The sequence below is a fragment of the Oceanicaulis sp. genome (assembly GCF_051859625.1).
Classification (GTDB): Bacteria; Pseudomonadota; Alphaproteobacteria; order Caulobacterales; family Maricaulaceae; genus Oceanicaulis.
The window spans coordinates 1175546-1230262 of sequence record NZ_JBHYFH010000001.1 but is presented as its reverse complement, the minus strand read 5'-3'; the positions used below and the strand labels follow the sequence as shown (position 1 = coordinate 1230262).

The following is a 54717-nucleotide window of genomic DNA, read 5'->3' as shown; positions in this document are numbered from 1 at the left end:
TTTGAGCACGCGGCGCATGTCTTTGAGCGCCTTGATCCGGTCGGTCACATTGCGGATGCCGAAGCCGATGGTGACGGCGTCCGCGACGCCGCTCTCAAAGGGCAGGCATTCCGCATTCGCCGTACACCAGTCCAGCCGGTCGCGGTCGCCGCGCTTCAGGCCCGCCAGCAGCATCTGCTCATTGATGTCGGCGACAACAGCTTCGGCGTACTGATTGCTACCGCGGCGTTCGGTCAGAGCGTCAGCGCGATCGAGCCACGCCCGGGCGATGTCGCCGGTGCCGCCCGCCACATCAATCAGCCGCGCGCCGGGACGCGGTCCGGCCTTGGTGACGGTGATGTCTTTCCAGACCCGGTGAACCCCCAGGCTCATCAGATCATTCATCAGGTCGTATTTGCGCGCCGAGCGGTCAAATACGTTGCGGACAAGGCCCTGCTTTTCGGTGCGGGCCACATCCTTGAAACCAAAGGAGACGGTGTCGTGATCTGAAGTCTGGGTCATGGCGTGCAAGCTAGTGCGCGCGGGTCCGGAACGCCAGTCTGAGATGCCGCGCCGTTTCGCCTCAACCTGATGCAAGCGGCGTCAGGGTCCGCTCGCCGGTTTGATAGGCGTACAGGCTGAACCCCGCCTGGCCGCGCCAACCGCCCCCAGGCGCGTAAAACGCCAGCAGCACCGGTTCGCGCGGCGGGGCGAAGGCCGAGATCCTGTAGGCGCAAGCCGTGGCGAGGCTCATGCCGTCCACATCCCTGTCAGGGTCCGCCTGGGTCGCCAGCACGCGCAGGCTGGCGCGTGTCTGGGCCAGATCATCACAGGCCCGGCTCAGAGAGGGCCAGGTTCCGCGCCAAGGGCAGTGGATGACGACGGGTTGTTCAAGCAAGGCGCTGTCGTCCGCGGCGTAAATGCGCCAGCTGACAGCGTGGGGCGGGCCCTGAAAAAGCCGCACACGCATCTCGGGCGCGTCCCGGGCCACCCGCCGAAAGGTCGTGGAGACTTCCTGCACGGGGTGCGGGGCGTCACCGGGCGGTCCGGCGTCAATCTGAAGCGCCAGCTCAAACGCCAGATCATCGGTCCAGGGGTGGGCGACGCGCCGGATATAATCGACCGGGGAGTCGATGGACGCCCGGCGCAGGGTCAGCGCGTCAAGCGCCGCCAGAACGGTCTGTTTCGCGGCGTCTACAGGCACAAGGCTCGCGCGCATTGGGCTCATGGCCTATGTCCTCCCCCCGAGGATTGTCTGTGCAGGATAGTGTGATGCCGGAATTGCCTGAAGTCGAGACGGTGCGGCGTGGCCTGACCCCCGCGATGGAGGGTCGCCGTATTCTGCGGGCTGAAGCGCGGCGCCCGGATCTGCGGTTCGCGTTTCCCGAACGCTTCGCAGAACGCCTGACCGGAACCGTGGTCGAACGGCTGGACCGGCGGTCGAAATATCTGCTGGCGCGGCTGGGCTCGGGCGAAACCTTGCTGATGCATCTGGGGATGTCGGGCCGGTTCTCTGTGACAGCCGATGATCTGAGCCGGCAACCGGGCGATTTTGTCTATGCGCCGCCCGCCAATCCGGCCCATGACCATGTGGTGTTTCACATCGAGGGCGGCGTGACGGTCACCTATAATGATCCGCGCCGCTTCGGCTTCATGACGCTGTATGAAACCGACCAGGAAGACGCCCAACCCTATTTGAGAGATCTGGGACCGGAGCCCTTGTCGAACGGATTTTCCGAAGACCGGCTCAACGAGGCCTTCAAGACGCGGCGCAGCCCGGTCAAGGCAGGGCTTCTGGATCAGCGTGTGGTGGCGGGCCTTGGCAATATCTACGTCTGCGAGGCGTTGTGGCGGGCGAAGATCGGCCCCAGGCGTCTGTGCAACTCCATTCCCGGCGCGCGCGCTGCGCGGCTGGCTCCGGCGGTTCGGACTGTGATCGCCGAAGCGATTGAAGCCGGAGGCTCCACCTTGCGCGATTATGCCGGGGCGGACGGGGCCATGGGCTATTTCCAGCACCGCTTTGATGTGTACGGGCGCGAAGGCGAGCCTTGCCATCGCTGTGAGGACAGCCGGGTAGAGCGGATTGTCCAGTCCGGTCGGTCGAGCTTTTTCTGTCCGTCATGCCAGCGTTAGCGCGCCGTGTTCTTAACATGAACTTTTGTTAACCATGCCGGTTTGGGTTGAACCCCGTTCCCGGGCGTTTATCCCTTTGCATGATGATTTGAATGCAAGAGAGGCATTTTATGCTGGACCGTATCCTCTGGGCTTTTCTGGCCCTGACAGTGTTCGCCACGCCGGCGGTTGCTCAAACCATGGACGTGGAAGAGGCCGAACTCGGGCCGAGCATCTGGATGCTCGAAGATGAGGATAATGTCGCCTACATCATCGGCACCATTCATCTGCTGAAGCCCGAAACCCAATGGCGCACCGCCTATTTCGAAGAGCTTCTGGCGAGCGTGGACCAGGTCTGGTTCGAAGCGGATGTGCACAGTCCTGAAGCGCAGGCCCAGATTCAGGCGCTTGTCCCGCAATTGGGATTGAACCCTCAGGGCCAGACGCTGTCCTCCATGATGAGTGAGGACGCCAAGGCCAATCTGGCGACGCTCGCTCAGCGTATGGGCGTGCCGGCGGAAACGATGATGGCTTCGCTCGATCCGTTGCAGCCTTGGCTCGCGAGCGTCTCTCTGGCGTCCGCCATGGCCATGGCTCAGGGTTATGATCCGCAATACGGCGTTGAAGTCGCGCTTCAGGCCATGATCGAGCCGATTACCGATGATGTGCGGTATTTCGAAACAGCGGAGCAGCAGCTCGGTTTCCTGGCCAGTCTGCCGCAGGCCGTTCAGCTGCGCGATCTGGAAAGCTCGCTTAAGCAATCTGTCGAAGAGCCGTATTTGCTTGATGAGCTAGCCATGGCCTGGGAAGTCGGGGATATCGAAGCGATTGATCACATGATCAATGATCGCATGAAGTCGGATTCCCCTGAGATGTATCAAGCCTTGATCGTGAACCGGAATTACGATTGGGGCGAGCAGATCGACCAGATCATGATGGGCGATGAAGACGTCATGATCGCGGTCGGCGTGGGGCATTTGCCTGGCCCGGAGGGGTTGGCGGAAGTGCTGCGCAATCTGGGATATGGTGTTTGGCAAATCCAGTAAGCGGATGAAGCCGCGGGGGTGACCTGCGTGCGGGCTTCCGCTAAGAGGGCGCCCGTTTTGCCGCATACCCTGCGCTGAAGAGCGTGTAACTGCATCGGAGGGCCGCATGGCCTACAATACGATCCAAGTAAAAACCGAAGGCCGGGTGGGCGTCATCACCCTGGACCGTCCATCCGCCCTGAACGCGCTGTGTGACGAGCTGACCAATGAGCTCAAGGATGCGCTGGCTGCGTTCGAGCGCGATGAGGACATCGGTTGCGTGATCCTGACCGGCTCGGCCAAGGCGTTCGCCGCCGGCGCCGACATCAAGGAGCTGCAGGAGAAGGATTTCGTCTCCCTGTACAAGCACGACCCGTTCGCGGAATCGTGGGAGAGCGTGGCGCGTTTCAGAAAGCCGATCATTGCAGCGGTGTCCGGTTATGCGCTGGGCGGCGGCTGCGAGATCGCCATGATGTGTGATTTCATCATCGCGTCCGAAACCGCCAAGTTCGGTCAGCCCGAAATCAATCTCGGCGTCATGCCGGGCGCGGGCGGCACCCAGCGTCTGCCGCGCGCGGTGGGCAAGGCCAAGGCCATGGATATGTGCCTGACGGGCCGTATGATGCCGGCCAAGGAAGCCGAGCGTGCGGGGCTGGTCAGCCGCGTCGTGCCGGCCGAAGAATTGCTGGATGTGACCATGGAGGCGGCCACCACGATCGCGTCCAAATCCCTGCCCATCGCCATGATGACCAAAGAGGCCGTCAACACGGCGTTCGAGATGGGCCTGGCCGAAGGCGTGCGCTTTGAACGCCGGGTGTTCCAGTCCCAGTTCGCCACCGAGGATCAGACCGAAGGCATGGCTGCGTTTGCTGACAAACGCGCTGCGCATTTCAAACACCGGTGATGAATTTTGGCGTATACCTGTTGACCGCACCTGCGGGGACCGGTATACGCCGCGCCTCATAGTTTTACCCGGCGGCCGGCTCTGGCCAGGCGCCCTTGATCATACGGATCTGGAGATCTTATGGCGAACACGTCCTCCGCCAAGAAAATGGCGCGCAAGATTGAGCGCCGCACCGCTCTGAACAAAGCCCGCCGCACGCGCATGCGGACCTATGTGAAGAAGCTCGACCTGGCCATCGCCGCCGGCGATCAGGATCAGGCGCGCGCCGCGTTGCGCACCGCTGAGTCTGAACTCATGAAAGCGGTCAGCAAAGGCGTCATCCACAAGAACACCGGCGCTCGCAAGGTGTCTCGCCTGTCGGCCCGTGTGAAGTCTATGGCAGCCTCTTAAAACCTGCTCCATACACGGACGAAAAAGAACGCCCGCGCATAACTGCGCGGGCGTTCTTTTTTGTTCTGCGTCATATTGGTACAAGTTTAAAAGCTTATGTTTTTCAACAAGGTAATTCCTGTATTCCGCATTCCTTGGCGGGCTTCGCTAGATCATGAAATCGCCGAGACGCAAGCCCTGAAAACAGCGAAATTTTTTTCAGATCGCCAAACGCCCGACCTGCTTTAGGAATCAACCTGTCAAGCTCGGAATCCGGAAAATGCGTGGGTTAATCATGTTGATTCGCTCGCCCGTGACGGTAACCTGAGGGCCTCGACGGAGTTGTCCCCACACGGACCAAAGGACGGTCGCTGAGCGCAGGAAGACGCGCGCTCGGTGCGGGAGAACTGCGTTCAAAATTAAAGCCGTGACCTTGGGATTACCAGGGCGCGCAGAGTGGAATGAAGGTTGGGGCATATGGGGTATTCTCAAGATGCGACGGCGCGACGTGACGGTGCGGCCATGATGGATTCCAGCTCGATCGTCGCCGTCTGGCGCGCTGTGCGCGCTCGCTTGCGTGAGGAATGCGGAGATCTGGTCTATGCGGCCGAGATCGCGCGCCTTCGAGTGGAACTGGATGCTGCGGGACGCGTCTGCGTGATCTGTCCCAATGAATTCGGTCGCTCCTGGGTGGAAGACAATGTGGGCATGCGTTTGCGCGCCTTGTGGGCGAATGTGGCCGAGCATGCGTGCGATATTCTGATCTGCACGGAGAAATCGCTCGCGTCTCAAAAATCACAAACCGTCAGCGTCGCCGCCCTGTCCGCGGGCGGAGTGTCGGACACGGCGGCGCTGCCGCTTGTGGAGGACACGATTGAGGCGGGCGACGCCAAACGCGAAGCGCGCTTCACCTTTGACACTTTCATGGTGGGATCAGCCAACATGATGGCGGCGACGGCTGCGCGCGCTGTGGCCAGCGCAGAAGCGCCGCCCTTCAACCCGGTCTTTTTCCATGGCGATTACGGGGTGGGCAAATCCCACCTTCTGGCCGCCATCGCGCACGCCGCCTCTCTGAGCGGAAAGCGCAAGAAAGTGCTCTATCTGACCGCGGAAGAATTCCTGAACGGATTCCAGTCCGCCCTGCGCGCCCGTGACGTCCAGCCCTTCAAGGATCTGGTCCGCGATTGCGACATGCTGTTGATCGACGATGTCCACTTCATTTGCGGCAAACCGCGTACTGAAGACGAATTCCTGCAGACGGTCACATCCCTGATCAGCGCGGAAAAGCAGGTGGTGCTCGCCTCTCACTGCGCGCCGTCCCAGCTCAGCGTCTCAGATGACCGGCTGCGCAACGTGCTGGCGGGCGGGTTCAATTGCCCGCTGCAAGGCCCAGATCTCGATCTGCGCCGCAAGATCCTCGATTGCAAGATCGCCCAGGCGCGCAATCATTGCCCGGATCTGGAGGTTCCCGAGACGGTGCGGGACTTCCTCGCCGCCCGTGTCACCAGCTCGGCGCGTGAGCTTGAAGGCGTCCTGAACAACATCATCGTGCGCACCGCGTATATGAACCGCCCCGTCACCATGGAGACGGTGGAGGATGCGCTGGGCGAACTGCCGGTGAAAGCCGAGCGCCGCATCACCGTGGACGACATCCAGAAAATGGCGGCGAGCTATTTCTCCATCACGGTGGATGACCTGATCTCCAAACGCCGCACCAAGGCGGTGGTCCGCCCGCGCCATATCGCCATGTATCTGGCGAAAACTATGACCACCCGGTCTCTGCCGGACATTGGTCGGCGCTTTGGCGGGCGTGACCACTCCACCGTCATTCATGCGGTGAACAAGATCACCGAGACCCTCACATCGGACGCGGTTCTGGCCGAAGATGTCGAGGCGTTGCGGCGACGCTTGCGCGGTTAAGCAGTTCAATTGAAAAAACGACCGCAAGACCCCTTCTTGCGGTCGTTTTTTTTAGGCTATTGTGCTGCACCCAAATCAGGCGATTCTCGCCATGTCTTTTGAATTTTCTGTTCGAGGCGACATATGAAGCTCACCATCGAGCGCGCGATCCTGCTCAAGGCCCTCGGCCATGTTCAGGCCGTCGTTGAGCGCCGCAACACCATTCCGATCCTGTCCAACGTTCTGATCAACGCGTCTGACGGGTTTGCACGGTTCACCGCCACGGATCTCGATATGGAGATCGTGGAGGAAGCAGAAGCGCAGGTGGAGCGGGAAGGCCTGATCACTGCGCCGGCGCACACGCTGTACGAGATCGCCCGCAAATTGCCTGAGGGCAGTCAGGTGACCCTGGAGCTTGGCGGCGATGATCCGCGCATCCTGCTGTCAGCGGGACGGTCGCGCTTCAACCTGCCGATCCTGCCGCCGGGCGACTTCCCGGTGATGCCGAGCGAGGATCTGGCGGTCAGCTTCACCGCGCCGGCCAGCGAGATCGCCCGTCTGATCGACAAGACGCGCTTCGCCATCTCCACCGAAGAGACGCGTTATTATCTCAACGGCATCCATTTGCACGCCGCCGAGCGTGACGGCCGCAAGACCCTGCGTGCTGTCGCCACGGACGGCCACCGTCTGGCGCTGGCGGAAACCGATCTGCCGGACGGCGCAGCGGGCATGCCCGCCGTGATCGTGCCGCGCAAGCCGATCCAGGAATTGCGCCGTCTGCTTGAAGACCTCGACGGTGATGTGGATGTGTCGGTGTCTGACGGCAAAATCCGGTTCCAGCTGGGCGCAGCGGTGCTGACCTCAAAGCTGATCGACGGCACCTTCCCTGATTATGAGCGTGTGATCCCGCGCGGCAATGACAAGATCATGCGCATCGACCGGGCGCCTTTCGCCCAGGCCGTGGATCGCGTAGCGACGATCAGCCAGGAAAAATCGCGGTCTGTGAAGCTCTCGCTCGCGCCGGGTCAGGTCACGCTGACGGTGAACAACCCTGAAAGCGGCGCCGCCAACGAAGAACTGGTGGCCGATTACAGTTCTGATGAGATGACCATCGGTTTCAACGCTCGCTATCTGCTCGACGTGGCCAGTCAGATCGAAGGCGATGAAGTGATCTTCGAACTGGCTGATTCCGGCTCACCGACCCGCGTCACTGATTCAGGCGATGCAGATGCGGAATATGTGCTGATGCCGCTGCGGGTGTGACCTTAAGCGGCTCTGATTCCGGTGGGCCTGCCGTCACGCGGCTCAAGCTCACCGGATTTCGCAATTACGCCCGGCTTGATCTGACGCTGGATGCGCGCCCGGTCGCCCTGTTTGGCGAGAACGGGTCCGGCAAGACCAATCTTGTAGAAGCTGTCTCGTTTCTGGGACCGGGACGCGGTCTGCGCGCTGCTGGCGCTGACGCCGTGCGCCGCCGCACGGCTGAGGGCGTTGATCCGCTCTGGGCGGTCTATGCCGAGGCGATCACGCCTGAAGGCCCGGTCAGCCTGGCCACAGGCGCCGACCCGAACCAGCCGAGCCGCCGCCGGACCAGGCTTGACGGCGCCGCGGCCACCCAAACCGAGCTGGCGCGCCTGATCCCGATGTTGTGGCTGACCCCGCGCGAAGACCGGCTCTGGGCCGGGGCGCGGTCAGATCGCTTGCGGTTTTTTGATCGTCTGGTGCTCGCGGCGGCGCCGGACCATGCCAGCTCGGCGAGCGCCTATGAGAAATCCATGAAGGAGCGTCAGCGTCTTCTGGATCGCATGGCTGAGGGCGGCCGGGCGGATCCTGACTGGCTGAATGCGCTGGAAGCGGAGATGGCGGCCTCCGGCGTGGCGTTGGCGGCGGCGCGTCTGGACGCTTTGGCGCGACTTCAGGACGAGATCGACACCCGGCCTGAAAGCCAGTTCCCGAAAGCGGATCTGGCGCTCGACGGCGCAGTTGAGGCGCACTTGGCTGAGGGCATGAAGGCGGGTGAGGCCGAAGACTGGTTCATGGCTGAGTTGGCTCGGGTGCGGCCGCGCGACAGCGCGGCGGGCCGGGCGCTGACCGGTCCGCACCGCACCGAGCTGGACGCGCGCCATCGCGCCAAGGATCAGCCCGCGGCTGATTGCTCGACCGGCGAACAAAAATCCATGGTGCTGGGTCTGGCCCTGGCGCAAGCCGCGGCGATCCGCAGGCTGTCCGGGCGGGGCCCGGTGCTGATTTTTGACGAAGCCTGCGCGCATCTGGACGCCTCGCGCCGCGAAGGCCTGGCGGAAACCGTGCTGGATCTTGGGGTGCAGGCTTTCATGACCGGGGTGGAGCGCTCGCTCTTCTCCGCCTTCGGGCAGGGCGTTCAGGCGATTGAAGTGTCGGATGGGCATGCGGCGCGCGTGGACTGACTTGTCATTGAAGCATAGTGGTCAAAAGAGAACGCCTGAGCTGATGGCCGGCCGTTTGGACTCAGTTCGTCAAACGCATGGACGCTGCTATGCGATCAGCGGGTATTCAGTCTCGATCCGGTAGAGATTGGGCGTATGGGGTTTGCGCGCCCAGCTTGAATACAAATGGAAACGGTCCACCGTGAAGGGCTCGGATTTGAACAGACCCAGCCTCTGCTCAAAGCGCTGAATGCGGCTCAGCTCAACATCCTTGTTCAGATAAGCGAGGGTCATATGGGGCAGATAGGCGCGCGTCTCCATCTTGATCCCGAGCGACAGAGCCGCTTTTCGGCAGCGCCGGGCGAGATCGGTCAGGGCGGGATTGGGTTCAACCCCCAGCCAGAGGGCGCTGGGATCGCCGCCGCCAAACCGGCCTGCGCCCTGCAAACGCAACTCGAACGGCGCCAGCTTGATCTTGCCGAGAGCCAGATCGAGCTCCTCGATGATGGGCTCTTCCAGCTCGCCATAATAGGCGAGGGTGATGTGCAGGTTTTCGCGTGGCCGCCAATTGGCCCCGGGCACGCCGGTCATCTCGGCGCAGGCCTGGTCAAGCACAGTGTCAGACAGGGGCAGGGCGGCGAAGATGCGAAGCGACATGGGCGCAGGGGGCATGGCCGAGCCGGATTCGTCAAGCATGCGCCCTGCATCAGGGATGAAATCCCTTTAAGAATAAGGGGTATTGGCGCATCTCCGTGTCCGGTTTCTCTTGAAACCCGAGCGCAAAACTCCGATATTCACATCACACAGCGCGCAAGAGCGCGCGCAGACATCTCTGGTTGAGAAGGACATCATGAACCAGTTCTCGCACCCTGCTTACGGCGCACAGACGCTCGACACCTCTGTGGATGCCGGCCTGCGCAGCTTCATGCTGGGCGTTTACAACAAGATGGGCCTCGGCCTGGTCCTGTCCGCAGTCCTCGCTTACGTGGCGGGCACGGTGGATCCTGTGACCGCGCTCGTGTTCAATTCGCCGCTGCGCCTTGTCGTGCAGTTCGGTCCGATCGCGTTGCTGTTCGGCTCCATGTTCTTCATGAAAAACCCCTCGCCCCTGGGCGCGGCCGTGCTGTACTGGGCGGTGGTCGCCCTGATCGGTACGGGCCTCGGCGTTTGGGTGCTGATGGCGACCTCGGGCATGACGGCGGAAACGCTGACCGGTTCGATCAACATCACCTTCGGCACGATCGCGCAGGCGTTCTTCATCACGGCGGCGGCCTTTTTCGGCCTCTCGCTCTATGGCTACACGACCAAGACGAACCTGCAGCCGATCGGCAGCTTCCTGGTGATGGCGATCATCGGTGTGGTGCTGATCTCGCTGCTGAACGTGTTCTTCATGGAAAGCTCGTTCCTGCAGTGGATCATCCAGTTCGCCATTCTCGGCCTGATGGCTGGCGTGGTCGCCTGGCAGACCCAGTCGCTGAAGCTGACCTATGTGGAAGCGCGCGGCGATCAGCGCTCCTTGAGCGTTCTGACCTATTACGGCGCTCTGAACCTCTACATCGCCTTCATCAACATGTTCCAGATCGTGCTGATGATCCTGGGCAACCGCGAATAAGCGGACCTGCTCATCTGACGAAGAAAAACCCCGGAGCGTCGCTCCGGGGTTTTTTGTATCAGTGTGAGGAGCCGCTCCAGCTGAGCTTTTTGAGCTGGTTGTCGAACACCTTGAGCACGCTGGTCAGCTCATGGCCGCGTTTGAGGATGGCGCCGCCCGGCGCCACGACCTTCCAGGCGCCTTGTTTGCGGGCGTCCGCGGGGGTTTTCACGATCCGGTAGATCGGGACTTCAGCGGCGTTGCGGAAAATGGAGAATTCGGCGCGATCCTTCAGCCCGTCGATCGCATAGTCGCGCCATTCGCCGCCCGCCACCATCATGCCGTAAACCCTCAGGATCTGGTCGAGTTCGATGCGATGAAACATCACCCGGTCATCGCGGGGGCGGGGCGTGGGAAGGGGAGTTAATGCCATGTCTGCTCTGAATTACCCTTGAGTCCGGACCTTACGAAGTTTTCACAGTGCGCCGCAATCTCGCCTCATTTTCGTCCTTGCGCAGCCTAACCCCGTCAGCACTTTAAAGCTGTCGGCTGGCGCACACAAAGCCACCTGATCTGGATTCACAGCCCCCCCAGCCCCCCGGGTCTGGAGGCTTGCGTCGGTCGACACCTTTCCCGTCTCAGTCTCAACCCGGAAATCTTCAGGCTTTGGTCATGGGAGCCTTGTAGAACACTGGTGTCAGGCGTTGAGGTAAGCTACTCCTGATGCGTTCTTTTCCGCTGCCTCCGGGATGATGCTTCGCCCATGATCCGCGCCGATCGCCTGATCAAACGCTTTGCCGGCCATCTGGCCGTGGACGAGGTGTCGTTTCAGGTCGAGCGCGGCGAGGTGGTTGCGTTCCTGGGCCCTAACGGCGCCGGCAAATCCACAACCATGCGCATGCTGGCGGGCTGCCTGGAGCCTGATTCCGGTCAGGCGCTGATCGCCGATTACGACTGCCATCTCAATCGCCGCACCGCGCAGACCCATCTGGGTTATCTGCCTGAAGGCGCGCCAGCGTATCCGTCCATGACGGCGCGCGGCTTTGTCCGCTTCGGTCTGAGGGCGCGCGGATATTCGGGCGCAAATCTGGATGAAGCGACCCGGGTTGCGCTGGACCGGGCCCGGCTCGGGGACATGGCGGACAAACCCATCGGCGCCTTGTCCAAGGGCTATAAGCGCCGCGCCGCTCTGGCGGCGGCCATCGCTCATGATCCGCCGGTGCTGATCCTTGACGAACCCACCGATGGGCTCGACCCCAACCAGAAGGACGGCGTGCGCGCCCTGATCACTGAAATGGCGCCCAAGAAGGCCATTCTGATCTCCACACACCTGCTTGATGAAGTGGAGGCGATGTGTTCACGCGCCGTGGTGATCGCCGATGGCCGCATCAAGATGGACGGAACGCCCGCTGAAGTCGCACGCATGGCGGGCGGTAGCCTGGAAAGCGCCTTCCGCGTGCTCACACGCCCCCTCGCCGACCCTGTGATCAGCGATGTCGCGGAGCCGCGTTCATGACGGGTCTGATTGCGGTCTACCGGCGTGAAGTGGCGGCGTATTTCGAGACGCCCCTCGCCTACGTCTTCTTGTCGGTCTTCGCCTTCGCGGCCCCCGCCTTCGCCTGGCGGGTGGGACGCTTGTTTGACACCGGCCGCGCCGATCTCAGCCCGCTTTTTGACTACATGCCCTGGCTGTTGCTGGTGTTGATGCCCGCGCTCGCCATGCGCGCCTGGGCGGAAGAACGTGACCGGGGCACGCTCGAAGTGCTGCTGGCCAGCCCGATCGCGCTTTATGAAATGGTGCTGGGCAAGTTTCTCGCCGCGCTCAGCGTCGCCTGTCTGGCCCTGATCCTGACCTTCCCCATGTGGGGAGCGATGAATTATCTCGGCAGTCCCGATAACGCCGCCATCGCCACCGCCTATCTGGGCGCGCTCTTGCTGGCGGGCGGGTATCTGGCGCTGGGACAGGCCCTTTCCGCCTCCACGCCCAACCAGGTGATTGCTTTTGTTCTGGGCGCGGGAGCGTGCTTTCTGGTGACGGTTTCGGGCGCGCCCTTCGTGCTGGACGCCCTGTCCGCGCATCTGCCGGGGGCGGTCGCCGAAGCGTTGGCGGATCTGTCCGCGCTCGCACGGTTTGACAGCTTGCGACGGGGCGTGATCAGCCTGGCGGACATCCTCTACTTTCTCTCCCTGATGGGCCTCGGGCTCGGGCTCGCCATGGCGCTGATTGATGCGCGCCGGGGAGGCGGGCGATGAACCGCACACGCTTTCTCTGGGTCATGATCTTCAGCCTGATCCTGGGCTTCGCCGGGTTGAACATGGCCTCTCGCATTCTGCTGGACGGCGCCCGCATCGATCTGACTGAACGCGGCCTCTATCAGCTTTCAGAGGGGACGCAGGACGTTCTGGATCGGCTGGACGAGCCGATGAGCCTTGATTTTTACTATTCGCGCGCGGACGCCGCGGGCTATCCCGAAGTGCGGGCCTATGGCGCGCGGGTGCGCGAGCTGTTGCGCACGCTCGCGGCGCGCTCGGGCGGAGCCCTGCGCCTGGAAGAGATTGATCCCGCGCCCTTCTCACCGGCTGAAGACGCCGCCATCGCGTCCGGCTTGCAGCCGGTTCCGGTCGAAGGCGGCGGTCAGATCTTTTTCGGGTTGGTGGGCCGCAACGCGGTGGATGATGCGCGCATCATCGCCTTCTTTGATCCTCAGGACGAAGCGCGGTTGGAATATGAGATCGTGCGCCTGATCGCCGAGTTGGAGCGCGCGCGCACGCCCCATCTGGCGATCATTTCCGATCTTCCCTTTGCGCCGAACCGTGAGGGTCGCAGCGGCAACCGCATCATTGACGAGCTGGGCGCAACCTATCAGCTGAGCTGGCTTGAGCCTGAATTTGACGCCATTCCCGAAGACGCTGACGCCGTGCTGGTGATTCATCCGCCCTTGATGAGCGAGACCCAGCTTTATCTGCTCGATCAATTCATCCTGGCGCGCGGCCGGGCGCTGGTGGCGGTTGATCCCATGGCGCATCTGGCGCTGAAGCCGGGGCCTGACGGACTGCCGCCGCTCAACGCTCAACGGGCCAGCGATCTGGGTCGCCTGTTCGCCAGCTGGGGCGTGATTTATGACCGCAACGCTGTGGCCATGGACGCTGAAACCGGCCTGCCTGTGCAGATCATTGAAGGCGGTCGCACGCGCATGCGCGCCTATCCGCTATGGTTCTCGGTCCCGCCTTCGGGGCTGAACCAGACCTTGCCGAGCCTTGCGGGCTTGTCGCGCTCGGTCAATCTGGGCGCGCCCGGCGTGCTTGGCTTTGACGATCAGGCCGGGCTGAGCGTGACGCCGCTTCTCTCCACCAGCGCCCAGGCGGCGCGTCTGGATGCGGATATCGCCGCGTCCAGCCCCTCGCCGGAAGAGCTGATGCGCGGTTTTGAGGCGGATCCTGACGCCCCCCTGTCGCTCGGCTTGCTGCTGGACGGGGTTTTGGCGACCGCCTTCCCCGATGGCCCTCCCGCAGAAGACGGCGCGCCGCTCAACCGTGCGCATCTTGATGAAAGCACGGGGCCGGGCGAAGTGATCGTGCTGGCGGATGTGGACCTGTTTGATCCCGCCTTCTTCCTGCGCGCTGATCCGGTGCAGGGCGAACAGGTGGTGGCGGACAATCTGGCCTTGGTGCTTAATCTTGTGGACCGGCTGGCGGGCGACCGCGCCCTGGTCTCGCTGCGGTCTCGCTCACGCTCGGATCGCCCCATGACGCGGGTGGACGCCCTGCGCACCGCGGCGGAAGCGCGCTATCTGACGCTTCAGGACACGCTTCAAGCCGAGCTGAACGAGGCGGAAGGCCGGCTGGATGAGCTGACCCGTCTGGGGCGGGCTTCGGCGCTGGGCGGCGCAGGCAGTGATGACGCCGCCGAGGCGGACGCCCTGCGCACGCAAATCCTGGACGCTCGCGAACGCCTGCGTGAGATCGAGCGTGGGTTCCGGGTGGAGATTGACGCGCTGGAGAACCGGCTCTTGCTGTGGACCTTGTGGCTGCCGCCGTTGGTCGTTCTGGTGTTTGGCGTCATTGCGGCGCTTGTGCGCAGGAGGCGTCGCGCATGAGCCTGCACACCCCCCATAAACGCCGCGGCGTGCAGGCCCTGATCGCGCTGGCGCTGGCGCTGTCCTTGCTGGGGCTGGGCGGGATTGTGGTCTGGCGCGACGCCCGTATCGGGCAAGCGCCGGACGTGTCCGGCCCGGTGGTTGAGGGCTGGCCCGAGCAGGCGAGCGCGGCGGCGCGTATCCAGATTGAAACCGCGGGCGCCAATTTCGTGATGGAAAAGCGCGGCGCTGCCTGGGTGATGGCGAGCCGGGGCGACTATCCCGTCCGCGCCGAACGCATCGCTGAGCTGGACGCGATGCTGCAAGGCCTGAGCTTTACTGAAGCCATGACCCGCGACGCGGACAAGTTTGACAGGCTGGGGCTGGGCGATCCGCAGGCGGGGGGCGCTGGCGTACGGATTTCCGTGACTGACGCTGAAGGGGGTTTGATCGCCGATCTGATCACCGGGCGCTTGCGCAGCTCAAACGGCGTATACGTGCGGCGACCCGGCGGCGCGCGCGCCTATGCGGCGTCCGGCCCGGTGATTGACCCGGCGCTGTTGGGCGATCCGGGGCGCTGGATGGGGCTTGAGTTCTGGAACCATGAGGCGTCAGCGATTGCGCGCGCCGAGATCCAGCCTGAGTTCGGCCCGAGCTGGCGGGTGATGCGAGCCGGCGAGGCGCAGCGCTATTACGAGCTGCGCGAGCCTTCAGGCTGGCGTCTGGTGACCGCCGGGGCCGCCAATGGCGTGGCGACGGCGGGCGCGCAATTGCGCTTTCGCGACGTCAAACCCGATCAGGAACTGGTGGGCGCCTATGTCTCGCGCCATGCCGCGGTGACGTTTTCGGGTCTCGCCTATGAAATGCTGTTCTTCGCCGAGGGGGATGAGCGCTGGGTGACCATCGAGCTGGCGGCCCTCGCCGATGATGCCGCCCCGCGCGCCGATCATTTCAATGCGCAGGTCGAGGGCTGGGCGTTTCTGGTCAGCGAAGACGCCTATGAGCGTCTGACCCGCGGCCTTGATCAGGTGGCCGAGCCCACGAATTAACCCCTATTAACTTTTGACCGCTTACGGCCTGCGCCACAGTGAAGGCTGGAAAAAAGGTTGGGAGGGCGTTATGGGGTTCAAATACAGTCTGTTGGGGGCCGCCTTGTGCGTGCTCAGCGCGAGCGCGCAGGCGCAGGATGGCGTCTCTGACCGTCAGATCGAGGCCATGGCGCGGCTTGCGCCTTTGGCCGGCGAGTGGGTGGTGACCGGACAGGTCATGGGCCCGGATGGCATGCAGGCGCTTGATCCAGGCGAAGCCCGGACCCGGTTCGTGTTCAATGATCGCGGCCTGGAGGAGAACGCCCATATTGATCTGGGCGCCGAGGAAGCCACACATCTGCGCACCCTGTTCAGCTATGATCCCTATCGTTCGCTCTATCGCCTGAGCGTCATGGATGACGCCTATGGGCTATTGGATATCTATGAGGGCGATTTTGACGATGCGGGCCGATTGGTCGCCACCAATCTGCGACCCGACACGTCCTATCCGATTGAGGGCGGACAGCTGCACTTCAAGCTGGTCTATGACTTCACCCACGCGGACGGGCATGAGTTCGACATTTATATGAGCGCGGATCGCGGCGAGAGCTGGACGCTCTATTTCGACCAGACCTACGCTCCCGCCAACTAGGCGTCAGGGCAGCCGGGCGGCGGTGAGGATGCGGCCGCCCGGGCCGTCCTGCACGAGCACCACGGCGTCCAGATCGTCCGCGGGGTCGGGCAACACATAGGCCGCGTCTCCGCCGGTCCAGTCCGCCAGCTTTTCAACCGAGCGCACCATGTTGAAATGCGTCATGCGCAGACCGGCGTTGCGGCCGCTTTCGATCTGACGCTCTTCAATGCCCGGCGTGTATTGCACCAGCCAGATTTCGGCCGGCGTCGCGCGCGCGCCCTCAAGGGACAGGCTGTATGCGCCGTCTTCGCTTTCGCGGATGTGCGCTGTGGGCCGGGGCGCGCTGTCTTCCAGCGCCGCGGTGATGCGCGCGGGATCAAAGCGCAGTTGTTCGGGCGCGCCATTGATGACGAAGTGCGGGGTGTAGACCCGCATGGCCTCGCCGGCCTCCACATAGGCCTTCTGACGATCAACAAACTCCGGCATGGCGAACTGGTCCGCCCAGCCATAAGCGTCCCAGTAATTCACCCCCCAGGCCAGGGCGATCACGTCCTCGCGCGCGCCGAAATCCGCCAGCAGCTGGTTGGCGGCGGGGCAGAGCGGACAGCCTTGCGAAGTGAACAGCTCCACCACGATCACCGCGTCCGGCGTCTCGCGCACGGATGCATTCGTCGCCGGTTGAGGCGGGGTGGAATGGGCCTGAAACAGAAGGGCCAGAACGGAGAACCAGGTCAGCATAAATGCTTACTACCCCATATCCCGCTCAGGTGATAATCACAGGGCCGTTATGGCCTGTTTCAATAAACGGTTCGGGCCAGATCCAGCGTCGCCTCGCACCATTCAGGCTCTATGGGCTTGGGCGTGTCGCGCCGGATCTGATTGGCCTCTTCGTGGGTGAGAGCGCCCTGCTGAACATCATAGGCGAGCCACATCAGTTCTTCGCGCGTGCGCTGCTGTGACAGGCTCATGCAAGAGCAGTCTTTAAATGAATGGCGGCCCATAACAAGCGGACCAAGCTCTCTCTCCCATATCCGTTTGGTAGACCAATACTCATATCCCGGATTGGCTTCAAATAAGAGGACCTCTGAAACGTTCGCGATCCGGATCACATGGAAGCTGTATCGCAAAGTATCGCTGATCGGCTTGAAGACCGAGTACGTGTTGATGAAGCTCGACCAGGTGGTCAGAACGGTCAGAATAGCGACAAACAGAAAAGCCTGAACCGTGGTCGCCCAAATGGCCGGGCGTCGATGACGGACCCGGGTGAGATCAATCACCCACAGGCAAAACATGGCGGTGAAGGCGACGGCGAATACGCCCAGTAGGGTTGGCCCCAGTGGCGCTTCTCCTTGCCAGAATCGCAAGGTTTCGCCGCAACTGAGCTGCGTAATCACAAACAGCTCAATCAAGCGCCAGACAATGCCTAAGCCGAGCAAGGTCGCGAGCAGCATCCAGCTGACCGGGCTTTGAAAGGCGGCGGTGTTTCTCCGCTGGATTCTCTGGCGTAAGCGTCTCACCCATCAAGGCTATTGCGGATGGGGAATCGCGACAAGCGAAACCCGTCTCAGGCGTCCTGCTGTTCAGCTTCGCTGTCGCCGTCCTCGTCGGCCGCCTTGGCGTATTTCAGCGTCATGGGCACATTGGCGAGCACGAACAGGAAGAAGAGCGGGAAGGTGCCGAAGAAGCGGAAATTGACCCAGAAGCCTTCGGTCAGCTCAAGCCCCGCAAACCAGCGCATGGTTTCAGGCACGTCTGCGTCCACGATATGCCGCCACATCACTTCGTTCAGCAAAGCGAGGAAGGCGAAGAACAGCGCCCAGCGAATGCCCAGCATGACCCAGGCGTGCTCGGGCATGGAATAGATCGAGCCGAACAGGCGCTTCCAGACGTTAAAGCCGAGCGCGAAGCTGAACAGGATCGCAAAGCAGAAGATCAGATTGATGATGGTGGGCTTGATGAAGATGAAGATCGGGTCTTGCAGATAGATCGTCATGCCGCCGAACAGCGTCACGATGACGAAGGTCACCGCCAGCATGGGCGGGAAGCGCTTTTGCGTGATCACGGCGTAGACCACGGCGGCCGCCGTCGCGAGCATGAAAATGCCGGTCGCCCAGTAGATCGCCTGATCCTCGGCGAGGCGTTTGGCCACATTATAGGTGATCATGAAGATCGCGGCGGGCCCCACATCCACCAGAAGCTTGGAGCCTTGGCCGATGGTCTTGCTGGAGGTGGTGTCGGGCGTGGCGTCTGACATGAAACTCTGTGTCCGCAATGGCGAGGGTGGAACTCTCTTACTGCCCTAATACGACGGTCAGCGAAAGTCGGATCGACTTAACCCAGCTGAATGGCGGCGAGCCCGAGCGCCAGAACGCCCGCCAGCACGATGCGTCGCCGTCCCAATGGCTCTTTCAGGATCACCGCCGCCACGATGGCGCCGAACACCACAGATGTCTCCCGCAGCGCCGCCATCGGGGCGACCGGGGCGTTGGCGTAGGCGTACAGCGCGAGGCCGTAGGTGGTGATGTTGAAAAAGGACGCGAAAAAACCGCGTCGCAGCTCGGCGCGCGCGACGCTCAACACTTGATCGCCGCGCCGCACCCAGGCGGTCAGGCCCAGCGACAGGGCGCTGAGGACAAAGAACCAGGCCGCGTAGATGAGCGCGGACCCTGCCGCGCGCACGCCCGAGGCGTCATTGACCGTATAGCTCGCCGTCATCACGGCAGCCGAGAGCGCAAAGCCCAGCGCAGCCGCCTTGGGCGCGCCGCCTTTTTCGGGCCAGGCGAAAGCGATGATGGCGGCGGAGGCGACCGACAGGCCCAATATCGCCAGCGGGCTCAGGGGCTCGCCCAGGATGAAAAACGCGAACAGGCCGGCGATGGCGGGCGCGGCGCCGCGCATGACCGGATAGACCAGATTCATCGACCCGCGCTGAAAGGCGGCGATCATCAGCATGTTGAACGCCCAGATGAGGCCTGCGCCCAGCAGCAGGAACCGCCAGACCTCCCAGCCCGGAACCGGGAACAGAAACAGGACCGGGCTGAGCCAGAGCGCAGAAAACACCATCGAGACCGCCCGGAAGGTGAGCGTGTCGTCAGCTTGCTTGGTGAACAGCGCCATGCCCGCATGGGCCATGGCGGATACGAGCGCAGCGAGTGCGGCGAGGGGCGGGATCGTCTCCATTACCCCTCAGCTCATACTCAAATCAGTCTGCAGCGTCCTCTATGGCGTGCATGTCATCATCGGACAGGCCGAAATGATGACCGATCTCATGCACCAGAACATGAGAGATGATCTCGGACAGGGTCACATTCCCCCGCTCACACCATTCCAGCAGGATCGGCAGGCGATAGAGAAAGACGTAATCGGGTCCGCCCGCAGGATCGAGCACGGATTTCTGGGTCAGATCCACCCCGTGATAGAGCCCGGTCAGCTCATACGGGCTCTCCATCTTGAAATGCGACAGCGTCGCCGCGTCGGCAAAATCCGGCGTCTGGATCACCACATTGCCGCATAAAGCGCGAAACTGTGCGGGCAGGCCGTCCCAGGCGCTCTGGGCGATCTCCAGGAAGAGGGTTTCATCAGGGGCGGTGAGGCGAGCGAGGTCGGTGGGTTTGAACATGGATGTCAAATAGGAGTGTAGGCGGCGGGTCGCCAGTGGCCGCAGGGCTTGTCATCGGAACATAAGTTGAACAAAATGCGCCTATGGCTGTTTCAGATCCCATCCCCACCGCCCGCGCCAGCAATCCCGCAATCGACGATGCGCGCCTTCTGATGCGCGGCACGGCGCGATTGCTGCTGGATCTGGGCATCACCGCCATCGCAGAGTTCACTTTGCCGTGCGGGCGCCGCGCCGATCTCGCCGGGCTCGGCCCCAAGGGCGAGATGGTGATCGTCGAAGTAAAATCCGGCGTGCAGGATTTTCGCACCGATGAGAAATGGCCCGATTATTTCGCCTGGTGCGACCGGTTCTATTTCGCGGTGTCGGACCGGTTTCCCGCCGAGATGCTGCCCGAACAGACGGGCCTGATCATCGCGGATGGATTTGGCGGCGCGGTGGTGCGTGAAAGCCCGGTCGCCAAGCTCGCCCCCGCCCGGCGCAAGGCGTTGACCCTGAAATTCGCACGCAACGCCGCTGAGCGCGCGCTGCGGGCGATTTGAGCCAGCCTCTCGAGAATAATCGCTCTTTCGCCAGTCCTCGCGCTAGACGCTACTGACTTCCCTTTTTACGGTAGAGACGGGGAGAGATGCCGCGAGGGGTCGCGTCATCGCTGTGAGGGGGTAAGCGATGCGCGCTTTCGTACGCTATTTCAATATCGTGGTCTTGGTTGCAGTGCTGGTCATAGGCGGACTGGCGGCGACGGGGCTTTTGTCGCTGCCGCCTTCAGACAGCGGATCGGCAGGCCCGTCGACGCCGAGCGTGTCCGTCGGGGAGGTTGAGTTTGCGCCGGCCCCGGACTTTCTCGCCCCCATAGAACCCGAACCGTATGACCGGATCGCTCTGGGCAATGCGCCTGGGGGTGTTTTTGCGCGTCTGATCGACCAGCAGACAGATCTGCGCGGCGACACGCCTGTGCGCTATGTGCGCACGGTCATGGATGTGGCCAACCGACAGGCGGCGGAGGCGCTTTCGACCCGGCTGATTGAGTATTTTCCCGATTATCAGAGCGTCGTGCTGCACGAGGTGACCGTCATCCGCGACGGCGTGCGTGAGGACCGCCGCCAGGATTTGTTCATTGACCGTATCCAGGCTGAGGATCAGCTCAATCAAGGTGTCGTCACCGGATTGGAGCGCGCTCTGGTGCGCATACCGAACATGCAGGCTGGCGATACGCTGGATATGAGCTGGTCGGTCGTGGGCGGGCATCCCAGCATGCAAGGCCGCGTGAGCGAGTTCGTCCGCGCCCAGTACTATGTGGACAGCCCAAAGGCGCACCTCCGGGTGCTGGCGCCGCAAGGCGCGCGGTTGCAGGTGATGGGCGACGGGCCTGAACCCCTGACCGTTCAGGAAGACGGGTATCAGAGCTTTATCCTGCCCGAACAGTCCGTGACCGCAAATGCCGACCTTGATCGGTATAACCGTTTCCAGCACACGGCGGGCTGGTTGATCAGCGAGTTCGAGGACTGGATGGTCGTCAAACGCTGGGGCGAGGCGCTTTATGATGCAGGGCGCCCCTCAGCGGCGGTTCGCGAGGTGGCGGATCGTATCCGGAGCTCCACCGATGATCCGGAATTGCAGCTGGTGCGGGCGATCCAGTTTGTCCAGGACCATGTGAGTTATTTCGCCATTTCCCTGGGCGAGCAGGGCTATACGCCTGCCAGTCCGGAGCAGACGCTGCGTACGCGCTCGGGCGACTGCAAGGCGAAGTCACTGTTGCTGGTTCAGTTGCTCAAGGCGCTGGGGATCGAGGCGCATATAGCGTTCGTCAACAGCGTGGACGGGCGGGATCTGGATGAGCTGGTCGCGACGCCGCAGGCGTTTGATCATGTCGTCGTACGCGTGATCTGGCGGGAACGCGCCTATTGGGTGGACCCGACCCTCAGTCTGCAACGCGGCATGATGCAATATCGCGCGCAACCTGATTATGACTTCGCGTTGGTTCTTGACGAGAACGACGAAGGGCTGGTCGACATGCCTGCCCGCGTGGCGGGCGAGCCCTGGACCGATATACGTCAGCGCTTCTACCTGCCCCAAGGGCCGGGCGACGAGCTGGTGATTGATGCGCAGATTGAGTATCGCGGGGATTTTGCAGGCCTTGTCAGGGCTGCCTTTGAGAGCGGTTCGGAATCCGATCGGGAGGAGTTTTTCCTGCAATCCTATCAAAGGTTTGAAGGAATTGAGATCAGTCATATCAGTTATTATGACAACGAACAGGACAACTCGATCCGGGTCAGCATGGAGCTCACCGCCGACAGGTTTTTTGGCAAGGCGGATTCAAGCGGGACTCACGCCAGGGTTCTGAGAACTGACGCCCTGATGTCGGTGGGCCAGTTTCTGATGGAGTTGGAAACGGATGCGGCCCTGCCCTTTCCGATGACGATGAGTCATTCGGTCGAAGTCCATTTACCCGGACCTTCCCATGTCTGGTCGTTCGCGGATGAAGACACCGGGGTCGACAATGAGGCGTTTCAGGCCAGTCGTTCTGTTCGATATGCAGACAATGTGCTGACGCTGGATTGGCGGCAGAGCTTCAAGACCAAATGGGTGGTGGTCACGCCAGAGTTGATGGAGGATGCGGGGGTGATCCCCTCCCTCATCTCTTATGAGCTGTATACAGACATGTCCTGGATCTAGGACGAGCGCGCCAGAGACAGGGACGCGATGATTATGGATCTTCTCATCCTGGCGGGCCTTAGCGCGGTCGCAGCTGTGTTGGCGGGGCTGGCGGCGCGCAAGCTCTGTCGTTTGGGGTCTGGCGGAGGCGCATCTGAAGACGCTGGCCTGACAGCGCCGCCTTTGCCTCCCTTCAGGCCTGTCACGCCTGTAGCCTTTGTCAGCTCCAACGACCAGGGCGCGTTCGGGGAAGCTCTGACCAGTGTGATGATGGCGGCGCAGGGTTGGCGCCCGATCAACGGCAAGCCCGGAACCGGTCCGCAGGGCGTGGATGGCATCTTCGTTCGCGTGACGGAGGACGGATTTCAAGCCTGCCTGATCGAAACCAAGACCAATAGCAGCGGGTATGCCGCCCGGCAGATGTCGAACGCCAAGCTAAGCGATGATCTGACCCAGCTTTACCTGACCTGTGGCGATCCGGTTCTGGGCGCTGTTTATGCGCACCTATACAAAGCGTTGAATGCGGGAGACGCGTCTGTGGTCAAACAGCTCTGGCGGCATCATCTGGCGCGCGGGGTGACGGAGACAATGGCGCTTGCTCCGGACGGGAGTCCCGACGGCCCTGTCACGCTGGCTCCCAGCCAGATCTGGATGCAGGCGCTAGCGGCGAGCCTGTCCGAGCTGGACCGCGGTCGGCGCTATTGGTCTGGAACGTACCCGGTCTGAGCCGTGATTTGAGAGACGATGTGTGAAAAGGCCTCAAGCCTTGGCCCCATCCGCGCCTCGACCGCGTCGCGCACCTGTGCGGAGGCTTGATCCGGCGTTCCCGCGTTCAGCGGCGGGGCGGGATCGTATTCCAGGCCGAGTTGAATGGCGGCCGCCGTCTCTTCGCCCGCGATCTCTCGCACCAGGCTCAGCGCGAAATCAATGCCCGCCGTCACGCCGCCGCCCGTGATGACGCGGCCGTCATGCACGACGCGGTCTTTCACAGGGATCGCGCCGAAGGCTTTGAGATGATCGTGATAGCGCCAGTGCGTCGTCGCGCGCACGCCCTGTAGCAGTCCGGCTGCGCCCAGGATGAAGGCGCCGGTGCAGACCGACGTGACGTATTGCGCCTGCGCGGCCTGGCGACGGACAAAGTCCAGCATGGCCGCGTCCTGCATCACCGCGTCGACGCCATACCCGCCGGGAATGCACAGCAAATCAAGATCGGGGGCGGTCTCCAGCGTATGATTGGGCAGGATGAACGGCCCGCAATCGGTGCGCACCGGACCGTCTGAGTTGGCGATCAGCGCCAGTTCCGCATCGGGCAAGCGGTTGAGAACCTGCAACGGTCCGGTGAAGTCGAGCTGGGTCAGGTCGTCAAACAGCAAGAAGCCGACAGTCAGTCCCATGCGCAAAACTCCAGAGGCGTCAGCGCGGCGCGCGTTTGGCGAGGATGCGCTGGAGGGTGCGGCGGTGCATGTTCAGCCGGCGTGCGGTCTCCGACACATTGTGATTGCACAGCTCGAACACGCGCTGGATATGCTCCCAGCGCACCCGGTCCGCGCTCATGGGATTTTCCGGCGGGGCCGGCTTGGCGTCGGGCTTGGCGAGCAGAGCTTTCATCACGTCATCGGCGTCGGCGGGCTTGGCGAGATAATCCACGGCGCCTGACTTCACCGCCGCGACGGCGGTGGCGATATTGCCATATCCGGTCAGCATGATGACGCGGCAATCCTCGCGGGTCTCGTGCAGCGCCCGCACCACGTCCAGCCCGTCACCGTCGTCCAGGCGCAAATCCACCACTGCGAAGGCTGGCGGGTTGTTGCGGGCGATGCTCATCGCCTCCGCCACTGTGCCGACGGCGTCGATGACGTCAAAACCGCGGCTCGCCATCGCCCGGGCCATCCTGTTGCGCAGGGGCTCGTCATCGTCGACCAGCAGCAAGGTCTTGTCTTCGGGCAGGTCCAGTTCAGTGTGTTCGGTCACGGCCGAGGGGCTCCTTTAACCGGGTCGAGAAATCAGGCCTATGATCTAGTCCTATTCGCCCAGTGTCTGCAAAGGGCGCAATGAGATCAAGGCAGCTGTCAGGGATCAGATTTAGGGCGATAAATCGGATGCGCCCACATCACTCATGGGTTCGGCTTCAAGCGCGGCGCGCGGCAGGGTCAGCGACACCCGTGCGCCGCCTTCAGCGGCGTTGGTCAGGTCGACCGTGCCGCCGATGCGTTCGATCAGGGTGACGGCGATGAAGACCCCCAGCCCCAAACCGCCATAGCCGGGCTGGCTGCGCCGCGTGGTCACATAGGGCTCGCCCAGCTTGGCCAGGATGTCAGGCGGAAAGCCGGGCCCGTCATCCTGAACGACGATATTGAGCTGGGTGTCGCTCCAGGCGCCGATGATCTGGACTTCGGTTTCAGCGAAATCCACAGCGTTTTCAATGAAATTGCCCAATCCGTATAACAGCTCTGTCTGTCGCTTGAGCACGGGGGCGTCGGGGTGGTCCGGCGTCGGCGCAAGCTTGACCACCACATGGGCGTCCAGGCCTTTGAGCGGGGCGGCGGCCTCATCCATCAATTCACGCAAGCCGATGCGTTCATGCATTTTGTCGGCTGTGTTGTGTGAGGATTGAGACAGACGCTGCAGGATGTCCCGGCACCGTTGGGCTTGCGAGATGATCAGGTCTGCATCCTCGCGCGAGAGGTCGTCCTGGGCGGCGCGCAACATTTCCTTGGCGGTCAGCTGAATGGTGGCGAGCGGAGTGCCCAGCTCATGCGCTGCTGCGGCGGCGAGCGCGCCCAGGGCTGACAAACGCTGTTCGCGGGCCAGCACGCTCTGGGTGGCGGCGAGGGCGGCGCCCATGCGCTGGGCTTCAAATCCGACGCGCCAAGCGTAAACGGCGGTGAAGGCGATGGCGATGGCCAGCGCCACCCAGATCCCGGCGCGGTAGGTGGAGGGCAGGACCACGGCCTCGGCGTCCGACCAGGGCAAGGGCAAATGCCAGATGCTCAGCGAGATCGAGCCGACAATGGCGATGGCGGCCAGCGTCAGCCACCAGCGACCCGGCAGGGCGGCGACGGCGATGACCACCGGCCCGACCAGCATGACCGAGAACGGATTGGTCAGCCCCCCGGTCAGGGCCAGCAGGACCATCAGCTGGATCACGTCATAGGCCAGTTGCAGGAAGGCTTCCCAATCCTTGGCGAAGCGCTGGGTCGGCATGGCCAGCGACAGCCAGGCGTTCACCCAGGCGCTGGCCGCGATCACGCCCAGACACGCGCCCAGCGGCAAATCAAACCCCAGACCGTAAAAGACCACGATCACGGCCATGGTCTGACCGGTCACCGCCAGCCAGCGCAGCAGGATCAAGGTCCGCAAGCGGACGCGGCCGAACACCGGGGTCAGGTTCGGGTCTGCGTCCAGCTCTGACCAGTCAGGCTCACTATGGGTGTCGCGCACGGTGTTGTTCTTTCCCAGATCGTCAGCCAAGCAGCTGATCCATGCCTGTCCAAGCCGTCAACGGGACGTTCTGACGCGCTGCGGCCCCGTCATGTCGCCGGAGGCGGTTTTTTCGCCAGCCAAGGCTGCACCCGCTTATCACTTATGCTGCACCGCCATAGCCAGGGCTCGCATCTGACACAAGAATGTCGTAGATCAATGGGATGGTTCGCGCTGCGCCAGCGCACAGCCACACACAGGATTCTTCATGGACTTGAAAAATCGACCGATCTGGCTTTTCCCGGTGATCGCCGCTGTTCTGGCCGGGCTGGCTGCGATTCTGCTTTTGACGCTTTCAGGCCAGAACCCGGCGCGATCCGGGTCGCCGGGCGCAGCGCCCGTGCGCATGTCCGGGGAAGCGGATATCGGCGGCGCGTTCACTCTGGTCGATCAGACGGGACAGACCGTGACCGACGCCGACTTCGCCGGTCGTCCGATGCTGATCTATTTCGGCTTCACCTATTGCCCGGACATCTGTCCGACCTCGCTGCAGGTCATGGCCGCTGCGCTGGACCGTTTGCCGGAGGCGCAGAGGGCGCAGTTTCAGCCGCTTCTGATCACTGTGGACCCCGAACGCGACACGCCTGAAGCGCTGGCCTCCTATGTGGATTCGCCCGCCTTTCCCGAAGGTTTGACGGGATTGACCGGTAGCGAAGAGCAGATCCGGGACGCGGCGCGCGCGTACCGCGTTTACTATCGCCGTGTGGAGGATGACGGCACACTGGCGGAGTACACCATGGATCATTCCTCGCTCATCTACTTGATGGGTCGCGAGGGAGAATTTGTTGAAGTCTTTCCACATCAGGCGACGCCCGACCAAATCGCGTCACGACTTCAACAGTTTTTAGAGAATAACCCGGCATAATTGCGATGAGCTGACAGCGCTGCGGGCTCCACCGAGCTCAGGCGTGGAGGATAATGGCTATGCTTTACTCTTTTCTGGAAATGAGCCGGGCGGCGTTGATGCCCTGGCGCGCCGCCGCCAATATGACCCGGCAATCGCTGCGCTCGCCGCTCCACCCGGCCTTTGACACCCTGGCGGGCCGGACCACGGCCGCCGCCGCGGACCTGTTTGAAAGCCTGACCCGGTATTACGGCAAGCCTGAATGGGATTTGAGCCCGGTTCTGGTCAATGACCAGCCCGTGGACGTCGTGACCGACACCGTCTGGAGCAAGCCTTTCTGCTCCCTGCTTCACTTCAAGCGCGACCGGGCGGCGCTGGCGAAAGCGCGCGGCGTGAAGGTGACAGAGCTGAAGGACCGCTCCGTTCTGATCGTGGCGCCGATGTCTGGCCATCACGCGACCTTGCTGCGCGGTACGGTCGAGGCCTTTTTGCCCGATCACGAAGTCTACATCACCGACTGGACAGACGCGCGCAGGGTGGCGGTGAGCGACGGGCGCTTCGATCTGGGCGATTACGTGCTGTATGTGCGCGAGATGATCACGGCGCTGGGCGACAACCCCCATGTGGTGGCGGTCTGTCAGCCCGGCCCGCCGACCCTGGCGGCGATTGCGCTGATGGCTGAAGATGAGGATCCGGCGCGTCCGTCCTCGATGACCTTCATGGGCTCGCCCATTGATGCGCGCAAATCCCCCACCGTGCCCAACAAGCTGGCTGAAGAGCGTCCGTACGAATGGTTCCGGGATAACCTGATCCAGACCGTGCCGGCCGTGTATCCGGGCGCCATGCGCCGGGTGTATCCGGGCTTCCTGCAGCTGACCGGCTTCATCAACATGAATTTCGAACGCCATGTGGACGCCCACTGGGACTTTTTCCAGCACATGGTGGAGGGCGACGGCGACAGCGCCGACCGGCACCGTCAGTTCTATGACGAATACCTGTCCGTGATGGACCTGACCGAGGAATTCTACCTTCAGACCATCCACGAGGTCTTCCAGGCGCACACTCTGGCGTGTGGCGAGATGCGTGTGGGGGAGCGTCTGGTGCGACCCGAGACGATCACCGATGTGGCGCTTCTGACGGTCGAGGGCGAGAACGACGACATTTCCGGCATCGGCCAGACTCAGGCGGCGCACACCCTGTGCTCAAACCTGCCTGAATCTCTGCGTCTGGACCATGTCCAGCCCGGCGTCGGCCATTACGGCGTTTTCAACGGTCGCCGGTTCCGCGAAGAGATCGCACCGAAGATGAAAGCCTTCATGGCCGAGCACGACAAAGGGGCTTAACGCCCCTTTGTGCGCTTGAGGCTATTTCGGTTCCGGCGCGTCGCCGCCTTCATGCGTGACGCTCAGGCCCAGGCTTTGCGCATCCGGCGCGGGATAGTCCGCGAAGACTGCGGCGGAGACCGGGGTTTCGGGGGCCATCTCAAAGGTCAGCACGCCGCCTGAGCTGATGAAGCGGTCAAGCGCCGGTCCGGCCTGATCGACCAGACCCGCAGGCAGCTGCGCGCCTGCGAAGGCCAGCCCCATCCGCGTCATGGCGCCCAGTTGGACCCGCGCCTGTTGCTCGCTGACGCCAGAGCGTTGGGCGATTTGAGCTGTGATCCGCTCCATCAGGGAGTCGTCTGTCAGCTGCAGCCTGAAGTGATGGATCATCAACGGCGCCATCAGCTGGGCGGGATCAGGCGTCGCGCCAGATTTGCCAGCGGTCAGCTCCTCAGCCTGTGCGGCGTAGGCGCTCAGGCCCGACACGTCCTGCTCAAAGCTCAGGGTGAGGCCGTCCACAAGGCGAATGATGTTTGCGCCCTCGGTCCAGGCGCGATCTGTCTGCGGGTCGTACCGGCTTTCGCCTGATGCGCTGAGTTCAAGTTGATCATAGCCCAGCATGTCAAAGCTGCGTTCGATTTCAGCGCTTTGCGGATGACCGGGCGCGGGGCTCAGCGTCAGTGAGGGCAGATCGAGTTGTGAGGACAGCACGCCGCTTCCCAGCGTTTCAACGCTCGCGGACATGTCGGGCAGCGTGATGGCGATCCCGCCGGCCGAGACCAGTAGATTCTGCACGGTCAGCGTCTCATACGGCGCCTGATCGGGCGACATCAGGCTGGCGCCCAGTGGCGAGCCGTCATCAAGACCGTCCAGTTTTACGCCCGAGACCTGCATGCCGCCCAGTCGCAAGGACAAGGGGCCGCCCTGTTCGTCCCGGTCGTCCAGCGCCAGCGCGCTCAACTGACCCGACTGGAGGGTTTCCCCGTTTTCAAAGCCTTCAAGCACCAAGGCATCGAGCGTCAGGGACAGCGTGCTGGCGGGCTTGTCTTCAAACTGCATCGCCAACGCGGCCAGTTCGAGGCGGGCGAAGCCAAATCCGGACCGATCCTCGTCCAGGCCTTCAAGACTGTCTTCACCGCGAAGCAGGTCTGCAACCTTGCGCGCCAGGGCTTCAGACGGGTCGCGCAAGGAGAAAAACTCCGCGCTCATGTCACCGTCCTGCGCTTCGATGACAGCGTTCTGCATCTCGAGCGCGGTGAAAAAAGGTTGGTCTTCCAGCCGTTGCGGGCCGGTCAGGATCAGCTCACTCGCGGTCAGGCGCCCGTCTTCCAGCGTCATGGCGAAGTCTGTGAAGACATAGGCGCCGCGTTCGAAGCGGCGCTCAGACCAGTTCGCGCGGCCTTGCTCCTCGAGCCCGAAATCGGCCAGCGCAGACTGGGCCTGAGCTTCGCTGATAGGGCGCGAACGCGTGTCAGAGCGATCGCCGGGCCCGGCCTCTGGGCTGCAGGCGGCAAGACCCAGTCCCAAGGCGAGCACGAAGGCGAGAGGGGCGCGACGGGTCGATACGGCCATGGTCCATCCTTTGGCGAAGCGGTGTTCTGGCGAGCCTATCGCAAGACTCGGCGCAAACCCAGACGGCTTGCAGGCTGTATCATAGGGTGAGCATCAGCTGTTATTGCGCGCCGCCGAGACGGCCCAGAAGATCTGCAATGGGATCAGCGTCATCTGCGGGCGCCTCTTCCGCTTCCTCAGGGGCAGGCTGAGACGCGGGGTCGGCTTGCACAGGCGGGCTGAGCAAGTTGGCGATGGGGTCGTCACTGCGCGGGGCATCGGCCAGGACGGCGTCCAGCCCGCGCGGCGGCACGGGCGCGGCGCTCATGAAGGCGGCGAAAACGCGGGCGGGTCCGGCGCCGCCGACGGCGTCCGTCGTGGCGGAGTAATCGTCATTGCCCATCCAGACGACCGCGGTCAGCCCGTCCATCCACCCAGCGAACCAGGCGTCGCGATTGTCGTTTGTGGTGCCGGTCTTGCCGCGCACAAGCCGCCCGCCCACACGGGCGCTGCGAGCGGTGCCATAGCTGACGGCGGCGTCAAACAGCTGATCCATCTGGCGCAATATACGATCCGCCAGCACGCGCTCGCCCTGCTGAGGCTCATGCTCGAACAGGATGTCGCCCCCAGCCGTGCGCACGGACAAAATCGCGTAGGCGTCTGCGCTGCGGCCGCCATTCATGAAGGGCAGATAGGCCTGGCCCAGCTCCAGCGGGGTCACTTCATAGGCGCCCAGCGACAGGGCGTGGGTGTTTTCAAGCGGGCTGTCGATGCCCATCCGGCGCGCGGTGCGCATCACCCAGCCTCGGCCCGTGGCTTCAGCCACTTGCACGGCGATGGCGTTTGAAGAACGGGCGAAGGCGCGTTCAAGCGTCATCTCGCCCTCATAGCGGTCGCCATAGTTTTGCGGCGCCCAGTCGCCATAGGAGATGGGGGCGTCGACAAAGATGTCTTCGGGGCTGAGCCCGCCTTCGAAGGCTGCGGCGTAGACGAAGGGCTTGAAGGCGGAGCCGGGCTGGCGACGGGCGTTCACGGCGCGATTGAACGGCGCTTGCGTATAATCATGGCCGCCGACCATGGCGCGCACCCCGCCCTGGCTGTCGAGCGCGATCAGGGCGCCTTCGCTGGCGCCGCGGGCCCAATCGGGGTTTTCAAGCCCTTGCGTCAACGCGGTTTCAGCGGCGCGCTGGGCGTCCACATCCAGCGTGGTGCGGACGATCAGATCGCCTTGATGGCCGGGCGCAAGCTCGCGCACCTGGGTCATCACCCAGTCCGCGAACCAGCCCGCGCCGGGGCTGGAGCTGCCGCGCGAGACCCGGATCGGCGTGGAGGCGGCGTCGATGCGCTCGCTCTGGCTGATCCGGCCTGTGGCGTACATCAAATCCAGAACCACCGTGGCGCGGACCGAGGCGCGGCGGGAGTCATTGGTCGGGGCGTAACGCGACGGCGCTTTGAGAAGCCCGGCCAGCAAGGCGGCTTCGCCGATGCTCAGATCATCGGCAGGCTTGCTGAAATAGCGTCGGGACGCAGCCTCCGCCCCCCAGGCCCCGGCCCCGAAATAGACGCGGTTGAGATAGAGCGCGAGGATTTCATCCTTGGTGAAACGATGCTCTAGCCAGAGCGCCAGCAGCACTTCCTGCGCTTTACGCTCATAGGTGCGCTCGGAGCTCAGAAACAGGTTCTTGGCCAATTGCTGGGTGATGGTCGAGCCGCCCTGCACCACGCGGCCAGCGCGGATATTGGCCATCAGCGCACGCCCCGTGCCGATCAGGTCGATGCCGAAATGGCTGTAAAAACGCCGGTCCTCGACCGCCAGAACCGCATCGGCGAGGTTTTGCGGCAAGGCGTCGGCCGTGATTACGGCGCTGGTGGACTGGCCCCGGCGCGCAATGGTGCGCCCGTCGCGATCCAGCAGCACGGTTTCACCGGAGTGCGGCGCGGGTTCGATCGCGCTGAGATCGGGCAGGGTGCGCGCCAGGTGCACGACGACGCCAGTCGTCAGCAACCCGCCGGCGATCACCAGTATGGTGAGCACGCGCAACCAGACCGGCATGCGGCCTTTGCGGGATCGGGCGGAGCGGTGTGTGCGAGCCATGACAGCGTCCAACGTTGAGACCTGCTCTTCATGCCCGATGCGGCGTTAAGGCTGCGTGAACTATAAAAGAGCGTGGCCTGGGTTGCGTCAGGGCGTTAGCCGGGGGAAGCTCTGCCCATCCGGATCAAGCCGGGGTGGAGGGGATTTGACATGTCTATTCGTCGTCTTGTGAGCCTGAGCGCGTCGCTGGCCGTTCTGCTGGCCGTCTCGGGCTGCGCCATGATCCCCGAAGGCGATTCCGTGTGCACGGACCAGGGTCCCAATTCGGGCAGCTGGCCGTATTGCGCGCCGTCAGAGCCCGGCGGGCCGGGCCCGGTTGATGATCCGATCGACCCCACAGGGCGTGGCGTGCGCGGCTAAACGCCGTCACGAAAACATCACTCTGAATCTGTACGGCGCGGATTAAAGTCCGTCTCCTGTTTTGGCATGGCGAGGGGATGACCATGAACCGTATTGCCGCTCTTGTGCTGGCGCCGCTGCTGGCGAGCGCCTGTTCCCAATCTGAAGCGCCGCAGGCAGACGCTGCGCCGGACGTGACGGCGCCGCTCTGGAACACACTGGACGGTCAGCCGCCGCTAGTGATCGCCCATCGCGGCGCGTCAGGCTTGCGCCCTGAACACAGCCAGGCCGCGTATCAGCTGGCGCTGGAGCAAGGCGCGGATGTGATCGAGCCCGATCTGATCATGTCGTCGGACGGCGTGCTGATCGTGCGCCATGATCCGTATCTGTCGCACTCCACCGATATCGCCAACCGGCCCGAATTCGCCGACCGCCGCAGCGAGATCATGGGGCGTGAGGATTGGTGGGTTCCGACTTTTACTGCTGACGAGCTGCGCACCCTGACGGCAAGCCAGACCATGGACGACCGAGATCAGTCCTATAATGGTCAATTCCCGGTGATGACGTTTGACGATTTTCTGGCGTTTGTGGACGCTGAAGAAGAACGCTGCGCCTGCGTGATAGCCATTGAGCCTGAAGTGAAACTGCCGGCCGAGCTGACGGCGATGGGTCTCGACCCGCTCCCCGCCCTGATTGCGGCGCTTGAGGCGCATGATCTCAACCGTGCGGATGCGCCGGTGGTGATCCAGTCCTTTGACGCCCCGTTCCTGCAGCGCCTGAACGCCGTGTCAGAGGTTCCGCTGGCCATGCTGTATGCGGGGCCGGATGCGGAAGGAGCAAACGCGGACGGGTTGAGCCTTCAGGAGATCGCCGGGTTCGCGGACGGCATTGGCGCTTATAAAACGCTGCTGCTCACGCCAGAGGGCGACAGCACGGGCTTTGTCGAGCAGGCGCATGATCTGGGCCTTGAGGTGCATGTCTGGACGGTGCGCGATGATCGCGAGCCGCTGACCGGCAGTGATGTGCGTGACGAGCTGCGCGCGCTTTATGCCGAGGGCGTGGACGGCGTCTTCGCGGACTTCCCCGCCACCGCCGTCGCCGTACGCGACCAGATGGTCGGCGAATAGCTGATACTTGGCTGGGTCGGGGCTCCGCGCCCCGGCCCGTCAGGCCCAGAAACTGAGCCCGATGGGCTCGCAAGCGCGACCGCGCGCCCGCAGCGAAGCGAGGATGAGGATGACCGGCCCATCAGGGCCGCAAGGCCAAAGGCCGCCCGCAGCGAAGCGAGGATCGACCGAGCGGAGGCGAGGGAGAACAGAAAATCCCAAGCCCGCAGGGCCTCGTACAAATTCACAACAAAAAGCGCCCGCCGGAAATCTCCGGCGGGCGTTATCTTGTCGCTCAAGAAGCGTAAGGCCTTAGCCTTGTTTCTTCTTGCCGCGCGGCTCGATGCCGCGACCGGTGGTGCGCTCGGCGATACGCGCGGATTTACCGCGGCGGTCACGCAGATAGTACAGCTTGGCGCGGCGCACTTTACCTTTGCGCTTGATCTCGATGGACTCGATCAGCGGGCTGTACACCGGCCAGACGCGTTCCACGCCTTCGCCGAAGCTGATTTTACGCACAGTGAAGTTCTCGTTCAGACCGCCGCCGGAGCGGGCGATGCAGACGCCTTCGAAACGCTGAACCCGCTGGCGGTCGCCTTCGCGGATCCACACGTTCACGGTCAGCGTGTCACCCGGAGAGAACTCGGGGATTTTCTTGTCGCCGAGCACGCGGACGGCTTCTTCCTGCTCGAGCTGTTGGATCAGGTTCATGGCTCTTCTCCTTGACGCCGCTGATATCTCGTCCAGAGATCGGGTCGGCGCAGTCGCGTTATATCTTCGGCCTGTTCCTTACGCCACCGGGCGATCCGGCCATGATCGCCTGACAGCAAAACGTCGGGTATTTCATGCCCTTCCCATTCACGCGGTCGCGTATAATGGGGGTATTCGAGCAGATCACCCTCAAAACTCTCGTCTTCGGTGCTCTCGATCTTGCCAAGCACGCCGGGGATCAGCCGCACACAGGCCTCGATGAGGACCATGGCGGGGGCTTCCCCCCCGGCGAGCACGGCGTCGCCGACACTCACCTCGTCCATGCCGCGCGCTTCGATGACCCGTTGGTCGAGACCTTCGAAGCGGCCGCAAAAGACAATAACGCCCGGACCTGCCGACCACTCTCGCACCATGGCTTGAGTGAGCGGCTTGCCCCGAGGCGTCAGATAGATCAACGGTCGTCCATCCCTTGGAAGACTGTCGATCGCCGCCGCCGATACGTCAGGGCGCAGCACCATTCCTGGGCCGCCGCCAGCCGGCGTGTCGTCAACGGAGGCGTGCTTATGACGGGAAAACGACCGGATGTCCACCGTCTCAAGCGCCCAGAGTCCGTTCTTTCTTGCAGTCTCGAGCAATGAGACCCCAAGCGGACCCGGAAAAGCGTCCGGATAGAGGGTGAGAACCGAAGCGTTAAACGTCATGGCGCGCGCTTATGGGGCGCCAAACCCTGTGACGCAAGGAGAGAAGGGAGTCAGGGGGCAGGGACAGCCGCAAACTTATCCGCCCCTCCCAAAGCTGAGCCATACTCTCACGCGTTTCTTCCATGACGGGCGGCCGGCGCGTTCAGGCTGGGAGGGGCGAGATGTCCCGAGCATAAGGGCTGTAACGCTGCCTTTATGCGAAAAGGCGGGGTGTCACCGAGCGGTCCAGGGCGGCGGCGTCTGATGAGGCGGTGACTGCACCGGCGGCGCGACAGCGCAGAAGTCTCCGTGCGGCGATCCCGATAAAACATCTTCAGCGCGGGAGCCGGGTCGGCTTTCAAGACTACACATCTTCAACTCAAACGGCCCGCTCCCGCGCGACCCGTCTTTGGCTCCACCTGCGTTTGCGCGCGGGGCTGGTTGCGTATGGGTACCCGGGTCAAGCCCGAGGACCGAGAGCACAATACTTCAACATTTCGGCCTTCGGACTTGATCCGGAGGCCCATGCGGCGTTTCGGGGCATGCTTACTGTAGATCCGTCCGCCGGGCGCCCATCAAGCGAGTTCGCGCTTATTGGTCTTTGTCTTCATCGCCTTCAATGGTTTCAGGCGGGTTGGCGACGAGTTTGCTGGCGGCGAGGTCCATATGGGGGACCGCCGCCTTGGTGAAGGGCAGGAACCAGACCCCGTCAGGGCCTGAGACTTCCAGGAGATCACCGGCGCCGAAATCCTGCACCGATTTCACCTTGCCCAGGGCTTCGCCCTCAAGGTTTTCCACACTCAGGCCGATCAGGTCTGAATAATAGAACTCGTCTTCTTCCAGTTCCGGCAAAGCGTTGCGCGGGGCGTGCAGCAGCGTGCCCTTCATCGCCTGCACCTGCTCGCGGGTGAGGTTTTCCTTCAGCCGCAGCGTTACCGTACCGTTGGGGCCGGGTTTGGCTTGCGTCGGGGTCAGGATCACCGCGCCGGACTTATCCAGGAAGGGGCCATAGCTGCACACTTGGCTGGGGTCGCCGAAGGGCTTGATCTTCACATCCCCGCGCACCCCATGGGCGCCCGCGACAGCGGCGATGACGACAAGTTCTTCTTCATGTGCGGGCATGGCGGGATCCTTTTCTGGCGCTCTGTCTGCCCTGAAGAGCGCTCCAGCTCAAGACGGGCGCTGCGCGAGAGGCGCTAGGGCATGCCGCCCTGAAAGGCTTCGGTCTCGCCTGAATTGACCTCGTAGAGCGCGACGGCCCCGCCGCAGCCGCGCTGAACGCATTTCAGCGCGGTCTCCACCTGATCAAGATGGGCGTGCTGGAGGGCGCGGCGGGCCAGCAATTCCTGTGCGGTGTAATAACGCGCCGCGCTGCAGGTCTTGCAAAACGCTTCCAGCCGGCTGTGCGGCGGCAGATCGTCAAGGCGAAGTTCGGTTTTCCAGGTCATCACCAGAAGTCCTCGGCATAGGGAATACGTGTGAAGGCGATCTTGCCGCCCGCATAGCCGCCCGGCGGCGGGGTCCAGACCCCTTGGGTGACAAGCGATTTGGCGTAGCGGCTGTTCAGCGAGTCGATGGCGTCCTGCAGGGCGTTGCGGCGGGCCTTGTCCTGGGCGTCATCCTCCACCAGCCAGTCGGTCTGGGTGACGCCGGGATCATCAAGGTCTGTGAGATACATGCCCGCCCGCATGGGACGTGCGCGCGGATCGGCGCGTTGGGCGGCGCTCCACAGCGCATCCAGCGCTTTCAGGCAATCGCGATCGGTGCGGGCGCTGTGCAGCGGCAATTCCCCGCTCCACCCGCCGTCAATATGGCGCAGCCACAGCCCCATGCGCCCGGCGGTGCGGCCGTCGCGGCGCATGCGGCGGGCGGCCTTCACCGTCAGAAGCCGGGCGCAGTCATAGGCGCTGGGCCAGCTGCGATGGCTGGGCGGCAGCACGCGGCCATGGCCATACATGCGGCGCTGGGCGGCTTCGGCCTGGATGTCATAGCCGTGCAGCGCGTACCAGAAGCGCTCGCCCGCCACATTGCGCCACAGGGCGCGCATCTGCTTGGGTTGCAGCGCCCAGAGCGCTTTCATGTCCGCCACGCCCGCCTTCAGAAGGCGCTTGCGCATGGACGAGCCGATGCCCGGCGCTTCCTCGATCGGGCGCTTGAGCAAGGGCCCCGGCAGGTCTTCAGGGCGCCAGATGGTCAATCCGTCGGGCTTGCCCAGCTTGCAGGCCATTTTGGCGAGGAAGCGGTTGGGCGCCATGCCGATCGAGGCGGTGACCACGCCGCCCGTTTCCGCCGCGATGCGCGCCTTGATCGCGTCCGACACGCCTTCGGGGTCGGCGATGGCGCGGGCGTCGAGCTTGCAGGTCAGCTCATCAATGGATTTCACCGCCCCGATGGGCAGAACGGCGCGGATTTCCGCGACCATCACGGCGTGCATGCGGCGATACAGGTCGGGTTTTTGATCCACCAGGATCATGTCGGGCACGGCCTCGCGCGCCTCGCGTACGGTCATCACCGAGCTGGCGCCCTTCGCCTTGGCTTCTTTCGAGGCGGCGATGATGCAGGTGTTGCGCGCGCCCTTCATGGGGATCACCCCGACGGGCCGCCCCCTCAGGCGCGGATCGGCGTATTGCTCGACGCTCGCAAAGAAGCTGTCAAAGTCGAGATAGAGCTGCTCGATGGTGTCGGGTTTGCGCATTGTTCTGTTCCGCAGGCGGCTTTCCGCTTTGGAACAAAGATAGAACAAATGCGTTCAGGGAAAAAGCCGAAAGAGTCAGATTCGCATCCAAAACACTGACTCCGGATGTGAAAAACCCCGCCGCGTTTCCACGGCGGGGTTGATCAAAGGCCTGGAGGAGAAGTCCTATTCGGACTTTTCTTCTTCAGCGGCGGCCTCTTCAGCAGGGGCTTCTTCGGCCGGGGCTTCTTCTTCAGCCGGAGCGGCTGCAGCAGCGGCTTTGGCTTCTTCAGCTTCAGCGGCGGCGGCCTTCTTGGCTTCTTCCTTTTCGAGACGCTCAGCAGCGCGCTCTTTGGCTTTTTCGCCCGGCTCGGCTTTTTTCGGGTTGTTGCCGTGGGTCCACTCATAGACGCCGGCGTCTTTCAGGAAGCGCGCCACGCGATCGGTCGGCTGGGCGCCTTTCTTGATCCACTCGGCGGCTTTCTCGGTGTCCACAGCCACGCGGTTGTCGTGGTCCTTGGGCAGCATCGGGTTGTAGTGGCCGATTTTCTCGATGAAGCGGCCATCGCGCGGCATGCGCGAGTCGGTGACGACGATGCGGTAGTACGGGCGCTTCTTGGCGCCGCCACGGGCGAGACGAATTTTAACAGACATGGATGTGGTCCTTTAAGGTCATTTTTTCTTTGAGAGGCCGAGCGGAAGGCCGTCTGGCCCCAGCGGTCCGCCAATACCTGGCAATCCCTGGTCGCCTGGGCCGCCCAGCCCCGGCAGGTCGGCGCCCTTGGGCGCGTGTCCTTTGAGAAGATCAGACGCCGCATCGCCGAGACCGGGGGGCATTCCGCCGCCCATGCCCGGCATTCCGCCGCCCATTCCGGGCATTCCAGGCATTCCGGGCATGCCGCCCTTTTTGCCCTTCTTGCCCATCTTCTTCATCATGTCCGCCATCTGGCGGTGCATTTTCAAAAGCTTGTTCACCTCCGGCACAGCGACGCCGGCGCCCATGGCGATGCGGCGCTTGCGGCTGGCTTTGAGGAGGTCAGGCTTGGCGCGCTCTTCGCGGGTCATCGACAGGATGATCGCTTCTTGACGTTTCAGCGCCTTGTCGTCGAACCCGGCATTGGCCATCTGGGCCTTCGCCGCCTTGTTCATGCCCGGCAGGAAACCCATCATGCCGGAAATGCCGCCCATTTTCTGGAGCTGACGCAGCTGGTCGGCCATGTCTTCCAGGTCGAACTTGCCCTTCGCCATTTTCTTGGCGAGGCGTTCGGCTTTCTCGTGATCGACCTCGGCGGCGGCTTTCTCCACCAGCGAGACGATGTCGCCGCGCCCCAGAATCCGGCCCGCCAGGCGTTTCGCATCGAACGCGTCCAGCCCGTCGACCTTTTCAGAGACGCCCAGGAATTTGATCGGCAGGCCGGTGACCCAGCGCATGGAGAGCGCGGCGCCGCCGCGGCCATCACCATCCATCCGGGTCAGCACCAGGCCGGTCAGCTTCAAACGCTCGTCAAAGCGCTTGGCGGTCTCCACCGCATCCTGACCGGTCAGGCTGTCAGCCACCAGAAGGGTTTCACGCGGCCGCGCCACATCGGCGATCTTGGCGGCTTCGCCCATCATTTCTTCATCGATGGAAGTGCGGCCCGCGGTATCGAGGATCACCACGTCATAGCCTTGCAGGCGACCCGCGCTCATGGCGCGCTTGGCGATCTCGACGGCGGACTGGCCCTTGACGATGGGCAGGCAGTTCACGCCGGCCTTTTCCGCCATCTGCGCCAGCTGCTCCATCGCCGCCGGGCGGCGCGTGTCGAGCGAGGCGACGAGGACTTTTTTCTTCTCGCGCTCGGAAATGCGTTTGGCGAGCTTGGCGGTGGTGGTGGTTTTACCCGAGCCCTGCAGACCCGCCATCAGAATCGCCACGGGCGGCTCGCCGGTCAGGTTCAGGCCCTCGGGCTCGCCTTCACCGCCGAGCAGATCCACCAGACCGTCATGGACGATCTTGATGACCTGCTGGCCGGGGCTGACCGAGCGGATGACGTCTTCGCCGATCGCTTTTTCACGGACCTTGGAGGTGAAATCCTTCACCGCCGGCAGGGCGACATCGGCTTCCAGAAGGGCGACGCGAATTTCGCGCAGGGCGGCGTCCACATCCTTTTCCGACAGCGCGCCACGCCCGGTCAGGCTGTCAAAGACGCCGGAAAGCCGTTCTGAAAGTGAGTCGAACATGTGTTCGCCTGCCTCGTTTCGCTTCTGGTCACACCGATAAGGTGTGGATCAAGCGCGCACGCCGCAACCATCCCACTGGACGAGCCTTCGTCGAGCGGGAGACCTCGCCCGCCTCCGGGCGTTCATTCCTGAGCTTTGCAGGACGCCGTGTGCGGGTAAGGCAAGCGAGTGGCGCTTGCACTGAAGCGTGGGCGTTTACGCGGGGGGGCGGGAAGAGTCAAGGGTGAGGATAGCGATGAGCTTATCCCACAGGGCTGAAACGGCCGCAAACTTGGGCGCTTTCAGAAGAGGGAGGGCTTGGGAGAATGAGTTCGCAATATGGTGAAGTGCCCGAGTGTGATGTTTTGCGGCGCGAGTTCGCGCAACATGTGGCTGCTTGGCGCGCTCAGGTAGAACTACTCAGACGGTTGGAAGGCCAACGCGAGCGCGTTCGGGCGGAGCTGCGACGCGCGGAAAGCGCATTGGAGCATGAGGAAGAGATGCAAGGAAATGGAAGTTTGCCATATCCGCGTTTCGACCGGCCAGGCATCCCAAGAGGAGTGCCTGTATTGGATATGGGGCGCGCGCTAGGACAAGAGTGGCAGCGTATCAGACCTGATGCGATCCGTGATCGTCTTCGTTCGGTTGAACGTGACATCAGATCAGCTGAGCATATACTTCAAAACTTGAGGCAGTCTGTGGATCAGTCCAAAGCGCGTTTGAGTCAGGCGCATTGCCGCTACAACCGGTCAATATAAGCCCGGCATATGCGGCTGGATCTGCTCGAAATCCTGTTGGCTCCATAAGGGCTGGGTCAGCGCCCGATCTGCGAGCGCAAGAAGGGCTGGATCTGTCCTCAACTCAGTCGGGATGGGCTGGTCAGGGTCGAGGCGCGTTTCGAGGGCCTGCCAGAACAGCTGCATCTCGGTTGACGCATAGGCCATCTCGTCCACGAGACGGCGCATGCACCGGGCGGCCTCGGAGTCGCTCGTGAAAGCCGCGTACATCACAGGTCGCGGATCAGCTTCCAGCTCAAGCACGGCGTTCCAGCTCGGACATATCCTGTCCCAGGGAAGCGTGGCGTGGAGGCTTTCAGGGCGCAGTTGAGGCGGGCTGTGCGTATACAAGTGCTCACAGACATCCGAGGCCGCATCGGGTTGGGCGGCCTGCACGAGCGGCTCGATAAACGCTCCGGGCTCCAGGCAGCCATACCGTCCTAAAGCAACCCATTGGGTGTCGGGGCGCTCCAGCATCAATCCGCGCAACAGCCGGGTTCGGGTCGTGCGCTCAGACCGCCGGATCAGATCCGCCGGGATCGCATCGCCTTCGTCCAGCAGGGCCATCCGCCAGATGACAGGGTCTGCCGTGGGGCCGTCATGGGCCGAAGCGTCCGCCCATGCCAGACGGCAGGATTGCTCGTCCCGGCTTAAGGTGCTCATCGGGGCGAAGTTCGGCGAAGCGCCCTTGCACGCGGCGAACGCCAGCCTTTGATCCCGAGCTTGCCCGGCGTCCTGACAGGCCGCAGACAGCGAGACACAGACAAGGCTCAGACATGCAACCCAGACACGCATGCGTGAAATTTATCACCCTGTATGGCGATAAACAATGCGAGCGTGGTGGTCCGAACTCGCGTCGACTGGATGAAGCGACATTTCAAAGCCTTCAAGGACAATGGCTGTGAGGGAAACGCCTTCAACAGCTACCGCTTCACCCCGTCATCGCGCACGCGCCGTTTGCTGACCTAACCGAAGGGATGGTCCCGCACCGCGCTCTCGCACGCCGCCATGTCAGGATGGGGCTGGGCGGCGCGATAGAGCTGGTCCATGCGCGGCGGGCGCAGGAAACAGCCGTTTTTGTCATAACGACCCGCGTATATCTGCCCGGTGGCGCGCAGGAATTCACTATAGTGAATGACCAGGTCGGCTTCTAAATGAGCCTGGTCGCAGAGGGCGGCGAGTTCGAGAATGTTGTCGGGCTGCTCGCCTGTCACGATCCAGCGCAGATAGCGGAAGGTCACGCTGAACAGGGCGTAGGGCGGGTCATCATACGGCCCCATGAATACGCCGTCGGCGATGGCGATCTCACAATCAATGGCGGCGAGCTCGCCGCGATAGGCGGCCTGACGCGTGGCGTCAAAATCTGGATCCAGCGTCCCGCACGCCTCCAGTATGCGCTGCTCATGGGGTTCAAGACGATCACAGCCTGACAGCCAGAGCGTCAGGACAGCCAGAGTGGTGAAGACCCTTGAGCTGAGCATCCTTGAGAGCTTTCTTGCCATCTAACCGAACGGATGGTCCCGCACGGCGGTCTCGCACACCGCCATGTCGGGATGGGGTTGGGCGCGCTGATAGAGCTGATCCATGCGCGGCGGGCGCAGGAAGCAGCCCGCCGCGTCATAGCGTCCGGCATAGAGCTGGCCGGTCGCTTCCAGATGATGGGTGAAGATCAGCGACAGGCTGGCTTCGAGATATTGCTGGTCGAGATGGGTGGCCAAATCCATGAGATCGTCAGGCTCTTCATCCGTCACGATCCAATGCAGATAGCGCCAGCGCACGCTGTCGACCGCTTCGGGCGGGTCGAGTACGCGCATGCTGTAACTGCCGTCTGCCACCGCAATCTCACAGTCGATGGCGTCTAGATTCCCCATGAGTGCGTCTTGCCGCACGGCCTCAAAACCAGGCTCCAGCGTGCCGCAGGCGTCCAATATGTGCTGTTCATATGGCTCCAGCTCGGTGCAGGCAGCCAGAGCGAACAGAAGTGAAGGCGGCAGCACTCGCCCTAAGACATTCATGTTTGTTGTCTCCTTACAGCTTCGCCACCGCCTGACCTAGCCAAACGGATGGTCCCGCACCGCGGTCTCGCACGCCGCCATGTCCGGATGGGGTTGGGCGCGCTGATAGAGCTGGTCCATGCGGGGCGGGCGCAAGAAGCACCCCGCCGCGTCATAGCGCCCGGCATAAAGCTGGCCGGTCGCTTCCAGATGATGGGTGAAGATCAGCGACAGATTGGCTTCGAGGGCTTGCTGGTCCAGAAGCCCCGCCAGTTCGGTGATGTCTGCGGGCTGTTCGCCTGTGACGATCCAGCGAAGATATCGATAGCTGACGCTGGTGATGGCGTTGGGCGGGTCGTCATCCGGACCCATGAACACGCCATCGGCGACCGCAATCTCGCAATCTATCGCGGTGAGGTCTCCGCGTTCTGCCGCCTGGACAGACCGCGTGTAATCGCGCTCCAGCGTGCCGCAGGCGTCCAGAATGCGCTGTTCATGCGGCTCAAGCGGGGAGCAGGCGGCGAGCATCATCAAGAGCAAAAAGGGCAGAGAAAAACGCATGGGTTGCATGTTATCCCCTGATGGGCGATCAGCAAGACTTGATCCTTGCCGCCTTCCATTCCGCCTCTGCATCCCCTACCTGTCAGCGCAATGATCCCGCCTCTGCCCGAAAGGCCCGCCATGCTGACCATTGCTTTCCAGATGGACCCGATCACCGGCGTCGATGTGAACGCGGACTCCACCTTCGACATTGCGCTGGAGGCCTTTGGGCGCGGCCATGAGATCTGGGTGTATGAGCCGAAAGATCTCAGCCTTGAGAACGGCAAGGTCCGCGCCACGGCGCAGCAGGTGAAAACGCTGGAGCGGGTCCAGGGCGCTCATGTGACCGTGTCAGAGCCGCAAGTTCTGGACCTGCACACGGTGGACGCGATTTTCCTGCGTCAGGATCCGCCCTTTGACATGAGCTATATCACCACCACCCACATGCTTGAGCATGTCATGGACCAGGTGCTGGTGGTCAATGATCCGCGCCATGTGCGCGACGCGCCGGAAAAACTCTTCGTCACGCATTTTGAAGGGGTCATGCCGCCCACCCTGATCACGTCCTCGGAAAAGGATATCCGCGACTTCTTCGAGCGCCATAATCGCGACATCGTGGTCAAGCCGTTGTTCGGCAATGGCGGGGCGGGCGTGTTCCGCATTCGCGAGACGGCGGAGAACCTCGCCTCGCTGGTGGAATTGTTCCAGCAACTCAGCCGCGACCCCTTGATGGTTCAGGCCTTTGTTCCGGACGTGAAAAACGGCGACAAGCGCGTCATCTTGGTGGATGGCGAGCCGGTGGGCGCGATCAACCGCGTGCCGGCCGAGGGCGAGGTGCGCGCCAACATGCATGTGGGCGGCAAGGCGGTGAAGTCTGACCTCACCGAGCGCGATCTGGAGATTTGCCGCATCATCGGGCCGGAGTTGAAACGCCGCGGTCTGGTCTTTGTCGGCATTGATGTGATCGGCGATTATCTGACCGAGATCAACGTCACCTCGCCCACCGGTATTCAGGAATTGCGCCGCTTTTCAGGCGTCGACGTGTCAGCGCTCCTGATCGACTGGGTGGAAGCCAAGCGGGCCTGACGCCCGCTTCACTCAGATCAATTGCGGAAGGGCGTCCGCCAGCGCGCGCACATCGTCTGGTGATGTGAAGACGCCCGGCGTCACGCGCACGCACGCCCCTTGGGCGACGCCTGTGCGATGGACGGTGAAGATCCGGTGCTCTTCCAGCAGGCGGCGCGCCAGGGCGATATTGTCTTCAGGGCTTGTTCGGCCGGGCGCTCTGAACGAGGTGATGGCGGCGTGCAGCCCCGGCTCATCAGGGGTGAGCACCTCAAACCCCGCCTCCCGCGCGGCGTCCACCCAGAGGCTGCGCAGATATCTCAGACGCGCCGCCTTGCGCGCCGGGCCAATGGCGGCGTGCAGGTCGAGGGCTGCAGGAATGGCGAGAATGGCGGCGAAATTGGTCGTCCCGGTGTGCACGCGCGCCGACAGGTCGCCGGGGCCGCGCACGGCTTCGCCCATGAAGGGGTCAATATCCTCGATCCGGTCCTTGCGCACATACATCAGGCCGACGCCCAGCGGCGCGCCGATCCATTTGTGCAGGTTGAAGCCGATGAAATCAGCGCCGAGATCCGCGGCCTGAAAGTCGATCTGCCCCCAGGAATGGGCCGCGTCCACAATCACATCCACCTGCCGGGCGCGCGCCATGGCGCAAATCTCAGACACCGGCAGGACCAGCCCTGTGCGGTGGCTGAGATGGGTGAGCAGCATCAGGCGCACATGCGGATTGGCGATCAGCGCCTGTTCATAGGCGTCGATCAGGCCCTGGCGTGTGGCCGGTTCGGGCAGGTTGATGGTCACAAGATCCGCGCCGCGTCGCTCGCGCAGCCAGCCCATGGCGGTCTGCATGGAGCCATAGTCGAGATCGGCGTACAGCACGCCATCGCCCGGTGAGAGTTTGTTATAGCCGCCGATCAGCGCTTGCAGCGCTTCGGTGGCGTTGCGCGTCAGGACGATTTCGTCCGCGTCACAGCCCAGGGTCCGGGCGATCTGGTCCTTGATGGCGCGCGCCTCGGCCCAGAATTCGCGCCGCGCATAATAGGAATTGCGGCGGTTCACGGTCTCCACATGCGCGAGATAGGCGTTTTGCACCGGCCGCGCCATCATCCCCCAATTGCCGTGTTCCAGGTGAATGACCTCATCAGTAACGTCGTAGAGCCCCGAGACGTCAGCCCAGTAGGCTTCATCTTGCGCGGCATCAAGCGGGTCGGCGCTGACGGCGGGCAAAGCGCGAGCCATGCCCGTCAGGGACAGGCCGGCGGCGGCGGAGAAGATCGATCGGCGGGTCATAAGCGGCATCGGGAACTCGTCTCAGCTGGGAAACGCAGCAGGGGCGCCGCATCAACGGCGCCCCTGTGCCTGTACAGATTTGCAGTCCTAGAAATTGGCTTCCAGGCGCAGATAGTACTTGCCGCCGTCGGTATCGTACGGGGCGTTGCGTGAGTAGATCAGGCCGCGATTGGCCTGGCGGCGGGATTCATCGGGATAGGTGTCGAAGATGTTTTCGGCCCCGACGCGCATGGCGAAGTTTTCGTTCAGCTCGACGCGAAGACCGAGATCCACGAAGATTTCCGCCCCGAAGTCCTGATAGATGACGTTGGCGCTGTCATCGGTGTCCGTCCACTCGCCATAATAGCGGGCGCGAGCGTTCAGGCTGTACCGGCCCAGAGCGTAATCGGCGCTGAGCACGGCGTTGTGCTGAGGCAGGCCCTGCTCGAACACGGTGCGCGAGACGTCGTTGAACACGCCGCTGGCGGCTTCACCGGTGACCTCGGTCTCGTTGTAGTTATAAGCGCCCGTCAGCGTGACGGCGCCTTCGCCCAGATCAAAGTCATAGCTCGCCACCAGATCGAGACCGCGGGTGCGGGTGTCAAACTGGTTCTGGAAGAAGGAGACGCGCGTGATGCTCTCTCCGCCTGGAACCCCGAGCGCCGCCAGTTGCGTCCGTTCCGCGTCGGTCAGGGTGAAGCTGCCAAGCGTCGAGAACCGATCATCCACATCGATCTGGTACAGGTCAGCGGTCAGGGTGAAGCCGCTGGCGTGCTGGTAGGTCAGACCCAGCGAATAGTTCTGCGAGGTTTCAGCATCCAGCGCCGTGATCTCAGGACCGTTTGCGCGGGCGTTGATGATGTCCGCCACCGGACCGACCGGGCTGAAGCGCCCTGAGGTGACAAGGTTCAGCGTCGTGCTGTCCAGACCTTGCGAGGTGCGCTCAGAACGCAGCTGACCCGGGGTCGGAGCGCGGAAACCGGTGGAGGTGGTGGCGCGGATCGCCAGAGCCTCGGTCAGCTCAAACCGGCCTGACAGCTTGTAGTCGGTGGTGGAGCCGAACTCTGAGAAGTCTTCAAAGCGCAGCGCCGCGGCCAGCGTCAGGCGGTCCGTGACCGGCGCTTCCAGATCGACATAGCCGGCATAGCTGTCCTGAGAGAAGCTTCCCGCTTGCCGATCAGAATAGCCCGGAAATCCGTTGGAGCCCGACGGCAGGCCGTCAACGGCGAGCGGGCCGACCGCGTAGGACGCTTCGTCGCCAGCTTCGATTTCATACGTTTCTTCACGCGCTTCCAGGCCGAAAGCGACGTTCACGGGCGCTGCGAAGGCGTCGACCGCCCAGCCATAGACGAAGTCGAGATTGAAATTGGTTTCCTGCTGGGCCAGGACGCCGGCGTTGAAGCTGGTCGGGCTTTGCGAACCCAGTGAGGCGTTGATGGTGTTGTAGATGAAGTAATCAACTTCATTGCGGCCGCGAGACGCGCTGAAATCCCAGCTCAGTCCGAAATCCAGATCGCCGCGCAGACCGGCCACGACCTCGTAATCCTGGTCTTCCGAACCGAATTGCGGGGAGAAACCGGCCGGGAAGATGGCGCTCAGATCATAGGCGGGGTCCAGCGGGCTGGTGCGATAGGCGCTGGTGGAGGCCGGGTTGCGCCAGTTGAAATCGCTGACGCCCTGGCCCTGGGTGAAGGTGGCGTGGCTGTAGCCTTCAATGAAGTCGGTGATCGGCGCGGCGGCGTTCAACGCGAACCGCACGACCTCGCGCTCGGGCTGACCCCAGTTCTGCACCGGATCGGCGACCTGAATGCCGGTGGCTTGTTCGAACGCGATGGCGTCCAGGCGCTGGCGCGAGCGTGAGGTGCGCTCGGCGGTCACATGCTCCAGCGTCGCCGTGGCGAAGCCGCCGTCTCCCAGCTCAAAGCCCAGCTGGGCGCCGATCTGATATTCTTCGCCGTCCCCTTCATAATACTGAGAGGCCTGGGCGAAGGCGCGCAGTCCAACCGTCTCGTCCAGGATCACATTGATCACGCCGGCGATGGCGTCCGAGCCATATTGCGCCGAGGCGCCGTCACGCAGAACCTCAACCCGGCTCACAGCGAACGCAGGCAGCGCCGCCATGTCTGTGGACTGGGCGCCGCGCGAGCCGAGCAAAGCCGCCCGGTGGCGGCGCTTGCCATTGACCAGAACAAGGGTCTGGTCAGGCGACAGGGTGCGCAGACGCGCCGGGCGAATGAAGATGGCGCCGTCGGCCATGGGCAGGCGCTGGATGGAGAAGGCCGGGTTCAGAACGGCCAGGGAATCCATCAGTTCATCAGACACCACGCTGTCGAGGGCCACGCCGGAGATCACGTCTACGGGCGCCAGAGAATCCAGAGCTGTCCGGCCTTCACGGCGCGTGCCGGTCACGACGATGATGTCATCGCGTGCGGCGGCGCTGGTGTCCATTTCGGATTGTGTCTGGGCGAAGGCCGGATGAGCCAGGGCTGCGGCGGCAGCACCGGCAAGAAGCAGGATGCGCATGAATTGTCCCTCCAAAAACGCGTCGATGACGCTGCGGGACCCCATGAACCGCAACGTGTCCGCCCGGATGTGATGGCGGAGTCGACCGTTAGCGATTAGGGGAGGTGTGTGACGGATCAGCGATGCTTCGGCGACGGATTAAAAAATTTATGCAACTATTTTATGCACTTATCGTCAGAACTCGGATTAATCTCCCTAGGGTGAGAGACTGGGTTTTCACTGCGGGCTTATGATATGAGGGACAGTCGTCAAGGAGGCGCGCCGCGATGATCGACACCGATACCCTGCACCTGCAATGGGCGCTCAGCTATCCGTTCCCGCGCCCGCAAACGCCCTTCATCTTTCTGGACGGCGCGACCTGGCCGCTGATGCAAACGCGCGGCGGGTTTGGCGACTGGATCATTGATCACGCCAAGGGGCCTGTGCGCATGGCCGATGCGCTGGGCGACCAGCGTCTCTCGGCTTTTGACCGCGGCGCCTATCACGCCGTGGCGGCGGTCGGCTCAAACGCCGCGCCGGCCCAGTTGCGTCGCAAATTCCGCGATCATCTCGATGACGTCGCCATTCCCGTCATTCAGATCAACGTGCCGGACCATGTGGTCGCCTACGCCAACCGCATTGCGGTCTATGGCTCGATCCCGGCGACGCTTGTCGAGCGCCCTGGCGGTTCGGTGCGCGTCTGGGCGACGCTTCTGACGACCCGCGACTACGCCATCATGAACGGCACGGAGGATCGCGGCGAGATTTATGACGGCGTGCCGATCGCCCCCGTGCATGTGCCCGAAGTCATCCAGAACCCGTTTGAAGCCTATGCCTGCCTCACAGGCTCTTTGCCCTTGCGAGTCTCGGCTTTCCCGTCCGAAGGCTGCGGCTGGCCCGTGGGCGGCCAATGGGAGGCGCAATCCGCCGCGATCCGCGCGCTGGAGCTTGATCTGAGCGTTGATCACTTTGTGCTGGAAAATACCGCCGATCCCGAATTGCGTGCGGCGCGTGATCTGGCGCTGTCGAAGGTGCGGTAGGAAGCGCTTTGACGCCTTCACATGTCACCCCCGCTGGGGACCCATGCCGGATGGTTTGATCATAGGTCACGCGGCATGGGTTCACCGGATAAACCGGTGAATGACAATCAGAGAGGATGAAAGCTGAAACCCGACCTCTCCCCCTGGAAAGGGGGAGAGGGGTATGATTGAGCCCTACCTCTTCAGCCAGCCCTTGTTGACCACCACTTCGGCGATCTGGACGGCGTTCAGCGCGGCGCCCTTGCGCAGATTGTCGGACACGATCCACATGGCGAGGCCGTTTTCGACGGTGGGGTCGTTGCGGATGCGGCTGACGAAAGTGGCGAACTCGCCGACGCTTTCCACCGGGGTGACGAATTGCGGCTCGTCCTCGTCGGCGCGGTCGATCACCATCAGGCCCGGCGCTTCACGCAGCAGGTTGCGGGCGTCTTCTGCGGACAGCTCGCGTTCGAGCTCCAGGTGGGCGGCGACGCAATGGCCGACAAAGACCGGCACGCGGGCGCAGGTGGCGAAGAGCTTGATCTTGGGATCAAGGATCTTCTTGGTCTCCACCGTCATCTTCCACTCTTCCTTGGTGGCGCCGTCCTCCATGAAGACGTCGATTTTCGGAATGACGTTGAAGGCGATCTGCTTGGGGAAGATCTCAGGCTCGATGGGGTCGTTGACGTAGATCGCCTTGGTCTGGTTCCACAGCTCGTCCATCGCCTCACGGCCGCCGCCGGAGGTGGACTGATAGGTCGAGCAGTTCGCCCGGATGATCCCCGCCGCATCATGGATGGGTTTCAGCGCCACCACGGTCTGGATGGTGGAGCAATTGGGGTTGGCGATGATGTTCTTCTTCGGGCGCTCATTGAGCGTGTCCGGGTTCACTTCCGGCACCACCAGCGGCACGTCCGGGTCCATGCGCCAGGCGCTGGAATTGTCGATGACCAGCGCGCCGGCCTTGGCGATCTTGGGCGACATCTCGCGCGAGACATCCCCGCCGGCGCTCATCAACACAATGTCGACGGTGGAAAAATCAAACGTGTCGGCGTCCTTGATGACGAGGGTCTTGTCGCCATAGGAGACTTCGCGGCCGACCGATTTTCGGCTGGCCAGGGCATAGACGGTTTCGGCGGGGAAGAGGCGTTCTTCCAGAATGGTCAGCATTTCCTGACCGACAGCGCCCGTAGCGCCCAGAATGGCGACTTTGAGACCCATAATGCTTCCTCGAATTCAGCTGACGGTTGATTTGTGATTGGCTACATTCCCCTAATGGGTGGTTTTGTAGCTATTCTTGCTCTCGTTGAGTTGGGTATGACTGCGGTGATGCTGATCGTGCTGTTGCGTCTGGCCTTCAGGGTCAGCGCCTTGACGGAGCACTGCAATGACCCGGATGCAGAGCCCTAAAGAAAAACCCCCGGGGCCAGTCTGGCCCCGGGGGTTTTCACACCGGATAGACCAGACCTTTAGCCCAGGCTCGGATCAATCTTCTTACACGCGTCGACAAGACCCTTCACCGAATCCACCGAGTGGTCGAACATTTCCTGCTCGTCCTTGTTCAGGGTGATTTCGACGATCTTTTCAACGCCATTGGCGCCGATCTGGATCGGCACGCCCACATACAGGCCGTCGACGCCGAACTGGCCGGTCAGGTGCGCGGCGCAGGGCAGGATGCGCTTTTTGTCGTTGAGATAGGATTTGGCCATGGCGATGGCGCTTTCCGCCGGGGCGTAGAAGGCCGAGCCATTGCCCAGAAGGCCGACGATCTCGCCGCCGCCCTTACGGGTGCGGTCGACGATGGCGTCGATCTTCTCATCGGTGGACCAGCCCATCTTGACCATGTCGGGCACCGGGATTCCGGCGATGGTGGAGTAGCGGGTCAGCGGCACCATGGTGTCGCCATGTCCGCCCATCACAAACGCGGTGACGTCTTCCACGGACACGTCGAACTCTTCGGCCAGGAACCAGCGGAAGCGCGCGGCGTCCAGAACGCCCGCCATGCCGACCACCTTGTTGTGGGGCAGGCCGGAGAACTCGCGCAGCGCCCAGACCATGGCGTCCAGCGGGTTGGTGATGCAGATCACGAACGCGTTCGGGGCGTGCTTCTTGATGCCTTCGCCGACCGACTTCATGACCTTGAGGTTGATTTCCAGCAGGTCGTCGCGGGACATGCCCGGCTTGCGCGGCACGCCGGCGGTGACGATGCACACATCCGCGCCTGCGATCGGGGTGTAGTCCTCAACCGAACCGCCGGTCAGATGGCTGTCCTTGCCGAAGACGGGGCTCGCCTCGCACAGATCCAGCGCCTTGCCCTTGGCGGTGCCTTCATTGAGGTCCATCAGGACCACGTCGCCCAGCTCTTCACGAGCAGCGATGTGAGCCAGGGTGCCGCCGATCATGCCGGCGCCGATAAGGGCGATCTTTTTGCGAGCCATGGAAGTACTCCTCAAGCCTTAGAGGGGGCGCGCCTTTTGATGCAGGCGCGAAGACAGGTGTGCCTGATCTACTCCGCTCAGCCGCGAAGTGCAATGCGCAGACGGGAGAAGACCGTTCACACGGCCGTCAATCGCCCAGCCAGTGCATGAAACTGACATTGCGAATGCGGTCTCCGCCGATCTCTGCGCCGCCGATCAGGGCGGGCGCATCCGGTTGGGGCGTAGCGCCTGTGTGAAGATATTCAGGCTGAATTCGGCCCGAAATCAGGATCTCGCCCAGGGTTTCATCCCGGGCGCGGAATTCGAACGATCCGTCTGTCAGGGTCAGGCTGCCCGGGCGGATGCGGCGGCTATCCAGATAATAGGTCTGGCCCAGCTCGTTCACGGCCGTTTCGCCATTCATCGGATTCAGGCTCAGCCAGACCGGGATCTCGTCCGCCGCCGCGCCGGACTCCCGCCAGGCGTCAAACTCCATCCGGTGGCCGACAAACAGGTGATGAACCGTCCACTCGCCAGCGGTAAGCCCGCCATCGGGCAGGAAAAACCCGCCCGGCTCGAAACTGACATTGATGTCGAACTGGGCTGATTGGGCGCTTTCGGTGTCTGTGTCGGTGTTTGAAGCGGCGGGCATGCTGGCTTCAGAGCATCCCGTCAGCAAGACTGCGCTGGCGCTCAGGGCGAGTAATTTAAGGATCATCATGCGTCTCCCCAGACAATGAAGACCCATCCTGCCTTGTTCACCCTGATCCGTCACTCGGTTTGCGTCTCGCTCTCGCCCACACGGCGTTCGGCGGCCAGATAGGCGTGTCCGCTCATCTCGAACAGGCGCGAGACGGTGCGCTGGAACTCAAAGGCGAAATCGCCTTCGGGATAGAGGTTCGTCGCTTCCACCGCCGCGCTCATGATCAGCTTGGTTTTGATCTCGTACAGCGCGTCGATCAAGGTGACGAAGCGCTTGGCCTGATCGCGCTTGTCCGGCGTCAAGAGCGGGGCCCGGTCGATCATGACCGTGTGGAACGTCTCCGCCACCAGCAGATAATCGGCGGGGCCCAGCGGTTTGGCGCACAGCTCTTCAAAGGTGAAGCGAGCGACGCCGGCGGCCTGGCGCGGGACCACCAGTTCGCGGCCCTGAACATCAAGAATGCAGGTCTGAACCTTGGCGCCGCGGGTCAGGCGCTTGAAGGCGGTGTCCATCGCTGAATCCGCTTCCGATCCCAGCGGGTGATAATAGACCGGCGCAGCTTCCAGCTGTTCCAGGCGATAATCGCGGCCCGAATCCAGTTCCTGAACGTCGAGCGTGTCCTTGATCAACTCGATGAAGGGTTCAAACAGCTGACGGTTCAGCCCGTTCTTGTACAGATCATCGGGATGACGGTTGGAGGTGGCGACCATCACCACGCCTTCCGCGAACAGGCCGTCAAACAGGCGGCCCAAAATCATGGCGTCGCCCACATCGGTGACTTGCAGCTCGTCAAAGCACAACAGGCGCGTCTGCTTGGCGAGCGCTTTCGCGACGCGAGGCAGAGGATCGGAATCCTTCTTTTCGCGCTCATGGGTGATGCGCGCCTGAAGTTCCTGCAGGAATTGGTGAAAGTGCACGCGGCGCTTCTTGCTGACAGGGGCGGCGTCAAAGAACAAATCCATCATCAGGGATTTGCCCGTCCCGACCCCGCCATAGAGATACATGCCTTTGGGCGCAGGTTTGGATTTGCTGAAAAAGCTCGACTTGCCCTCATTCCACTCTGACAGCGCCTCGCAAAGCGCTTGCAGATGTTCAGCAATCTCGGCCTGCCCGGGATCGGGCTGCAGTCGGCCTTCGGCCACCGCCTGTTTCAGGCTGTCCACAGGACCCATGAGTTAAAGGCTCCAGACCAGGGCCGCGGCGGCGATCAGCGCAAAGCTGATAGCGGCGGCGAGCCAGACATAAGCGGGGTGTTTGAGGGTGCGCATGGGCGCTTCGATACCCCGATGCGCCCGCCCCGCCAAGATGGTGGCGGTGATAGCATTATGAGGTTGCAGAAGCATTGCGAGGGCATGGCGTTTCAGCGATACTCGCCTGTAAGGAGAACGCGATGCTAAATCCAAGCGAAATTGAAGCTCTGGAGCAGGCGGGACTGACGCCGGCGCTGCGTGATGAGCTTGTCAGACAGTCCAAGGGCTCGGTCTGGTTGGGGATTTATCGGGTGTTCTCGGCTCCCTGGTGGATCATAGGTCTGGCCGCGCTCGCCCTTCTGGTGAACACCCAGACGCGGGATCTGATCCATCCGGGCCTGCTGATGGCGGGAATGATCACGGTTCCGATGGTGCTGGTTTCGGCGTTCTTGCTGCTAGCGTCCTGGTCGCCAGACCCCGCTGTAAGGTTGCGCCACCGTCTGATCGCGCTTTCCATTCATACCGCCAGACATTGGGCCGGCGCCAAGGCCCGGCTCGATCTTGAAGAGCTGGCGGCGTATCTCGATGGGGCGGAGAATGCCGAGGCGGCCCTTATGGTGCTGGACCCCTATCGGCGCAAACGGCGCTATTATCATACGACTGTCGCCATGGGTCTGGGGCTTTTCGCGATCACCATCGCTTTCTTCATCATCGGCCTGCCGATGATGCTGGGGCTGGGTTAATCCATCCAGCCTTCAAGCTCCGCCCGCCAGGCGTCCGGCAAGGCCTTGGGGCGCCGTGTTTCCCGATCCACATAGACATGGACGAAGAAGCCCTCAGCGGCGGCGGTCTCCTCGCCTGCTTTGAAGATGGCGATCTCATAGCGCACCGAGCTTGAGCCGATGCGCGCGACTTTCACGCCCGCTTCCAGCGCATCAGGGAAGGCGGTGGCGGCGTGATAACGGCAGCCGGTCTCCACCACCAGGCCGATGGTGTCTCCATGCTCGATATCCAGAAGCCCCGCGTGCGCGAGCCGCCGGTTCACCGCCGTGTCGAAGAAGCCGTAATAGACGACATTGTTCACATGGCCGTAGACATCATTGTCCGCCCAGCGGGTCTCGATGGGTTCAAACTGGTTGAAATCCGCCCGTGTCGCCGGGGCCTGACGCTCTGCGCTCACAGGATTTCCTCATACATCGCCACGATGGAAGCGTAGGTCATCTCGCGCGGATTGTTTGGCAGCAGGCGGTCATTGGCGGCCACATCCTCGGCCATGGTCGGCACGTCATTATGGCTGATGCCAAGCTGGGACAGGCGGCGCTCGATGCCGACCGCCTCGGCGATGCGGTCCATCTCGTCGATCAGGCCGGTCGAGCCCGGCTTCAGGCCCAGATGCGCAGAAATCTCAGCATACTGATCTTCCGCTGCAGGCGCGTTATAGCGCAGCACGGGCGGCAGCACGACGGCGTTTGAAAGTCCATGCGGCACATGGAACATGCCGCCTAGCGGATAGGCCATGGCGTGCACGCCGGCGCAGGGTGAATTGGAGAAGGCCTGCCCCGCCAGCATGGCGCCCAGCAGCATGTCGCCGCGCGCTTCGCGGTCGGACCCGTCCTCGCAGGCACGAAGGATGGAGCCGTGCAGGAGCTTGAGCGCGGTCAGCGCCAGCGCGTCCGACATGGGGTTTTTCGAGCGGCGATTGGTGAAGGCCTCTATGGCGTGAACCATGGCGTCAATGCCGGTATAGGCGGTGGGGTGCTTGGGCAGGCCCAGCGTCAGATCCGCGTCCAGGATCGCCATGTCCGCATACAGAGGATCGGCCGCGATCCCGCGTTTGGAGGTCGCGCCCGTGGTCAGCACCGCCACATTGGTCACTTCCGAACCGGTCCCGGCGGTGGTGGGCAGCAAGATCAGCGGCGGGCGGCTCGCACGCACCTGCTGCACGCCG

56 protein-coding genes (2 of these 56 only partly in view) are annotated in these 54717 nt (G+C 63.0%); 23 read left to right on the top strand and 33 right to left on the bottom strand.

The window, feature by feature from the left end:
* Positions 1-501, bottom strand: partial view of a class I SAM-dependent methyltransferase gene (locus tag ACTIGF_RS05905; RefSeq protein ID WP_439635981.1) — the 5' portion only. It extends 273 nt beyond the left edge of the window; 501 of the gene's 774 nt are visible here — the first part of the coding sequence; its start codon is at positions 499-501; the stop codon falls past the left edge of the window.
* Positions 502-562: 61 nt separating this feature from the next.
* Positions 563-1207 carry a hypothetical protein gene (locus ACTIGF_RS05900; protein WP_439635980.1) on the bottom strand — a complete coding sequence of 215 codons (645 nt, stop codon included), beginning with the start codon at positions 1205-1207 and terminating at the stop codon, positions 563-565.
* Between the two features lie 44 nt (positions 1208-1251).
* Between ACTIGF_RS05900 and mutM the strand changes: the two genes are divergently transcribed.
* From mutM to recF, 7 genes are all read left to right on the top strand, one after another.
* The gene (gene mutM / locus ACTIGF_RS05895) at positions 1252-2112 is read left to right on the top strand and encodes a bifunctional DNA-formamidopyrimidine glycosylase/DNA-(apurinic or apyrimidinic site) lyase (protein ID WP_439635979.1); all 861 of its coding nucleotides are present in this window, start codon (positions 1252-1254) and stop codon (positions 2110-2112) included.
* A gap of 110 nt (positions 2113-2222) precedes the next feature.
* On the top strand, positions 2223-3137 hold the full coding sequence (locus ACTIGF_RS05890; RefSeq protein WP_439635978.1) for a TraB/GumN family protein: 915 nt from the start codon (positions 2223-2225) through the stop codon (positions 3135-3137).
* Positions 3138-3243: 106 nt separating this feature from the next.
* Positions 3244-4020 (top strand): enoyl-CoA hydratase, encoded by a 777-nt coding sequence (locus tag ACTIGF_RS05885; protein WP_439635977.1) that lies wholly within the window; start codon positions 3244-3246, stop codon positions 4018-4020.
* 120 nt (positions 4021-4140) lie between these two features.
* Entirely contained in the window at positions 4141-4410 is a 270-nt protein-coding gene (gene rpsT, locus ACTIGF_RS05880) for a 30S ribosomal protein S20 (protein WP_107712088.1), read from the top strand.
* A 456-nt stretch (positions 4411-4866) separates the two neighbouring features.
* Positions 4867-6309, top strand: a complete 1443-nt coding sequence (gene dnaA / locus ACTIGF_RS05875) for a chromosomal replication initiator protein DnaA (protein ID WP_439635976.1) — start codon at positions 4867-4869, stop codon at positions 6307-6309.
* 123 nt (positions 6310-6432) lie between these two features.
* On the top strand, positions 6433-7551 hold the full coding sequence (gene dnaN, locus ACTIGF_RS05870; RefSeq protein ID WP_430430974.1) for a DNA polymerase III subunit beta: 1119 nt from the start codon (positions 6433-6435) through the stop codon (positions 7549-7551).
* Complete coding sequence (recF, locus tag ACTIGF_RS05865; protein WP_439635975.1) at positions 7548-8714, top strand: DNA replication/repair protein RecF; 1167 nt, start codon at positions 7548-7550, stop codon at positions 8712-8714. The genes dnaN and recF overlap by 4 nt, the downstream gene beginning before the upstream one ends.
* 87 nt (positions 8715-8801) lie before the next feature.
* Here recF and thpR read toward each other — a convergent pair whose 3' ends face one another.
* Entirely contained in the window at positions 8802-9389 is a 588-nt protein-coding gene (gene thpR, locus ACTIGF_RS05860) for an RNA 2',3'-cyclic phosphodiesterase (protein WP_439635974.1), read from the bottom strand.
* Between the two features lie 154 nt (positions 9390-9543).
* Here thpR and ACTIGF_RS05855 point away from each other — a divergent pair, with 154 nt between their 5' ends.
* A complete protein-coding gene (locus ACTIGF_RS05855) occupies positions 9544-10305 on the top strand; it encodes a Bax inhibitor-1/YccA family protein (protein WP_439635973.1) in 762 nt (253 codons plus the stop codon).
* A 58-nt stretch (positions 10306-10363) separates the two neighbouring features.
* Here the strand turns inward: ACTIGF_RS05855 and ACTIGF_RS05850 are convergent, their stop codons facing one another.
* Positions 10364-10717 carry a DUF2794 domain-containing protein gene (locus tag ACTIGF_RS05850; protein ID WP_439635972.1) on the bottom strand — a complete coding sequence of 118 codons (354 nt, stop codon included), beginning with the start codon at positions 10715-10717 and terminating at the stop codon, positions 10364-10366.
* A 330-nt stretch (positions 10718-11047) separates the two neighbouring features.
* Between ACTIGF_RS05850 and ACTIGF_RS05845 the strand changes: the two genes are divergently transcribed.
* From ACTIGF_RS05845 to ACTIGF_RS05825, 5 genes are all read left to right on the top strand, one after another.
* Positions 11048-11800, top strand: coding sequence for an ABC transporter ATP-binding protein (locus tag ACTIGF_RS05845; RefSeq protein ID WP_439635971.1), 753 nt, complete (start codon positions 11048-11050; stop codon positions 11798-11800).
* Entirely contained in the window at positions 11797-12537 is a 741-nt protein-coding gene (locus tag ACTIGF_RS05840; protein WP_022700730.1) for an ABC transporter permease, read from the top strand. Before ACTIGF_RS05845 ends, ACTIGF_RS05840 begins: the two co-directional genes overlap by 4 nt.
* The gene (locus ACTIGF_RS05835) at positions 12534-14381 is read left to right on the top strand and encodes a Gldg family protein (RefSeq protein WP_439635970.1); all 1848 of its coding nucleotides are present in this window, start codon (positions 12534-12536) and stop codon (positions 14379-14381) included. Before ACTIGF_RS05840 ends, ACTIGF_RS05835 begins: the two co-directional genes overlap by 4 nt.
* The gene (locus tag ACTIGF_RS05830) at positions 14378-15409 is read left to right on the top strand and encodes a DUF4340 domain-containing protein (RefSeq protein ID WP_439635969.1); all 1032 of its coding nucleotides are present in this window, start codon (positions 14378-14380) and stop codon (positions 15407-15409) included. The genes ACTIGF_RS05835 and ACTIGF_RS05830 overlap by 4 nt, the downstream gene beginning before the upstream one ends.
* 70 nt (positions 15410-15479) lie before the next feature.
* Positions 15480-16040, top strand: a complete 561-nt coding sequence (locus ACTIGF_RS05825; RefSeq protein ID WP_439635968.1) for a DUF1579 family protein — start codon at positions 15480-15482, stop codon at positions 16038-16040.
* A 3-nt stretch (positions 16041-16043) separates the two neighbouring features.
* Here the strand turns inward: ACTIGF_RS05825 and ACTIGF_RS05820 are convergent, their stop codons facing one another.
* The 5 genes from ACTIGF_RS05820 to ACTIGF_RS05800 form a co-directional block, all read right to left on the bottom strand.
* Complete coding sequence (locus ACTIGF_RS05820; RefSeq protein ID WP_439635967.1) at positions 16044-16760, bottom strand: DUF1223 domain-containing protein; 717 nt, start codon at positions 16758-16760, stop codon at positions 16044-16046.
* Positions 16761-16819: 59 nt separating this feature from the next.
* Positions 16820-17473, bottom strand: coding sequence for a hypothetical protein (locus ACTIGF_RS05815; protein ID WP_160092814.1), 654 nt, complete (start codon positions 17471-17473; stop codon positions 16820-16822).
* A 113-nt stretch (positions 17474-17586) separates the two neighbouring features.
* A complete protein-coding gene (locus ACTIGF_RS05810) occupies positions 17587-18276 on the bottom strand; it encodes an inner membrane-spanning protein YciB (RefSeq protein ID WP_439635966.1) in 690 nt (229 codons plus the stop codon).
* Positions 18277-18353: 77 nt separating this feature from the next.
* The gene (locus tag ACTIGF_RS05805; RefSeq protein ID WP_439635965.1) at positions 18354-19202 is read right to left on the bottom strand and encodes an EamA family transporter; all 849 of its coding nucleotides are present in this window, start codon (positions 19200-19202) and stop codon (positions 18354-18356) included.
* A gap of 22 nt (positions 19203-19224) precedes the next feature.
* Positions 19225-19641 (bottom strand): metallopeptidase family protein, encoded by a 417-nt coding sequence (locus tag ACTIGF_RS05800; RefSeq protein WP_439635964.1) that lies wholly within the window; start codon positions 19639-19641, stop codon positions 19225-19227.
* A gap of 83 nt (positions 19642-19724) precedes the next feature.
* Between ACTIGF_RS05800 and mmcB the strand changes: the two genes are divergently transcribed.
* The 3 genes from mmcB to ACTIGF_RS05785 all read left to right on the top strand — a co-directional run bounded on the left by mmcB (position 19725) and on the right by ACTIGF_RS05785 (position 23019).
* Positions 19725-20180: a DNA repair putative endonuclease MmcB gene (gene mmcB / locus ACTIGF_RS05795; RefSeq protein ID WP_439635963.1), complete on the top strand. Its 456-nt coding sequence runs from the start codon at positions 19725-19727 to the stop codon at positions 20178-20180.
* Positions 20181-20307: 127 nt separating this feature from the next.
* Positions 20308-22314 carry a DUF3857 domain-containing protein gene (locus ACTIGF_RS05790; protein WP_439635962.1) on the top strand — a complete coding sequence of 669 codons (2007 nt, stop codon included), beginning with the start codon at positions 20308-20310 and terminating at the stop codon, positions 22312-22314.
* A gap of 33 nt (positions 22315-22347) precedes the next feature.
* Complete coding sequence (locus ACTIGF_RS05785) at positions 22348-23019, top strand: hypothetical protein (RefSeq protein WP_439635961.1); 672 nt, start codon at positions 22348-22350, stop codon at positions 23017-23019.
* Here the strand turns inward: ACTIGF_RS05785 and ACTIGF_RS05780 are convergent.
* The 3 genes from ACTIGF_RS05780 to ACTIGF_RS05770 form a co-directional block, all read right to left on the bottom strand.
* Positions 22992-23687: a DJ-1/PfpI family protein gene (locus tag ACTIGF_RS05780; RefSeq protein WP_439635960.1), complete on the bottom strand. Its 696-nt coding sequence runs from the start codon at positions 23685-23687 to the stop codon at positions 22992-22994. The genes ACTIGF_RS05785 and ACTIGF_RS05780 overlap by 28 nt on opposite strands.
* A 19-nt stretch (positions 23688-23706) precedes the next feature.
* Positions 23707-24264, bottom strand: a complete 558-nt coding sequence (locus ACTIGF_RS05775; RefSeq protein ID WP_439635959.1) for an ActR/PrrA/RegA family redox response regulator transcription factor — start codon at positions 24262-24264, stop codon at positions 23707-23709.
* Positions 24265-24375: 111 nt separating this feature from the next.
* A complete protein-coding gene (locus tag ACTIGF_RS05770; protein WP_439635958.1) occupies positions 24376-25764 on the bottom strand; it encodes an ActS/PrrB/RegB family redox-sensitive histidine kinase in 1389 nt (462 codons plus the stop codon).
* 217 nt (positions 25765-25981) lie between these two features.
* On the opposite strand from ACTIGF_RS05770, the gene ACTIGF_RS05765 reads away from it, so the two are divergent.
* Positions 25982-26638 (top strand): SCO family protein, encoded by a 657-nt coding sequence (locus ACTIGF_RS05765; protein ID WP_439635957.1) that lies wholly within the window; start codon positions 25982-25984, stop codon positions 26636-26638.
* Between the two features lie 59 nt (positions 26639-26697).
* Positions 26698-27960, top strand: a complete 1263-nt coding sequence (locus tag ACTIGF_RS05760) for a polyhydroxyalkanoate depolymerase (protein WP_439635956.1) — start codon at positions 26698-26700, stop codon at positions 27958-27960.
* A 21-nt stretch (positions 27961-27981) separates the two neighbouring features.
* Here ACTIGF_RS05760 and ACTIGF_RS05755 read toward each other — a convergent pair whose 3' ends face one another.
* Together ACTIGF_RS05755 and ACTIGF_RS05750 are read right to left on the bottom strand one after the other, a co-directional pair.
* A complete protein-coding gene (locus ACTIGF_RS05755; protein WP_439635955.1) occupies positions 27982-29511 on the bottom strand; it encodes a hypothetical protein in 1530 nt (509 codons plus the stop codon).
* A gap of 100 nt (positions 29512-29611) precedes the next feature.
* Entirely contained in the window at positions 29612-31585 is a 1974-nt protein-coding gene (locus tag ACTIGF_RS05750; RefSeq protein ID WP_439635954.1) for a transglycosylase domain-containing protein, read from the bottom strand.
* 150 nt (positions 31586-31735) lie between these two features.
* Between ACTIGF_RS05750 and ACTIGF_RS05745 the strand changes: the two genes are divergently transcribed.
* Positions 31736-31945 (top strand): hypothetical protein, encoded by a 210-nt coding sequence (locus ACTIGF_RS05745; protein ID WP_439635953.1) that lies wholly within the window; start codon positions 31736-31738, stop codon positions 31943-31945.
* Between the two features lie 83 nt (positions 31946-32028).
* Complete coding sequence (locus ACTIGF_RS05740; protein ID WP_439635952.1) at positions 32029-33051, top strand: glycerophosphodiester phosphodiesterase family protein; 1023 nt, start codon at positions 32029-32031, stop codon at positions 33049-33051.
* 291 nt (positions 33052-33342) lie between these two features.
* Here ACTIGF_RS05740 and rplS read toward each other — a convergent pair whose 3' ends face one another.
* The 11 genes from rplS to ACTIGF_RS05685 all read right to left on the bottom strand — a co-directional run bounded on the left by rplS (position 33343) and on the right by ACTIGF_RS05685 (position 42625).
* Positions 33343-33741: a 50S ribosomal protein L19 gene (rplS, locus tag ACTIGF_RS05735; RefSeq protein WP_107712113.1), complete on the bottom strand. Its 399-nt coding sequence runs from the start codon at positions 33739-33741 to the stop codon at positions 33343-33345.
* Positions 33738-34442 carry a tRNA (guanosine(37)-N1)-methyltransferase TrmD gene (gene trmD, locus ACTIGF_RS05730; protein ID WP_439635951.1) on the bottom strand — a complete coding sequence of 235 codons (705 nt, stop codon included), beginning with the start codon at positions 34440-34442 and terminating at the stop codon, positions 33738-33740. The genes rplS and trmD overlap by 4 nt, the downstream gene beginning before the upstream one ends.
* Positions 34443-35012: 570 nt before the next feature.
* Entirely contained in the window at positions 35013-35543 is a 531-nt protein-coding gene (rimM, locus tag ACTIGF_RS05725) for a ribosome maturation factor RimM (protein ID WP_439635950.1), read from the bottom strand.
* Between the two features lie 74 nt (positions 35544-35617).
* Positions 35618-35869 carry a hypothetical protein gene (locus ACTIGF_RS05720; protein WP_439635949.1) on the bottom strand — a complete coding sequence of 84 codons (252 nt, stop codon included), beginning with the start codon at positions 35867-35869 and terminating at the stop codon, positions 35618-35620.
* Positions 35869-37116: a Y-family DNA polymerase gene (locus tag ACTIGF_RS05715; RefSeq protein ID WP_439635948.1), complete on the bottom strand. Its 1248-nt coding sequence runs from the start codon at positions 37114-37116 to the stop codon at positions 35869-35871. Before ACTIGF_RS05715 ends, ACTIGF_RS05720 begins: the two co-directional genes overlap by 1 nt.
* A gap of 165 nt (positions 37117-37281) precedes the next feature.
* Positions 37282-37749: a 30S ribosomal protein S16 gene (gene rpsP / locus ACTIGF_RS05710; RefSeq protein WP_439635947.1), complete on the bottom strand. Its 468-nt coding sequence runs from the start codon at positions 37747-37749 to the stop codon at positions 37282-37284.
* A gap of 18 nt (positions 37750-37767) precedes the next feature.
* On the bottom strand, positions 37768-39315 hold the full coding sequence (ffh, locus tag ACTIGF_RS05705) for a signal recognition particle protein (protein WP_273020305.1): 1548 nt from the start codon (positions 39313-39315) through the stop codon (positions 37768-37770).
* Between the two features lie 728 nt (positions 39316-40043).
* Positions 40044-40865, bottom strand: a complete 822-nt coding sequence (locus tag ACTIGF_RS05700; protein ID WP_439635946.1) for a hypothetical protein — start codon at positions 40863-40865, stop codon at positions 40044-40046.
* A gap of 170 nt (positions 40866-41035) precedes the next feature.
* Positions 41036-41551 (bottom strand): hypothetical protein, encoded by a 516-nt coding sequence (locus tag ACTIGF_RS05695; RefSeq protein WP_439635945.1) that lies wholly within the window; start codon positions 41549-41551, stop codon positions 41036-41038.
* Positions 41552-41572: 21 nt separating this feature from the next.
* Positions 41573-42085, bottom strand: a complete 513-nt coding sequence (locus ACTIGF_RS05690; protein WP_439635944.1) for a hypothetical protein — start codon at positions 42083-42085, stop codon at positions 41573-41575.
* Positions 42086-42121: 36 nt separating this feature from the next.
* Positions 42122-42625, bottom strand: a complete 504-nt coding sequence (locus ACTIGF_RS05685; RefSeq protein ID WP_439635943.1) for a hypothetical protein — start codon at positions 42623-42625, stop codon at positions 42122-42124.
* A 120-nt stretch (positions 42626-42745) separates the two neighbouring features.
* Here ACTIGF_RS05685 and gshB point away from each other — a divergent pair, with 120 nt between their 5' ends.
* Positions 42746-43690: a glutathione synthase gene (gene gshB / locus ACTIGF_RS05680; protein ID WP_439635942.1), complete on the top strand. Its 945-nt coding sequence runs from the start codon at positions 42746-42748 to the stop codon at positions 43688-43690.
* Positions 43691-43702: 12 nt separating this feature from the next.
* On the opposite strand, the gene ACTIGF_RS05675 is transcribed toward gshB, so the two are convergent.
* Both ACTIGF_RS05675 and ACTIGF_RS05670 read right to left on the bottom strand, forming a co-directional pair.
* Positions 43703-44968, bottom strand: a complete 1266-nt coding sequence (locus tag ACTIGF_RS05675; RefSeq protein ID WP_439635941.1) for an aminotransferase class V-fold PLP-dependent enzyme — start codon at positions 44966-44968, stop codon at positions 43703-43705.
* 78 nt (positions 44969-45046) lie between these two features.
* Positions 45047-47461: a TonB-dependent receptor plug domain-containing protein gene (locus ACTIGF_RS05670; protein WP_439635940.1), complete on the bottom strand. Its 2415-nt coding sequence runs from the start codon at positions 47459-47461 to the stop codon at positions 45047-45049.
* 266 nt (positions 47462-47727) lie between these two features.
* On the opposite strand from ACTIGF_RS05670, the gene ACTIGF_RS05665 reads away from it, so the two are divergent.
* Positions 47728-48480, top strand: coding sequence for a hypothetical protein (locus tag ACTIGF_RS05665; RefSeq protein ID WP_439635939.1), 753 nt, complete (start codon positions 47728-47730; stop codon positions 48478-48480).
* 174 nt (positions 48481-48654) lie between these two features.
* On the opposite strand, the gene ACTIGF_RS05660 is transcribed toward ACTIGF_RS05665, so the two are convergent.
* From ACTIGF_RS05660 to zapE, 4 genes are all read right to left on the bottom strand, one after another.
* On the bottom strand, positions 48655-49680 hold the full coding sequence (locus ACTIGF_RS05660; RefSeq protein WP_439635938.1) for an aspartate-semialdehyde dehydrogenase: 1026 nt from the start codon (positions 49678-49680) through the stop codon (positions 48655-48657).
* A gap of 248 nt (positions 49681-49928) precedes the next feature.
* Positions 49929-50897, bottom strand: coding sequence for a malate dehydrogenase (mdh, locus tag ACTIGF_RS05655; protein WP_439635937.1), 969 nt, complete (start codon positions 50895-50897; stop codon positions 49929-49931).
* 127 nt (positions 50898-51024) lie between these two features.
* Positions 51025-51597: a hypothetical protein gene (locus tag ACTIGF_RS05650; protein WP_439635936.1), complete on the bottom strand. Its 573-nt coding sequence runs from the start codon at positions 51595-51597 to the stop codon at positions 51025-51027.
* Positions 51598-51647: 50 nt separating this feature from the next.
* Positions 51648-52751, bottom strand: coding sequence for a cell division protein ZapE (gene zapE, locus ACTIGF_RS05645; RefSeq protein WP_439635935.1), 1104 nt, complete (start codon positions 52749-52751; stop codon positions 51648-51650).
* Positions 52752-52969: 218 nt separating this feature from the next.
* Between zapE and ACTIGF_RS05640 the strand changes: the two genes are divergently transcribed.
* A complete protein-coding gene (locus ACTIGF_RS05640) occupies positions 52970-53512 on the top strand; it encodes a hypothetical protein (protein ID WP_439635934.1) in 543 nt (180 codons plus the stop codon).
* On the opposite strand, the gene ACTIGF_RS05635 is transcribed toward ACTIGF_RS05640, so the two are convergent.
* Together ACTIGF_RS05635 and ACTIGF_RS05630 are read right to left on the bottom strand one after the other, a co-directional pair.
* The gene (locus ACTIGF_RS05635) at positions 53509-53949 is read right to left on the bottom strand and encodes an acyl-CoA thioesterase (protein WP_439635933.1); all 441 of its coding nucleotides are present in this window, start codon (positions 53947-53949) and stop codon (positions 53509-53511) included. The genes ACTIGF_RS05640 and ACTIGF_RS05635 overlap by 4 nt on opposite strands.
* Positions 53946-54717, bottom strand: partial view of an iron-containing alcohol dehydrogenase gene (locus ACTIGF_RS05630; RefSeq protein WP_439635932.1) — the 3' portion only. Its footprint extends 371 nt past the window's final position; only the last 772 of its 1143 coding nucleotides appear in the window; its start codon lies beyond the right edge, outside the window; its stop codon occupies positions 53946-53948. The genes ACTIGF_RS05635 and ACTIGF_RS05630 overlap by 4 nt, the downstream gene beginning before the upstream one ends.

Excerpts from the sequence above, each read along its gene's own strand:
- ACTIGF_RS05715 (WP_439635948.1), bottom strand. The coding sequence starts at position 37,116 with ATGCGCAAACCCGACACCATCGAGCAGCTCTATCTCGACTTTGACAGC.
- ACTIGF_RS05840 (WP_022700730.1), top strand. The coding sequence starts at position 11,797 with ATGACGGGTCTGATTGCGGTCTACCGGCGTGAAGTGGCGGCGTATTTC.
- dnaA (WP_439635976.1), top strand. The coding sequence starts at position 4,867 with ATGGGGTATTCTCAAGATGCGACGGCGCGACGTGACGGTGCGGCCATG.
- ACTIGF_RS05675 (WP_439635941.1), bottom strand. The coding sequence starts at position 44,968 with ATGCCGCTTATGACCCGCCGATCGATCTTCTCCGCCGCCGCCGGCCTG.
- ACTIGF_RS05845 (WP_439635971.1), top strand. The coding sequence starts at position 11,048 with ATGATCCGCGCCGATCGCCTGATCAAACGCTTTGCCGGCCATCTGGCC.
- ACTIGF_RS05790 (WP_439635962.1), top strand. The coding sequence starts at position 20,308 with ATGCGCGCTTTCGTACGCTATTTCAATATCGTGGTCTTGGTTGCAGTG.
- ACTIGF_RS05785 (WP_439635961.1), top strand. The coding sequence starts at position 22,348 with ATGGATCTTCTCATCCTGGCGGGCCTTAGCGCGGTCGCAGCTGTGTTG.
- ACTIGF_RS05810 (WP_439635966.1), bottom strand. The coding sequence starts at position 18,276 with ATGTCAGACGCCACGCCCGACACCACCTCCAGCAAGACCATCGGCCAA.
- ACTIGF_RS05850 (WP_439635972.1), bottom strand. The coding sequence starts at position 10,717 with ATGGCATTAACTCCCCTTCCCACGCCCCGCCCCCGCGATGACCGGGTG.
- mmcB (WP_439635963.1), top strand. The coding sequence starts at position 19,725 with ATGGCTGTTTCAGATCCCATCCCCACCGCCCGCGCCAGCAATCCCGCA.
- ACTIGF_RS05740 (WP_439635952.1), top strand. The coding sequence starts at position 32,029 with ATGAACCGTATTGCCGCTCTTGTGCTGGCGCCGCTGCTGGCGAGCGCC.
- ffh (WP_273020305.1), bottom strand. The coding sequence starts at position 39,315 with ATGTTCGACTCACTTTCAGAACGGCTTTCCGGCGTCTTTGACAGCCTG.
- thpR (WP_439635974.1), bottom strand. The coding sequence starts at position 9,389 with ATGCTTGACGAATCCGGCTCGGCCATGCCCCCTGCGCCCATGTCGCTT.
- ACTIGF_RS05640 (WP_439635934.1), top strand. The coding sequence starts at position 52,970 with ATGCTAAATCCAAGCGAAATTGAAGCTCTGGAGCAGGCGGGACTGACG.
- ACTIGF_RS05700 (WP_439635946.1), bottom strand. The coding sequence starts at position 40,865 with ATGCGTGTCTGGGTTGCATGTCTGAGCCTTGTCTGTGTCTCGCTGTCT.
- ACTIGF_RS05830 (WP_439635969.1), top strand. The coding sequence starts at position 14,378 with ATGAGCCTGCACACCCCCCATAAACGCCGCGGCGTGCAGGCCCTGATC.
- ACTIGF_RS05835 (WP_439635970.1), top strand. The coding sequence starts at position 12,534 with ATGAACCGCACACGCTTTCTCTGGGTCATGATCTTCAGCCTGATCCTG.
- mdh (WP_439635937.1), bottom strand. The coding sequence starts at position 50,897 with ATGGCTCGCAAAAAGATCGCCCTTATCGGCGCCGGCATGATCGGCGGC.
- ACTIGF_RS05755 (WP_439635955.1), bottom strand. The coding sequence starts at position 29,511 with ATGGCCGTATCGACCCGTCGCGCCCCTCTCGCCTTCGTGCTCGCCTTG.
- trmD (WP_439635951.1), bottom strand. The coding sequence starts at position 34,442 with ATGACGTTTAACGCTTCGGTTCTCACCCTCTATCCGGACGCTTTTCCG.
- ACTIGF_RS05660 (WP_439635938.1), bottom strand. The coding sequence starts at position 49,680 with ATGGGTCTCAAAGTCGCCATTCTGGGCGCTACGGGCGCTGTCGGTCAG.
- dnaN (WP_430430974.1), top strand. The coding sequence starts at position 6,433 with ATGAAGCTCACCATCGAGCGCGCGATCCTGCTCAAGGCCCTCGGCCAT.
- ACTIGF_RS05760 (WP_439635956.1), top strand. The coding sequence starts at position 26,698 with ATGCTTTACTCTTTTCTGGAAATGAGCCGGGCGGCGTTGATGCCCTGG.
- ACTIGF_RS05815 (WP_160092814.1), bottom strand. The coding sequence starts at position 17,473 with ATGCTGCTCGCGACCTTGCTCGGCTTAGGCATTGTCTGGCGCTTGATT.
- zapE (WP_439635935.1), bottom strand. The coding sequence starts at position 52,751 with ATGGGTCCTGTGGACAGCCTGAAACAGGCGGTGGCCGAAGGCCGACTG.
- ACTIGF_RS05685 (WP_439635943.1), bottom strand. The coding sequence starts at position 42,625 with ATGCGTTTTTCTCTGCCCTTTTTGCTCTTGATGATGCTCGCCGCCTGC.
- rplS (WP_107712113.1), bottom strand. The coding sequence starts at position 33,741 with ATGAACCTGATCCAACAGCTCGAGCAGGAAGAAGCCGTCCGCGTGCTC.
- ACTIGF_RS05765 (WP_439635957.1), top strand. The coding sequence starts at position 25,982 with ATGGACTTGAAAAATCGACCGATCTGGCTTTTCCCGGTGATCGCCGCT.
- ACTIGF_RS05780 (WP_439635960.1), bottom strand. The coding sequence starts at position 23,687 with ATGGGACTGACTGTCGGCTTCTTGCTGTTTGACGACCTGACCCAGCTC.
- rpsP (WP_439635947.1), bottom strand. The coding sequence starts at position 37,749 with ATGTCTGTTAAAATTCGTCTCGCCCGTGGCGGCGCCAAGAAGCGCCCG.
- ACTIGF_RS05745 (WP_439635953.1), top strand. The coding sequence starts at position 31,736 with ATGTCTATTCGTCGTCTTGTGAGCCTGAGCGCGTCGCTGGCCGTTCTG.
- ACTIGF_RS05750 (WP_439635954.1), bottom strand. The coding sequence starts at position 31,585 with ATGGCTCGCACACACCGCTCCGCCCGATCCCGCAAAGGCCGCATGCCG.
- ACTIGF_RS05820 (WP_439635967.1), bottom strand. The coding sequence starts at position 16,760 with ATGCTGACCTGGTTCTCCGTTCTGGCCCTTCTGTTTCAGGCCCATTCC.
- ACTIGF_RS05670 (WP_439635940.1), bottom strand. The coding sequence starts at position 47,461 with ATGCGCATCCTGCTTCTTGCCGGTGCTGCCGCCGCAGCCCTGGCTCAT.
- rimM (WP_439635950.1), bottom strand. The coding sequence starts at position 35,543 with ATGCCCGCACATGAAGAAGAACTTGTCGTCATCGCCGCTGTCGCGGGC.
- ACTIGF_RS05665 (WP_439635939.1), top strand. The coding sequence starts at position 47,728 with ATGATCGACACCGATACCCTGCACCTGCAATGGGCGCTCAGCTATCCG.
- ACTIGF_RS05890 (WP_439635978.1), top strand. The coding sequence starts at position 2,223 with ATGCTGGACCGTATCCTCTGGGCTTTTCTGGCCCTGACAGTGTTCGCC.
- ACTIGF_RS05900 (WP_439635980.1), bottom strand. The coding sequence starts at position 1,207 with ATGAGCCCAATGCGCGCGAGCCTTGTGCCTGTAGACGCCGCGAAACAG.
- ACTIGF_RS05695 (WP_439635945.1), bottom strand. The coding sequence starts at position 41,551 with ATGCTCAGCTCAAGGGTCTTCACCACTCTGGCTGTCCTGACGCTCTGG.
- ACTIGF_RS05855 (WP_439635973.1), top strand. The coding sequence starts at position 9,544 with ATGAACCAGTTCTCGCACCCTGCTTACGGCGCACAGACGCTCGACACC.
- ACTIGF_RS05690 (WP_439635944.1), bottom strand. The coding sequence starts at position 42,085 with ATGAATGTCTTAGGGCGAGTGCTGCCGCCTTCACTTCTGTTCGCTCTG.
- ACTIGF_RS05650 (WP_439635936.1), bottom strand. The coding sequence starts at position 51,597 with ATGATGATCCTTAAATTACTCGCCCTGAGCGCCAGCGCAGTCTTGCTG.
- ACTIGF_RS05805 (WP_439635965.1), bottom strand. The coding sequence starts at position 19,202 with ATGGAGACGATCCCGCCCCTCGCCGCACTCGCTGCGCTCGTATCCGCC.
- rpsT (WP_107712088.1), top strand. The coding sequence starts at position 4,141 with ATGGCGAACACGTCCTCCGCCAAGAAAATGGCGCGCAAGATTGAGCGC.
- ACTIGF_RS05720 (WP_439635949.1), bottom strand. The coding sequence starts at position 35,869 with ATGACCTGGAAAACCGAACTTCGCCTTGACGATCTGCCGCCGCACAGC.
- mutM (WP_439635979.1), top strand. The coding sequence starts at position 1,252 with ATGCCGGAATTGCCTGAAGTCGAGACGGTGCGGCGTGGCCTGACCCCC.
- ACTIGF_RS05885 (WP_439635977.1), top strand. The coding sequence starts at position 3,244 with ATGGCCTACAATACGATCCAAGTAAAAACCGAAGGCCGGGTGGGCGTC.
- ACTIGF_RS05825 (WP_439635968.1), top strand. The coding sequence starts at position 15,480 with ATGGGGTTCAAATACAGTCTGTTGGGGGCCGCCTTGTGCGTGCTCAGC.
- ACTIGF_RS05800 (WP_439635964.1), bottom strand. The coding sequence starts at position 19,641 with ATGTTCAAACCCACCGACCTCGCTCGCCTCACCGCCCCTGATGAAACC.
- gshB (WP_439635942.1), top strand. The coding sequence starts at position 42,746 with ATGCTGACCATTGCTTTCCAGATGGACCCGATCACCGGCGTCGATGTG.